Here is a 57,671-nt window from a genome sequence, read left to right on the forward strand (position 1 = left end):
GCCGCCGGCGACTGGATCGCGACGTCGATGCGTGAGCGGGCCGACACGGTCATCGAGCAACGGTGGGAGCATCGCACCGCCGACGGGCGCACGCTCCCCCTCCGCAACATCTTCGCGCGCTTCAACCCGGGCGCCACGGAGCGCGTCCTCTACGTGACGCACTGGGACTCGCGCCCCCGCTCGGAGAGCGCCGGCGACAGCGCCCGGCGCCTCCTCCCCGTCCCGGGGGCCAACGACGGCGCCAGCGGGACGGCGATGCTCATCGCGTTAGGCGACGTCCTCAAGGGGGCGCCGCCGCGCATCGGCGTCGACTTCCTCTTCGTCGATGGCGAGGACTACGGCGAGTTCGGCCCCCCGGACGTCGACGTCCTCCTCGGGGCGGCGCACTTCGCGAAGCACCCGGTCGTCCCGAACTACCAGCCGCTCTTCGGCGTGCTGTGGGACATGGTCGGCGACCGCGACCTCAGGTTCGAGCAGGAGGCCAACTCGCTCCGCGACGCCCCCGAGGTCGTCTCCCTCGTCTGGGAAACGGCCCAGCGACTCGGTTACGGGAGCACCTTCGTCCCGGCACAGGGGCTCGCCATCACCGATGACCACATCCCCCTGCTCCAGGCCGGGCTTCGGGTCATCGACGTGATCGACCTCGACTACCCCTGGCACCACACCCCCGACGACACCATCGACAAGGTGTCGGCCGCCTCGCTCAAGATCGTGGGCGACGTGGCGTACGAGCTGTTGCGACGGTAAGGCGAGGCGGTACGCGGGGGCGGAGGGAACGCCAAGCGCTGAACACGGTGCGGCTCCGTTGCGCGGTCGCCTCCGCGTCGTTCCGCTACGCCCTGCAACGAATCGGTGACGCTGGCCGGCGAGGGGGTGCCCATCATGTGGCATGCCCTCTCCCGCCAACCGCGCCCCCCTCCTCCTAGCGCTCGTCGTCGTCCTCGGTGTGGGCGGGCGGTTCCTGCGCGACCGGTGGGAGAGGTCTACGGTCGCCCCCGTGCACCAGGACGCGCTGGACCGACAGCTGGCACGCGTCGAGCGCGCGGCGCTGGCGACGCGCGGCCGTGCGGCGCGAGGTGCTGCCCAGGGAGACAGGCAAAGCACGGGCGCCGCCGACGCCACCGGTGCCGCCCGGACCAGGCGAGCTTCGGCGCGCACCACGCCATCGCCGCGCCAGCGCCCCGCCGCCAAGCCTCCGATGGGCCGTTCAGCAGACGCGGTCCGGTCAGAACGAACCCCGGTCGGAGCGATTCCGCCCAACGTGCTGGCGAAATATCTCGCATCAACCGGACGGTCAGGGGAGCTCGTCGGCGACGGGATGGGAACTGTCCGATCGGTCGAGTCTGATGCACGGGGCGTGCGTGACCGAGCGCGCTCCCAGACAATAGTCGATGTGGACGTTGCCTCCGAACCAGAGCTCGAACGACTCCCTCGAATCGGTCCCGCGCTTGCCAGGCGTATCGTGGAAGATCGGAAGGCGCGCGGTCCCTTCCGGAGCTTGGAGGGGTTGCAGCGGGTTCGGGGGGTGGGTCCGGCGACGGCCAGGCTACTCGAGGGACGCGTGACCTTCGGGGGGACGGGGCGTCCCTGAGATGCTCTGCCCCGGCACCCTCGAGGCGGAGCGTTCCTCGCCGAAAATCAGGAGAATGGCCGCGCCCACCGCCCCAGTCGTCGAACGCATCCAGGACCTCCTCGTCCGTGACGGGCACGTCACCCGCGAGCAGGTCGAGCGTGCCGTTCGCGAGGGGAAGTCCAACGGGATGGGCGTCGCCTACAATCTCATCAAGCTTGGGGCGATCGACGAGCTGGACATCACCAAGCTCATCGCGCGCCACTCGCGGATGCCGGCCGTCGACCTGTCGAAGTTCGAGGTCGACCAGAAGATCCTGAGGCTCGTCCCCGCCGAGATCGCCACCAAGCACGTCGTCCTCCCGCTTCGTCGCGAGGGGCGCACGCTCACGGTGGCCATCGCCGATCCCACCAACCTCGGAATCCTCGAAGACCTCAAGTTCATCACCCGCTACGACATCTTCCCCGTCCTGGCGGGTGAGGTGACACTGCGCAGCGTCATCGAGAAGCAGTACGACTCGGGTGACGCGGCGATGTCGTCGCTCCTGCAGGACATTGCGGGGCTGGAGGGCGACGTCGAGGTCGTCGAGGACGAGGAAGAGGATGTCTCGGCCGCGGCGCTCGCCGCCGCCGTCGACGACGCGCCGGTCGTCAAGCTGATCAACGCGATCCTGACCGACGCGGTCAAGCGCGGCGCCTCCGACATCCATTTCGAGTGTTTCGAGCACGAGCTGCGGGTGCGCTACCGCATCGACGGCGCCCTGCTCGAGGTGATGAAGCCGCCCATGAAGCTCAAGGCGGCGCTCATTTCGCGCTTCAAGATCATGGCGCAGCTCAACATCGCCGAGCGGCGCGTCCCGCAGGACGGGCGCATCAAGCTGAAGATGGGGAACAAGGTCATCGACTACCGCGTGTCGACCCTCCCCACGCTCTTCGGCGAGAAGGTGGTGCTGCGCATCCTCGACAAGGGGAACCTGACGCTCGACCTGGAGAAGTTCGGCATCGAGCCGAGGGCCGAGCGGGAGCTGATGGAGGCGGTCTCGAACCCGTACGGGATGGTGCTGGTCACCGGGCCGACGGGGTCGGGGAAGACGACGACGTTGTACTCCGCCTTGTCGAAGGTGAACAACATCGACGTCAACATCATGACCGCCGAGGATCCCGTCGAGTACAACCTGTTCGGGATCAACCAGGTGCAGGTGCGCAACGAGATCGGGATGAGCTTTGCCGCGGCGCTGAAGGCGTTCCTGCGGCAGGACCCGAACATCATCATGGTCGGCGAGATCCGCGACCTGGAGACCGGCGGCATCGCCATCAAGGCGGCGCTGACGGGGCACCTGGTGCTGTCGACCTTGCACACCAACTCGGCGCCGGAGACGGTGACGCGACTCCTCGACATGGGGCTCGAGCCGTTCAACGTGGCGAGCGCGCTCAACCTGGTGCTGGCGCAGCGGCTCGTCAGGCGCATCTGTCCGCGCTGCCGCACGCGCTACACGCCCGACGAGGTGGAGCTGGCGGGAGCGAAGGTGAAGGCCTCGACCACGTTCCGCGAGCTGCGCTTCACCGAGGAGGCGCTGGAGAATGCCAAGGCGCGCGCCCTCCCGGAGGCGGCGTCGCACATCGCGGATCTCGGGCTCGACTCGACCATCGGCGACCTCGCCTTCTTCAAGGGGCGGGGGTGCGACGACTGTAACGGCACGGGGCTCAAGGGGCGACAGGGGCTCTACGAGGTCATGTTCATGACCCCCCACCTGCGCAAGCTCATCCTGATGAATGTCGGCGCCCAGGAGATCCGCGACGCCGCCATCGAGGAGGGGATGCTGACCCTGCGCATGGATGGCTGGCTCAAGGTGCTGAAGGGGATCACGACGCTGGAGCAGGTGATTCGCGAGACCGCGGTGTAGCCGCGGTCTGGCGAGACGGCAGACGGGAGACGGGAGACGGGGGTTCTATGCTGCATGATGAGACTCACAGGCGCATCGGGATGGCTTCGAGGGGATGCATCTCGCACTTCTCGTGTGGTCGTGCTCACACAGTGACGCGGGGGCGCGGCCGCCCGTCTACCCTGAAGTGCGACGCGCGCAGCGCCGTCGCCCGCGCGTCGCGAAGCGGCGCGCACTCCCGCCGGCCGTCTCCCGTCTCCCGTCTCTCCGCATGACTCGCCCCGCCGCAGCACCCAGCGTCAACCTTCGCGCGCTGCTCGAGGAGATGATCGAGCGGGAGGCGTCGGACCTGCACGTGACGGCCGGCGAGCGCGCCAAGCTGCGCGTCGACGGCGACATCGTGAACTCGAACGCCGAATACGTCCTCACCCCCAAGGACACGCTGCAGCTGGCCTACTCGGTGCTGACCGAGAACCAGAAGAAGCGCTTCGAGATGGAGGACGAGCTCGACTTCTCGTTCGGGATCCAGAACCTGGCGCGCTTCCGTGGCAACTGCTTCAAGCAGCGGGGGTGCGTCTCCATGGTGATCCGGCAGATCCCGTTCACCATCAAGTCGTTCTCCGACCTCGGCCTCCCCCCCGTCATCGCCCGGATGTCCGACAAGCCGCGCGGGCTCGTCCTCGTCACCGGCCCCACGGGGTCGGGGAAGTCGACGACGCTGGCGGCCATGATCGACAAGATCAACCGTGAGCGGAAGGGGCACATCATCACGGTGGAAGACCCCATCGAGTTCATCCACCGGCACCAGGGGTGCATCGTCAACCAGCGCGAGGTCGGGACCGACACCAAGACCTTCGCCAACGCGCTCAAGTATGCGCTGCGCGAGGATCCCGACGTGATCCTGGTGGGCGAAATGCGCGACCTGGAGACCATCCAGTCGGCGCTCACCATCGCCGAGACCGGGCACCTGGTCTTCGCCACGCTGCACACCAACTCGGCCGCCGAGGCCATCAACCGCATCATCGACGTCTTCCCCAGCCACCAGCAGTCGCAGGTGCGCGCGCAGCTCGCCTTCGTGCTGGAGGGGATCGTGACGCAGACGCTGCTCCCGCGCGCGCGGGGGAAGGGGCGCGTGATGGCGGCCGAGATCCTCGTCATCACGCCGGCCATGCGGGCGCTCATCCGTGACGACAAGGTGCACCAGATCTACTCGCTGATGCAGTCGGGGAAGAAGTACGGGATGCAGACGCTGAACGACGCCCTGTACCAGTTGTACGTGGCGCGCGAGGTGACCGAGGAGGAATGTCTCCGCACCTCGAGCGATCCCAACGAGTTCCTCCGGATGATCGGCCGTTCGCCGCTGGACGACCAGCCGGGCGACGGCAAGCCCCGCGGCTTCGCCGCCGCCGGCAAGCGGTAACGCCCCGACTCCCGTCTCCCGTCTCCCGTCCGTTCGAATCATGCCTGCATTTACCTACACCGCGCGTGCCGCCAACGGCGAGCTGAAGACCGCGACCATCGAGGCGCCGTCGCGCGAGGACGTCGTCGCGCAACTCCGCCGGCAGCGCCTGTCGGTCGTCAAGGTCGACGAGGATGCGAAGCCCAAGAAGGCGAGGGGCTCCATCAAGATGCGTGACATCGTCATCTTCACGCGGCAGTTCTCGACGATGATCAACGCCGGCCTGCCGCTGGTGCAGGCACTGGACATCCTGGCGCGGCAGACCGAGAACAAGGTGCTGGCCGACGTCACGCGCGCCGTGGTCTTCGACGTCGAGTCGGGGCACACGGTGGCCGACGCGCTGGCCAAGCACCCGAATGCGTTCAGCGAACTCTACGTGAACATGGTCGCCGCCGGCGAGGCGGGTGGTATCCTCGATACCATCCTGATGCGCCTGGCGACGTTCATGGAGAAGAACGACGCCCTGATCCGCAAGGTGAAGGGGGCGATGATCTACCCCGGCGTCATCATGAGCGTGGCCGCCATCGCCATCACCGTCCTCCTCATCTTCGTCATCCCCGTCTTCGAGTCGATGTTCGCCTCGGTGGGGCTCCCGCTCCCGCTCCCCACGCGGGTCGTGATCGGGATGTCGCAGTTCCTCAAGGGGTATTGGTGGGCCATCATCATGGCCATCGGCGGCATCGCCTTCCTCGGCAAGCGCTATTACGCCACCTCGAGCGGCAAGCTGACCATCGACCGGGCGATGCTGCGCTTCCCCGTGCTCGGCGACGTGCTGCGCAAATCGGCCGTGTCGCGCTTCACCCGGACGTTGGGGACGCTGATCTCGTCGGGCGTCAGCATTCTCGACGGTCTGGAGATCACCGCCAAGACGGCGGGGAACCGGGTGATCCAGGACGCCATCATGCAGTCGCGCGCCTCGATCGCCGGCGGCGACACCATCGCCGCCCCGCTGCAGAAGTCGGCCGTCTTCCCGCCGATGGTGATCTCGATGATCGCGGTCGGCGAGCAGACGGGCGGTCTGGACGAGATGCTGAGCAAGATCGCGGACTTCTATGACGAGGAAGTGGACGCGGCGGTGAGCGGGTTGTTGGCGCTCCTGGAGCCGGTGATGATCGTGTTCCTGGGGGTGGTGGTCGGCGGGATGGTGGTGGCGATGTACCTGCCGATCTTCGACATGATCAACGCGGTGCAGTAGGAGAAGACGCAGGGGCGCACGCTCTTTTATCCGCGCGCGCACCTCAATGTCGTCCGGCGCGCACGTGAAACTTGTCCGCGTGCCGAATCAACGCCCGCGATGACGGGCTAGCCTGAAGTGGATGAACAACTTGCGCGGGGGATGGCGACGGTCGCCATCCCCCCGCTCGTGCCTTGGGTATCGCGAAAAGGGACGGACGTTGCAGATGGAATTCGCTGCACGCGCTGGGCATCCTGCCAGGCCCGCGATGGCGCGCGGCCCGGGGCGGCGACTGCAAGTGGCGACAGAGCATTGAGATCGGCAGTCGCCCAATGGCGCCAGAGATTCCGCGCAGCGAATTCAATCCGTCGACGGTGGTGAAGACTCCCCGGCGAATTTCGTCCGCTGGCGTCAGGACAGTTTCGCCAAGCACTGTCCCATCACGGGCCCGCGACCCATACGGGACGGTGTGTGAGCGGGCAAGGACGTCCCGCGTCTCGCGGACATCAACTCATGCCGAGCCTTCTTCATCATCTTCATGAAGGGGAAGCGCATCGCCCCGACGGCGAAGGAAGTGGTCGAACATTGGCACGGTGAACTCAACGAACCCCCGCCGGGGTGCCCAGATCATCCCCTTCTTCACGAGCGTGTCCCTGATCGGCGTAACCGGCGTCGTGTTCTCGGCCCCGAGCACCGTGGCGACGGCGCTGGTCGCGTACGGTCCCTCGCCCAGACCGGCCATGGCGACCAAGTAGTCGCGCTCGCGTGCGGTTACCCGCTGCATCCGAGCCTCGAAGAAGCTCTGGTCGAGCGCCGCCGTTGCCGCCGCGTGCGCGCGCTCGACGTCGATCACCGTGATCGGCGACTGCGGGGCGGCGAGCCAGGTCTGCAATCCATACTCCTGGAGGAAGTAGGGGTAGCCCTTCGTCAGGGCGAAGATCCTCTCGAGCGCGTCGTCTTCGATCGCCTCCCCCTGTGCGGTGATCGGCTTTCGAATCGCCTCGGCTGCCGCCTTGGCGTCGAGCGCCCCAACCTTTGTGAAGCGGAAGATGCGTTCAGCGTACGACTTCTGCTTCGTTGCTTGGCCGAGCACCTGCGGTAGGGCGGCGCCGAACATGATGATCGGGAGGCGGCGCTGTCCGACACGATGAACAGCGGCGAGTAGCGCGCCAAACTCGCGGCCGGCCTCGCGCAACTGGAGGTATTGCAGTTCGTCGATCAGGAGTGCGACGGGCTGCTCGGCCGCCTTCGCCGCCTCGCCGACGTCCTCCAGCAGGGATCGGAGTTGAATCTCGACGTTCGAGGAAACGATGTCATCCTCGGCTCGACCCTTTACCTCGAACTTGGCGCCGTGAACCTCGACGCTGAAGGCCGAGGCGAAGCCACGGAGGGCGTTGAGTGCCGAGAGCGCAAGCTGCTTCGCCTTCTCGACAGTGCTGAGCTTGGCGAGGAGGTGCTGGAGTTCCGGAACGAGCGCCTCTCCGAGGCTCATCCGATCCGTGGCCTCAAAGGCGATCACATGGAACCCTTCCTGTCTCGCCTTCTCCTCCACCACGTTGAGCAGAACAGTCTTTCCTACTCCTCGGAGCCCGTATACCACGGTACCTTGCGCTGGGCGCCCGGCTTTGACCTGAGCGAGTGCCATGGCGGCATCGCTGATCGCACCGGACCGACCAGCCAGCTCGGGTGGATGGAAGCCGGCGCCGGGGGTGAAGGGGTTCTTCCGCGGGTCCATAGTTCGGGCTCCTAGCCGTTCATAGGTGAATATAGCCAATTCCTCCTATGGAACGCTATGATTCACTGGGGCCCGGGCTTGCTATTCCATAACCCGTTGTCGCGCTTGAATATAGGCATCCATCCGAATCCATAGCTGCTAGGTCGTATGGAAGCCTATGCCGCCAATAGAGCGGCACCGGGCAGCGACTCGCTCCATGGGCCAATGGGTAAGCCATCTTTGGGCAGTAGACGGAGAAAGGGATCCAAGCCAGGCCAACCTCTGCCTCATGACCACACCGCTTCGCCGAACGGCTGGCTTGGGGTAAGCGACGAGTCGAAAGGGTCAGTCGCTCGAACTACGACAGCGCGCAGTAGGAGATGCGAGAGGCCGCGCACACCGACACGGGTCCGCCGTCATCTCCGATCTGCTGAAGGCGATGGCAACAAGCTGGAGCGCAAGTGCTCGGGTCGCGACGCCCAATCGCTTCGGGAGGGCGACCGCTCTGCCAACGTCGGAACAATGCCGAGCGGCGACCGCACGAAGGGAGTGGCGCGTTCGCCCCTTCGCTGCTGCCTAGCGACCCCGGCTGTCCGGGGCGACGATGTGTCGGCGCAGTACCTCAGCGAGCGCCGCCCATAGCTCGAGCACTCTGGCCGCCGGGATCCCTCGGCGGGGGCGCCGCGCACCCCTGTGGGAGCTCGGGGGCCGAGGGGCGCCGTCGGCAGGACCGGCCCCCGACAACGTCACGATGGCGTGGTGGGTGAGCAGTTGCTCCGCCGCCCAGAGCTCTGCGGGAGCCGCCCCGTCTCGGCGGAGGGCGTTCAGGTGAATGTCCAGCTGACGGCGCAGGCGCGGCGTCAGCCATGTGCCGTTGGACGCGGCGCCTTCCGGCGGACCCTCCGCACCCGGCTCTCCGCCAGGATTCCACCCATCGAACTCGTCGAGGGTCATCCCGACCAACCCGGCCATGGCGGCGCGAGTGCCCCTCCGCGGGACGCGCTTACCCGCAAGCCAGCGCGAGACGACGTGGCGCGCCCAGGGGGCCCGGCCTTCCGCCGCACCGACGATCGCGCCGAACTCCTCGTCGGTGATGTCCTCCTCGCGCGTCGCCATCGCCCGACGTACGGCGTAGACGCGTCGCGCGCTGGGAGGGAGATTGGCAGGGGGCGGGGAGGAGCGTCGACGCATCGAACGATTCGGGATGGGGTGCCAGGGCGGAAGGTAGTTGCAAGGAAATCCTTGCGCTAACGCACTATGTTGCCAATTATGGCAACATGGCGAACACAACCAGTCCCGGCGGCGGGTCAGGTCCAGGAATCCCGATGCCCCGGGTCACCCTGGAGCCACCGGTCCCCATCGATCCGCAGCACCCGTGGCGGCTCACGCGCCGCTGGACTGCCGCCGGACTGGAGTGCGGCGTCCTCTCCGGCGTCTTTCGTAACGGCGGCGGAGGTGCGCCGATCCGGCTCGGCTTCGTGCGCGTGCCGCACGGCCATCCGTGGTTCGACCTACCGAACCACCATCCCGCGCTGGCCGAACTCCGGGCGCTTGCCTGGATTCCGGTCTCGTGCCTCCTGAGCGAGGCGGTCGGCGACAGCGCCCCGGTGCGGTGCCTCGGCGTGCTCACGTTCCCAGGCAACCCGCTCGAGCAGGCCCTTCACGGCCCCGCACACCTCACCGTCGCGCGTCGAGTGCTTCTCTCGGCGGGCGTGGAGCCGGAGGACGACATCGCCCACACGCTGGCCTCAGCGATGGCCGTCGTGCTCGCCGTGGCGATCCGACGGGATCCGTCCTTGGACTTCGTGGAGCAGTGCCTGGCCGACACCGACGCCCGCGTACGCGAGTACGCGGTGGTGCGCCTGGTACCACGACTTCACGACCGCTCATCCCACCGCCGCCCTCCGGAGGGCTCATGAGGACGCTGCACGCGCGGCAGAACTACTCCGTCGCCCTCTTCCGCTGGGACGGAGTCCTCTACGACCTGCGGCTCGCGTGGCCCGACGGGCACGGGGGCGAGCCCGAGCTCCGATTCCTGGCGCCAGGTCGCCAGTATCTCCTGATTCGCGAGAGCGAAGGTCTCCTGCGTCCAGCCGATCCCCAGCAGCCACTCGAGCCCACCCCGTTCGGTGGCTGGTGCTTCCGCGTGGTCTTCGTGACGCAGGAGGAGCTCCGCGAGCGGACCATCCCGGAACACCAAGGGGGGCCCTGCTACTGCGGGCAGATCCGGATGCCCCACCCTGCGGTGTACTGCCGCCGCATCGACCCGATGGGCGTGGCCCGGGTGCAGCGTGCGTGGGCGGCGGGGATCGAAACCCTGCACCAGAAGAAGGGCAGCGCCGAGGACCCGGGATGAGCGCGTCCGGCTTCGTCCACGTGCGGGACGTGCTCCCGTCCGCCCTCTACAGTCTCTTGACCCACGCGTCGAAGGAGCTACTCGGGCAGCTCGCGATGCAGGCCGCGATCCTCGGCGGCACTCAGCCTGTGCCTATGGCGCCACCAGACCGCGAGGCCGGAAGCACCGTGCGCAGACCGCGGGCGCGGAGCCGCTCGGCCAGCTCCGACCAGCGCATGGCCCGTCGCGTCACACGCTCGGCGTCGGACAGCTGCTCCGACGACGACGGAATGGGGACCGGGCCCAACGAGGCAACGCCCGCCCGTTCCCAGTTGGCCCAGGCGCGGCGCTCCGCCTCGGTGACGGCGCTCACGTGCACCTTGAACGGTTCCGACTTCCGCGAGGAGGTGTGCCGGTACTTGCCGGCGACCGATGCGGCGGCGAGGTGCGCAAGCCCCTGCGCGCGCAGGCGGGCGAGCGCGTGCGAGACCTGCGACGCCTCAGGCGCCACCTCCGAGCGCGCCTCGAACACGGCTCGTACCTCTGCCGCCGTGAAGAGCCGGTGCCGAGAGAGCACGCCGGTGATCGGCCGGAGCCCCTCCGGCAACGTCGCTCCCAGCGCGACAGCTCCATCCGGCCGTACGAGTACGAACGCCGGGCGCGAGGCCGCCGGCACGTCCAGCCATTCGGCCTCCCAAGCGCGCTCAAGCCGGAGCGCGAGGTCATCGAGGAGCGCGCGCGGGTCGGGAGGCGATGGCGCCGCCGACGCTCCCGGGCGGAGCGGCGCACCGCGGCTGACGTGCGGCGACGTGGGCCCAGCGCACTCCACCACCAGCGTGACCCGTTCCGACAGCACCCCGGCCCGGCGCAAGAGCTCGAAAAAGCCGGCGTCGAAGAGGGCCGGCCCATAGGCGAGCTGCCACCGCAGGAGCACCCCCGTCTCTGGAGCGGGGTTCTCGGGAACCCTCGTCAAGTGCGCCAGCGCCTCCGGGGAGAGCGCGCCGACCCATCGCCGCCGCCCTGGCGTGGTCGGGCCAGATCCGGACCGGTCGAGGCTGACCTCGATGGAGTGATAGCGCGCGATACGGAACATGGCAGGGAAGGTATTGGGATGCCGAGGCAATAGGGTGGGGCAGGCAGATCGCAGCTCGTCGACTGCAAGTGGCGCGGGCACAAGGTATTAGCTGTCACTGGATGCCCTATGTAGGACGGCGGTATTGCTGTTCAGCAACAATGCGACCGACTGGCAGGGTGCCGTCGCTAGTCCAGCACTCTGTGTTCGTGGCGGGTGCGCATGCGATTTCATCCGCAAACGCAAGTGAAAAGCATCCACAGCCCGCCCTTTACCCAGACTCCGAGATTCGGCGAGCCCGCAGTACCATGACGTCCTCCATCACCTTCCCCCTCGTGCCTGTCGCTCCCCACACCGTGTCTCCGGTGACCGGGGAGTACATGCGCGTCCTCGCCATCCTGGATGCAGCCGGGGCCGAACTGTCGCGTGTCGCCGGGATCGCCAACGCGCGCGGACTGCTCGATGCCACGTACATGTCGACGATCCTCCAGCACGTGCTCAAGGCGTCGTCGTCGACACACCACCGGACGGCCCGGCGCGGGAGCGCGACGGCGGAGTCGCCGCTCGGCTGGGACGATGCGCGTGCCGTCCAGGACGCGCGCCAGCGCACCGCGCGATGTCTCGCGGAGTTGATGAGGATTCAGGGCCTGCTCGACGCCGCGGGCGTCTCGTACGACGTCGCGCCGGCGCCCGCGTCAACCCTGCCGGCTCCTGCTCCGGCATCGGCGGCAGCGGTGGCGGTAAAGCGCGGCCCTGGTCGGCCCCGGAAGGCTCGCCTTGAAGACAAGTCGAGCGACGTGCCTGTCGCGCCGGCGCATCCGTTCGCCGCGGACCTGGGCATGGCCGTTGCCGCGGCGTCGGTCCGTCCCGAGGCCGCCCTGACGCCGGTGCCTGGTGGACACGAGCGCTGGGCGTTGGTCGAGGGCGAATCGTCCCACAAGTACCCGGTACTCGGGGCGCTCACCGGCTACCGCGAGGGCAAGTCGCCGAAGCGCCTGCAGGACGCCTTCGTGCGTGAGCGGCTCCTCATGCCGCTGCTGCAGAAGCTGCAGCATCCCACGCACCCGCGTCCGGTGACTGCCGACGAGCTCGCGCAGGGGTGGCGCGACCTCATTGCGGGGAGGGGGACCCAGCTCGGAATTACCGCAGAGGGGCTCGACTCCGACGCGTGCGATCGCTACTCCGCCATCGCGGGTCGCACGCTTCGCTACTGGCGCAAGATGGTCCTCGCTGCCCACGCGGAGGACCGGGCGCAGAATCGTCCACCGCGTCCCGCGCGTGAGGTCCTTGAGCACGAGTACCCCGCGCGCCGCGGCGCCCCCGAGCGCGAGGAGCGCGAGAAGGCGCTCCGCGAGAAGATCATCGAGTTGCTGGACGACCGGCAGCGGACGCCGAAGTGGCGGCTCTCCGGGGCACAGGTGGCGCAGAAGCTCAGCGACCAAGGCGTCCAGGTCTCCGCACGCAAGGTGCAACAAATCATCCAGAGCCTCGGCGATCGGTTCCGGGCCGAGCTGCGGGGCGACGAGGAGAGCTGCAGAGCGCTCTTCTCAGTCCATCCGCTCCGCGAGGTACAGCATGCGAACGAAGAGTGGGTCATGGACAACTCCTGGCTGCGCTTCTCAACGCTCTCGGCGGAGGAGCGTCTGGTGCAGCTGGAAGACCCGGATCTGCCGAAGTCCGACTACGCGGAGGACTTCCAGCTCGACTTTCTCGAGGTGCATACGAACGAGTTCGGAGACGTCCGATGGGAGCGCTCCGACGGCTGCTACCTCACGGTGATCCTCGACGCGTGCACGCGGCGCGTGCTGGCGCTCCGGCTCTGGTCGAAACCAGTCGGTGCCCGGGAGATGCTGCTCGTCCTGCGCGAGGCCATGATGCGGTTCGGCCGCCCGGACCGGCTCTATACCGATAACGGCAGCGAGTTCCGGAACAAGGCGCTCAGGGAGGCGCTGCACTTCGCTGGCATCGCGCACGTCTTCTCCAAGCCGTACAACCCCCGGGGGCGCGGCAAGGTGGAGCGCGTATTCCGCACCATCAAGGCGCTCATCCAGGGTGCGGGCCTTCCGGGCTTCTATGGTGGCGAGTTGGGAGGCATGCGCGCCCCGCTCGAGACGCTGCTGCCGCTGAGCGAGGTGCAGAAGATGGTCTGGGACCTCGTGGACCGGTTGATCAACAGGCAGGTGCACGGCACCACCAAGCGGCGCCCGCAGGAGCACTACGACGAGGCGATCCGGCAGCGGTATGCCATCACGCACCTCGACATCGGTGTCGGCGCCGATGTGGTGATGCCGCTGATGCTGCACTGCCAGGTCAAGCGCCAGGACCACGGCATCAGCGTCAACGGTCACCATTACTACGGGCCCGGACTCGAGGAGATCATGCTGAAGCGCACGGTCTGGATCGCGTACGATCCCTGGCTGTGGCAGGTGGTCTACTTCCAGCGCCCTGACGACGCCGACAAGGGCAAGCTGGTCTTCCACGGCGTGGCCGACTGGTACGATGCCAAGAATCCGCCGCCGGTACTGCGCGAGCGGATGGAGGCCCGGGCGCAGTACCGCCTGGAGCAGGAAGCCAGACGTACGGAGCGCGCTCACGCTGCCGACAGGGCAGCCCGCCGGGGAAAGGCCCGCGCCACCGCGCGGATGATCGCTACGGAGATGGCGGTCGCTGGAGCGGCGTCGGGCCTCGAGAGTCCGCCGCCCGTACTCGGCGCGGGCGACGCGCCCTCCGTCGGCATGCTCCCCAGCGGAGACACCGGGGCCGACGCCACCTCTCCCGCGGCACCGACGCCCCCGCAGCCGAATAACGCGTTGAACTCTGCTCCCGAGGTGTCGACGCGCCCGGTGTATCGCTCGCCCTTCGACGAGGACTAGGGTCGCATCCCGCCGTCCGAGAGAAGCCACGCATCATATCCGTCCACCACACCGAGTCACACCGATGTCCCAGAACCTCGACAACGCCCCGCACTCGCAGGCGATGCTCGCCCTCATCACCGGCGCCCCCATGCCGCCCCTCTCCGCGCCGGTGGAGGGCGAGCGGCCGCGCGCGAAGGGGATCGCGCCCGCGAGCCGCGGACGGCGCAGCATGCCCACGGCCAACGAAGCCCTGCGGCCGCAGCACACCGCGACGGGCATCGAGGGCATCTCCTCGCAGCTCCATCGGGGTAAGAGCGCCCTCGCGCCGGGGCGGGTGACCCAGCGAGATGTCCTGCATTTCTACCCTGAGTCGCGGTTCAAGGGACTGGTGGGGATGATGCGCCAGACGGTGGCGGACCGGCGTCGGCTGTTCGTGCACGGCCGCCAACTCGCCGTCGGCGTGTCGACGTTCCTGCACGACTACGCCAACACCTTCAACTTCGAGGCGGTGATGACCGGGCGCCCCGAGCGGTTGCTCTACGTCGCCGTGCCCTACGGGACCTCGTCTCCGCGAGGGTTCCTGGACACCCTGGCCAACGCGGCGCGTGCCTCGCTCTCGACGTCCGAGGTGAGCAAGCGGGCGACGGACCGCCTGCTCTCGCAGTGCCTCGTCGCGATGCGCTCGATGGGCGTCGTGGGCCTCATCATCGACCACGTGCACCACCTCGAGAAGAAGGCGATGCCCTTCGTGGCCGAGTTCCTGCGCGCCACCGATGCGACCGCGAGCCACGTGCCGCTGGAGTACGACGAGTTCAACGCTGCGCCGCCGCGCATGGCGGTCATTCTCGCGAGCCACATCGCCCCCACGCATCTGTTCCGGTCCCTGCCGCACGTGCGGAGCGCCATGAGCGGCAGCTATCTCAGCTTGGACAAGTACAAGAAGGTTGAGGCATGTGCTGAGGCGGTCCGTCGAGCGGGCGTGGGCCTCGAGGATCTGGAGCTCTCTATCTCAGACGACCGAGAGCTGGTGGTCCGCCTACTGGAGGTGACCGACGGCCTCCCGGGTCCGATGAGCGAGGTGCTCTCGCGACTCGACGCCTTCGCGCAGTTCAACGGCGTCCGGCCCGATCTCACCATGCTGGAGCTGGTCCTCGAGACCTACACCTCCTTCCTCACGGGTAGGGGAGACGACGACGAACACGGAGAAGACGGGGCGCCCGCTGGAGCGACTCCGGTCACCACGAAGAATGGCCCCGCCGCCGGCAGCCAGGTGCTCGACGATGCGGGGACGCCGAGGAGCAGCGACGCCGCGCAGCAGCTCAAGCGGATGAAGTACGACAACCTGCAGACCAGCCAGCTGCACAAGGCGCTGCTGAGAAGCGGCGCGTAGCCGACCGGGTGCGTTCTCGCCGGCGTGCTGACTCGCCAAGGCCGCTGGGACGCCTCGACGCAACGGTTGAGGCGGTCCGGCGGGCAGCGTCGCGCGCCCGGGGCGCGGTGACCTTCGAGCGCGTGCGGGCCACGCTGCGAGCGGCACCCGACCTCGCGCCGCTCGAGCCGTCAAATCTGTCCAACAGCTTGGCGCACCTGATCCGCCATGGTCGCGTCGTGGTGATCACGCGTCGTAACAAGAGTCGGGAGCGCCGGGGGCGGAACTACTACACCCTTCCAGGGCTCCGACGCGAGGTAGCACGCGACGAGCAGCGCGTGCTCGATGTCGTCCTTGACGTCGCGAGGACGCTGTCGAGGCGGTCGGGGGCGCGTCCCTTCACGACCACCGCCCTGCGCCGGTTCGGCTGTTCGCGCCTGAAGGCCGAGGGCAAGCTGCCCCGAACCTTCTGGGCCAATGCCGTACTCGCACTCGAGTCGAGAGGCGACCTACATCGGGCGCGGGTGCTGCGACACGGAGCCAGTGTGCGCGTCTGGTGGTGCGTCGTGCCGCCCCCGGGCGCGGCGCACGAATTCACCCGGGACGGGCCGGGCAGCGATGGACGCTCCGCACCCACGACGCTCGCGACCTGCGCGCCCAAGCGCCTTCTCTCGCATCGCGGTCCGGACGTCGACTTCGTGAGCCGCAGCTCCGACGTGCGAACGCTGGTCCTCGCGGCGAAGGCACGTGCCGCTACGCGGGGAGCGTCCGAGAGGGAGCGCGCCGCGCTCGAGGCGCGTCCAGTGGACTTCGCGCAGATCTGGGCAGCGCGTTCCGACTGTCCGGGCCTTGGGCCCCGAAGTCGGCGTGCCCTCGCAGATGCGCTGCATGCCCTATCGCGGCCCTCCGACGCGGCGCGTCCGGGCGACCTGGTGCGCCTGACGTCGCTCGGCGGCCCGGTTTGGTACGATCTCGCCTCCCACTCCTCAGGAGACGACGGGATCCCTCGTCGGGGGCGGGAGGGCGCCGACTGGTTCGTTCGGTTCATCGAGGCTTGCGAGGCGGCCGCGGAGCCTTGGCTGTCGCGCGTGCGGCGGGAGCTCCTCGCGGCGAGACTGCTGCCTGACACGGTTCCATCAGTCGTCGTCAATGCCAGAGCCGCGCAACTTGCACTTGACCTGAAGATCCGGGCGCGTGATCTGGATGATGCAATCGCCCGGACGTGGCTCCTCCCGGCTGAGCGCGACCGGGCCCGCGATCTTCTGGCGGGCCTCGAGCGTGCCCAGAGGCTGGTGCTCCCGGAAGGACACCTCGCTCCATCGGTTGGCAGTCTACCGGCCAGGGCGACCGATGGGCTGCTGCTCGACCTGAGCGACGCCTACCGTCAGCTCGAGGCGCTCGGCGTCATGTCCTTGTCATCGCCCCGTGCCCTCAGGTCACGGCTGCCGACGGTCCGCGTCGTTCGCGTGCCCGCGTCAAGTTCGGCGGGTCGGGCTCGCATCTTCCTCGACCGGGTGGATTTCGCTTGCTACTGCCTCGGCGCGTACGCGCCAGGGACGTCCCGTCTGGCGCCATGGGCGCGTAGGGGCCGGCTGGTGCTGGGGGCGCTGCGGGATGCCGAGCTCCTCATCCATGCCCTCAGCCGCGTCGATGACGGCGTGCCCGCCACCGGTGGGACCCTGCCCGGCGTGTTGGCCGCGCTGGGCCTGCTCGATGACACGCTGTCGCGTGATGCGCTGGTGTCGTTCCTCGAAGGGGCGATGACGACACTCGCGCGGGCCAGGGGCAGTCGCGCGGCTACGACGCGGCGTCCGGCACCTGCTGCGTTCGAGGCGGCCGTCATCGGGCTGGCTCGACGCCCCGTAGGTACACTAGCCACAGAGCTTCGGCCCGCCGAGTACATGGCCCTCCGGTCGCTCGAGGTTCTCGCGAGGGCCGACGGCCACTCCGACCTCGCTGCACTGGTGAACCGTGTGCGCGCCGGCTGGGCTGCGGAGACTGCTCCCCGGGAACTCATGATGCTCTAACGGGCGGCTGAACACGCCGGGTTGGTCGCACTCCGGGCCACGCGCCGTGTGTCCCCGGCGTCGGAAGGGCGTGTGCCCTCGACCAGGCAGTGCGCGGCGCCGCTTGCGGGGCCACCTCCTGGCTCCGAGTGTATCGCTTCAGGAGGCTCCGGCCCAATCTGGCGTCAGAGCAATCGTCGGATTCGGCACGCAAGGTGTCGCCCATGCTGGGTCTCGTGGCTGAACAAAGAGCCGTAGCTCGCCGCCGCGCGGTTCGGCGGCGACTACTTCGAGCGCTCTGAACGCCGCGTTCTGAGCAGTCGCAGCTCGACAGCGGCATAGGACAAGAGCACCAGCGCGCCTGCGACGGCCTGCGCCGTCACCGTCTCAACGTTCGGTGAGACGCCGAACCAGAGCCCCATCCAGCCCGGCAGCACCCGCTCGAGCGCCGGGATCGGGGTGGTCGACAGCCAGTGCGCGAGCTGCATCTCCTGCGCTTGCTCGCCCACCATCACGAGGAGCACGACGCCGAGCAGCAGCCCCGTGGCGATCAACATCTTCTTGTAGGGCAGCTTTCGATGGGCGAGGAAGGTGAGTACCGCGACGACCGCAGTCAGCCCCGTACCGAGCAGCACCCCGTACAGAACCGGCACGCCGCCGAGGCGAAGTCGGTAATGCTGCAGGAAGAGAACGACCTCGAAACCCTCGCGGTAGAAGGAGCTGAACCCGAGGAGCCCCATGCCCCAGAGGAGGCGTGCTCGAGACGTTTCGGGGTCACCTGCCGCTGTGAGCAGCCGTCGCTTGCGAGTCGTGTGCATCGAGATCCAGCCCGACCAGTAGACGCTGTGGAAGAACCAGTTCATCACCACGAGCAGTACCACGATGGCGACGAGCCCGGTGATCGCCTGGAGGTGCAGCGCCGAGACGTTGGTCAGGAGGCTGTCGAGGACTCGCACCGCCACCACCCAGGTGAGCAACGTGGCCATGATTCCCGCGCCCACGCCCACCGTGACGGGCCGGCGATAGCGCGTCTTCGACCCGACCATTCCGGCCGTCACGGCAGCCAGCACCAGAATGGATTCGAGCCCCTCACGGAAGACGAGAACGGCGATGTCGACGACCTTGGCAGAGGCGCTCGTCTCAAGGGCCGTCGGGTCGGGTAGGCCGCCCGACACGATCGCCTGCCAGACGATCACGCCCGCAACTGCGAGCGCAGCGCCGGTCACAAGTACGGCCCCGAGCAGCCGGCGACGTGCGAAGCCACGGCTCTCCGGCTCCGCGTGGCGCTGTTGGATGGGTGTGGGCACTGCGATGGGCGGTGGAGTGGTTATGTCACGTCGGTCAGCGACAGGTGGCCTCGAGGAGGCCGGAACGGGATGGTAGTCGGGAATTGCGGCGCAGCACGGCCGTGTTCATAGAGGGACCAAGCCGTCACACCGCCGAGTCGGCCGACCGCGTGGGCGAGGAAACTGGGACCAGGGACGGGGTACTGGCCGCCGTCCGTGCCGCACGGCGCAAGCGCCACCGCTCGACGGCACCGTAGAGCGTGGGCAGCACGAGCAGCGTGAGGAGCGTCGAGGTGACCAGCCCACCGATCACCACCGTCGCCAGCGGCCGCTGCACCTCAGCGCCGGTCCCGTGCGACAGCGCCACCGGGATGAAGCCGATCGACGCCACGAGAGCCGTCATCAGCACCGGGCGAAGGCGGGCGCGCGCCCCGTCCACGGCCGCGTCATCAACGCTCGAGCCCTCGGCGCGGAGCCGCTGCACCGTCGAGAGAAGAACGAGTCCGTTCAAGACCGCCACGCCAAAGAGCGCGATGAAGCCCACAGCGGCCGAGATGCTCAGGTGCAGCCCGCGCAGCAACAGGGCGAAGACGCCGCCCACCGCGGCGAACGGCAGGTTCACGAGGACGAGTCCCGCGAGCGGCCAGCTCCGGAGCGAGACGTAGAGCAGCAGCGCGATCAGCGCGATCGAGAGCGGCACCACGAACCTGAGCCGTCCCATCGCGCGCTGCTGGTTCTCGAACTGGCCACCGTACGTGAGGAACACCCCCGGGGGGAGGCGCACCTCCTTCGCGATCTGTGCCTGCACGTCCGCCACGTAGCCCCCAAGGTCACGGCCGCGGACGTTCGCCTGCACGATGACCAAGCGCTGCGCCCGCTCGCGGCTGATCTGCACCGGGCCGGGCTCCATGCGGATGTCGGCGAGCTCCGCCAACGCCACGCGAGCGCCCGACGGCGAAGGCACGGTGATGCTGCCGATACCCTCCGGCGTGTTGCGGTACTCGGGCGGCACGAGCACCGCGGCGTCGAGCGTGTACGTCCCCGCGCTCCCGTCGGTGATCGTCGCTACGGGTTCCCCGCCCACGGCGATGGCGAGCGCCTGTCGCACCTCTTCGACCGGGATGCCCTGGCGCGCCATCGCGTCGCGGTTCATGCGGACAGTGAGGTAGCCTTGGCCCGTCGTCGCCTCCACGAACACCTCGGCCGTGCCCGCGACCTTCCGGATCGCTGCCGCGACGCGCTCGGCCGTCTCGCGGTTCACGTCGGGGTCGTCGCCGAAGACCTTCACGGCGAGGTCGCTGCGCACGCCGGAGATGAGCTCGTCGAGCCGCATCTTCACGGGCTGCGTGAAGCCGAAGCCGACTCCCGGCACCTGCTCGTTGAGGTGGTGCTCGAGCTCCTCGATGATGTCCTGCTTGTCGAAGCCCCGGCGCCACTCGTCGCGCGGCTTGAGCATCACGAACACGTCGCTCTGGTTCGTGCCCATCGGGTCGCTCCCGACTTCGGCGCGCCCCATGCGACTGACGACGGTCGTGACCTCAGGCGTCTGCTTGACGACCCGCTCGATCTCGCGGTGCACGTCGCCCGCGTACGACAGCGAGATGCTGGGGTCCTTCGTCGCCTGGAGGAGGATCGAGCCCTCGTCGAGCTCCGGGAGGAACTCGGTGCCGAGCCGCGGCACGAGCAGCATGCTGGCGGCGAAGAGCGCGACCGCCGCGCCGACCACCACCGCCGGCCGCCGCATGGTCCCGCGCAGCAGCCGCGCGTACCGGTGGTCGAGCCAGTGCTCGAGGGCCACCGCGTACCGCGCCTCGCGGGCGCCGCCGCGGAAGAGCCACGTGGCCGCCGCCGGCACCGCCACGAGCGCGAGGAGCAGGCTGCCGAAGAGCGCGACGGCGACGGTGATCGCCATCGGCCGGAACATGCGCCCTTCGAGCCCCTCGAGCGTCATGATCGGCACGTAGACGAGCATGATGATGAGCACGCCGAAGACGATCGGGCGGCCCACCTCGCGCGCCGCCGCGACGATGCGCGCCGTGGATTCCTCACGCGAGAGTACGCGGGGCATCGCCGGTGCGGCCTCGGCGTCCGCGCTCTCGTGTGGGTGCGCCTCGTGCACCGGGTCGGGGTGCAGCTTGCGGATGAAGTTCTCCGCCATCACGACAGCCCCGTCGACGATCATCCCGAAGTCGATGGCGCCGAGGCTCATGAGGTTGGCGGACAGGCCGAGCCAGCGCATGCCCACGAAGGCGAACAGCAGCGACAGCGGAATCGTGGCGGCGACGAGGAGCGCTGCGCGGACGTTGCCGAGGAAGAGCAGCAGCACCGCGATGACGAGGAAGCCGCCCTCGAGCAGGTTGCGCTCGACCGTGGTGAGCGTGCCCTCGACGAGGTCCGTCTGGTCGTAGTACGGCGCCAGGACCAGTCCCGGCGGGAGCGAGTGATTGATCGCCGCGACGCGCTCGCGCACGCGCCGCACGACGTCGCGGCTGTTCGCGCCGCGCAGCATCATCACGATGCCGCTCATCACCTCGCCCCGCGCGTCCCGCGACACTGCGCCCTGCCGCAGCTCGGGGCCGTAGCGCACGTCGGCCACGTCGCCGACGAGCACGGGCACGCCGCCGCGCGAGCGAATCACGGAGCGGCGAATGTCGTCGAGGCTCGCCGCCTGCCCGAGCCCGCGGAGGATGTACTGCTCCGTCTCGTGCTCGACGTACGCCCCGGCCGGTACCTGGCTGTTCGCCTCGACGGCTTCGACGACGTCGCCGATCGAGAGGCCGTAGCTCGCAAGCTTGTCGGGCGACACGACGACCTGCGCCTGGCGCACGAAGCCGCCGAACGTGTTGATTTCGACGACGCCGGGGACGCCTCGCAGCTGCGGCCGCACGACTCGGTCGTGCAGCGTCCGGAGCGCCATGAGGGCGCTGTCGCTGTGCGCGGCGGCGCCGTGGAGGGTGTCCTCGAGGGTGTAGAGGTATATCTCGCTCGTCGCACCCGCCATCGGGCCGAGCGTAGCCTCCGCGCCTTTCGGCAGCTGATCGCGGATCGACTGCAGCCGCTCGTTCACCAGGGTGCGCGCGAAGTAGATGTCGGTGCCGTCCTCGAAGACGACCGTGACCTGCGAGAAGCCGTACTTCGAGATGGAGCGGACCTCCTCGACGTGGGCCACGCCGTTCACGGCCACCTCGATCGGGAAGGTCACGAGGCGTTCCACCTCGATCGGCGAGAGGCCGGGCGCCTCCGCGAGCACGGCCACCTGCACGTTCGTCAGATCGGGGAACGCATCGACGCGGAGCGTGCGAAATGCCCACACGCCGCCGGCGACCAGCGCGAGCACCCCCAGGACGACGAGAACGCGGGCACGCACGGCCCACGCGACGAGCATGTCGATCATGGCAGTCTCAGTCCACGTCCTTGAGCGACGCCTTGGCGAGCTCGGACTTGAGGGTGAAGGCCCCGCGTACCACCAAACGGTCGTCTGCACCGAGCCCGCTCACCACGGCGACGCGCCCACCCGCGGGCCCCGCGCCGGCCAGCCCTGGGGCGAGCTCCACGGCCCGCCGCTCATAGGTGCGGGGGCCCACTTCGACGAACACGTACCGATCGGGCCCGTCGGTCACGATCGCGCTCGAAGGGACGGTGAGCGACTGCACGGTCGTGGCCCCACCACCCCGAAGCTGCACCGTGGCGAACATCCCGGGCTTGAGCGACCTTCCCGTATTCGCCACCGAGATGAGCGCCTTCGCGGTGCGGCGCTCGGGATCGAGCACGTCGCTCACGCGCGTGACGCGGCCCACGAAGGGCGCCTGCGGAGCGCCGGCCGCGAGGATCGAGGCGCCCTGGCCAACGTGCACCGCGGGGAGCGCGCGCTCCGGCACGTCGGCGGCGACGTTGACGACGGAGAGGTCGGCGATCTTGTAGAGTGGTGTCCCCGCCTCGACCGCCTGGCCCGCGAGCGCGCTCGCCTCCACGATGCTCCCGGCGAACGGCGCCGGGATCCGAAGCAGCGCCTCGGGGACCCCGCCCGACTCGAGCCGTCTGATGGCGGTCTCGCTCGCGCCCAGCAGCACGAGGCGGCGCCGGGCCGCGTCGAGCAGGGCCTGCGCGCCCTCGGCGTCCGCGGTGCCACGGAGCAGCACGAGGCGCCGCTGCGCCTGCAAGACATCGTTCTGCGCCGTCGCGTACGCGGGGCTCTGCACGAGTGCTACGACCTGCCCCGCACCCACCCGGTCGCCCGGCACCGCGAGCAGGCGCTCGAGTCGTCCGCCGGTCCGCGGCGACACGTAGGCGACGCGGGCGGGGTCGAACTCCACCTGCCCCGGCACCTGGAGCCCGCCGCCGGCGGCGCTCAGGGCCTCCGACCGCGGAGCCTCGACGAGGATGCCCGCCGTGCGGAACGCGACCTCGCCGAGCGTCACTCGCGCGGCGCTCTCCTTCGCCCCTTCACCCGCCTTGGCATCGCCGGCCTCCCGCTTCTCGCCGGTCTCGGCTCCGACGGTCGCTGCGACCGCCGCACCTGCGCTCTTGGTCTCCTCGTGCCGTGTGGTGGGCTTCTCCTCGTTCCTCCCCGAGCACGCGGTGGCGAGGATGAGGGCAACGGCGAGGACGACGGCGGGTCGGCAGCGCGGCCGGCTGATGGGCTCGGGCATCGGGGCGTGGGTGTCAGCGATCATCGGCGACCCGGCCAGCGCCGGACTCCGTCGTGAAGGTGGCGGTAGCGGCGGACGAGGGCGCGCCGGACAGGAGATCAGCCAGGGCCGAGAGCGCGTCGAGAGACGCGCGCGTGCGCTCGATCTCGGCGCGTGAGAGCGCCCGCTCGAAGTCGAGAAGGTCGAGCAGGGAGATGTCCGACGTGCGATACGCGGCGAGCGCGCTCTCGCGCTCCTCGCGCGCCGCACGCAGAAGCGTGGCGTCGAATGAGGCCGCGCGACGACGCGCCGCTTCGTAGCGCGCACGGGCCGCTGCGAGCGCAGAGCGAACGCTGAGCGCCGCGGCCTGGCGCGCGGTGCTCGCGACGACGGTCTGTTGGTCCGCGGCGGCAAGGGCCGCGCGATTGGCGCCGCTGGCGGTGAAGGGCAGGGTGACGCCCAGCGACAGAACGGGCCCGATCCCGGGCCCGGTGTCGCCCTCTGGGCCGATGCGCTGCACGCCCGCTGACGCGGAGAACGCAGGACGCTGCTGCGTCAGCAGGAGTCGGCGCTGGGCCGCAGCCTGCGCGACCCGTGCGTCCGCGAGCCGTACGTCGGCCGCGGTGGCGATGAGCGCCTCGATCGACGGCGCCTCGGGCAGTCGCGATGCGACGGTCAGCAGGGCGCCGAGGCCCGCTGCGCTGCTGCCAAGGGAATCGACCGCGGACGTCGCGACGCGAACCGCTGCGGAGTCGCCACCGGCGAGACCCACGAGCGTGATCGCGGCCGTCTCGATCTCGGTCTCGGCCGTCGCGCGGTCGCTCTGCACGCGGAGTCGCTCCGTCCGCAGCCGGAGGACGTCGATGTACCGCGCCTCGCCGACGGTGAAGCGCGCACGCACCGACGCCTCGGCAGACGCGAGTAGCGAGTCCTGTGCTGCCAGGCGCCGGACGATCGCACGCCAGCCGGCGGCGGCGTAGAGCGCGCGCGCCACCTCGGCGAGCGTCCGCCGCTCGCTGGCCGCGAGCGCGACTCGCGCCGTCTGTACCTCCGCCTCCCCGACCGCTCGCTCGCCGCGCCGACGGGCCGCGGAGAGGAAGTCCCGCGAGACCTCCAGGCGCGTGTTGCCGCGGTCGAGACGGCCGCTTCGCGCTCCCTCCGCCTCCAGCATGAGTGCGGCTTGTGGCGAGAAGCCAAGCGCATCTCGCCGCGCCTCCGCCGCGACGACCTCGGCCCGGCGGAGGGCGAGCTCCGGAGATGCCGCGAGGACCGCCGTGCGTAAGGATGCTGGGAGCAGAAAGGCGAGCAACGAGTCTGCGGCGCCAGTGGGCGCCGCAGGCACCGGGGTAGACGGTGTCGCCGGTGCTTGAGCCGAGGCAGACTGGCTGACCAACGTCAGGAGCGCCGCGAGAGCGGCGGAGGAGGGGAGTCGCATGTACGTGTGCGGGAGGCCAAGAGCGGAGCAGCGTTGGACCGGACGACCCGCCGACGCGTCGGGCGGACGGCGGTCTTGTTCCCCGGACGTGCGGGTCCGCTCGCGACATGCGCGTGCGGACCGGCTGGCTCAGGACGCCGACGCTCGAGGCGCCGATCATCGGCCGAGTCCCGGGGGGCGATCAGCCCGCGACCGCGACCGGCGGGCGGAGCTCGCGCTCGAGAGTGGGACTCGGCGGGATGATGCCGTCCACTCCGACGGGGCGCGTCGTGGTCGTGCCGACGACGCAAAGGGCCAACGTTGGCGGGCACGTCAGCGCGACGGCATGGGTGCACGAGCACGGCGCGTGGCTCGACGCCGGAGCCGGTCCGGGCGGATTCGGCACGCGCGCCGGAACGGCCTCACGGGAGACGCGGTTCACGGCGACGGTTCCGGCCGGGTGCCTCTGCGTCGCGGGAGCCACTGCCTCTGTCCTCGCGTGCGCGGCCGCGCCGATCGCGACACTAGCCCCCTCTACCGCCGGCTCGGCGCACGCGACGCCCATCACCATCAGGAGCATCATGGCCACCATTCGCCGGCTCGCGCGGAGCCGGTGCAAGGGGGACTGGACGCCTGTGAGGGTCGAGGGACGGGTCACGGGATCGCGAGGAAGCGCGGGCACGGTTGCGTCGGCGCCGCGGCATTGGTACGATACCTGAACACCTGCTCAGGTAATCAGGAACGTACGATGCCGCCCTCGACTCCGCAATCCCGCCGCTCCGCCAAGCCCCACGCCCGTCCCGGCCGCGCCGACGCCGCGGTGCCCTCGCGGCCGGGACGACGGTCGACTTCGCTGTCGAAGCCGATCGCCGACCGCTCGGACCTCTGCGAGGTGCAGGTCGTCGACGCCGACAAGATCGCTCGTGCGCGCACGTCGCTACCGATTCCAGGGACGCTCACGGCGCTCTCGGAGATACTGCGGGCCCTCGGCGACCCGACGCGGCTGCAGATCGTGTGCGCGCTCGCGACCGAAGGCGTCGACGAGCTCTGCGTCTGCGACCTCGCGACGCTCGTCGGCGTGTCCGACTCAGCGGTCTCGCACTCGCTACGCACGCTCCGCCAGCTCGGCGTCGTGCGGTACCGCAAGGCAGGAAAGATCGCCTATTACACGCTCGACGACGCGCACGTCGGTGAGATGGTGCGCGAGGGGATCCGCCACCTCGAGAACGACCGCTAGCAATCGCCAGGTGCTGCGAGCGGTGGATCGAACCAGATCAGGAGGACGGTCGTGAACGATGCGCGGGGTACTGGTATCGAGGAACGGATCGGGACGCCGGCCGCCGGGGACGAGGAGACGCTCGACGTCCGCGTCGCGAACCTCGACTGCGAAAACGACGCGGCGAAGATCCAGCGCGCGCTGCGTGAGGTGCCGGGCGTCACCGACCTCACGGTGTACCCGAAGGCGGCGCGCGTAGCGGTCCGCTTCCAGGCAGATGCTGCCTCCGCCGACGCGCTGAAAGACCGGCTTCGCGAGCTCGGGTTCCCACCGCAGGCGGCGGCCACGCTCCCCCAGGCCCCGCGCCCCTGGAAGAATCCGAAGGTCCTCACCTCCGCCGTGTCGGGGATTCTGCTCCTCGTCGGCTGGCTGCTCTCGCGCGGCGGCGCGGCCGAGGGCGTGACCACGACGGTCTTCGTCGCCTCGCTCCTGATCGGCGGCTACTACTTCGCACGCGAGGCCCTCGAGGAACTCTTCGGCGAGGGCGAGATCGGCATCGAGCTGCTCATGACGGTGGCCGCCGTGGTCGCGACGATCATGGGCGAGCCGATGGAGGGCGCGATGCTCGCCTTCCTCTACTCGATGTCGGAGGCGGCCGAGGGGTACACCGGCGAGAAGACGCGGGCGGCGGTGAAGGCGCTGATGGACCTCGCGCCCAAGACGGCGCTCGTGCGGCGCGACGGGCGGGAGGTCGAGCTCCCCGTGGAGGAGGTGCGCGTCGACGACGTCTTCATCGTGCGGCCCGGACAGTCGATGCCCACCGACGGCGAGGTGATCGTCGGCGCGTCCAGCGTGAACCAGGCCCCGGTGACGGGGGAGAGCGTCCCGGTGGAAAAGTCGGTCGGCGACGCGGTGTTCGCCGGCACCATCAACGGCGAGGGCTCGCTCGAGGTGCGTGCGACGAAGGCGTTCGCAGAGAACACCATCGCGCGCATCATCCACATGGTCGAAGACGCGCAGGAGCGGAAGGGGAACAGCGAGCGGTTCATCGAACGCGTCGGCAAGCGGTACAGCCCGGCGGTGCTCGCCCTCGGCGTGCTCATGGCGGTCCTCCCGCCGCTCCTCACCGACGCGGCGTGGCGCGAGTGGATCACTCGCGCGACGGTCTTCATCGTCGCGGCCGCGCCGTGCGCCCTCGTCATCTCCATTCCCATCACGCTCGTCGCCGCCCTCGGCACAGGCGCGCGGAAGGGGGTGCTCATCAAGGGCGGCGTCTTCGTCGAGGAGCTCGCGAAGATCCGGGTGGTCGCGCTCGACAAGACCGGCACGATCACCCACGGCGAGCCCGAGGTCACGGACCTCGTCGCGCTCCCCGGCGCGCCCGTCCCGGCCGAGCACGCGCTCGCGGCCGCAGCGGGGGTCGAGTCGCGGAGCCAGCACCCGCTTGCCCGCGCGGTGCTTCGGCACGCCGAGTCGCGCGGCGTCGCGCCCGCCGCGATCACGGACTTCCGCTCGATCACCGGCGCCGGGGCGGCGGCGCGCGTCGAGGGCGGGACCTCCGGCGAGGTGTTCGTCGGGAGCCCCACGCTCTTCGAGCGCGAGCTGGGTATCGCGCTGGACGGTGCGTCGGCGGACGTGTCCCGTTTTCAGGGCGAAGGGAAGACGGTCATCGTCGTCGGCGACGCGCGGGCCGCCTGGGCGCTGCTCGCGATTCGGGACAACGTGCGCCCCAATGCAGCCGCGGCAATCCGCGCGCTGCACGAGAGCGGCGTGCGTACCGTGGCAATGCTCACGGGCGACAACGCGCGCACCGCGGAGGCAATCGCTCGCGAGGTGGGAATCGACACCGTGCACGCCGACCTCAAGCCTGAGGACAAGGCGCGTATCGTCCGCGAGCTCGCGGCACGGGACGGCCACGTCGCGATGGTCGGCGACGGCGTGAACGACGCGCCGGCACTGGCCGAGGCGAGCGTCGGTGTGGCCATGGGGGCGGCGGGCACCGATGTCGCCCTTGAGACCGCCGACGTGGCTCTCATGGCGGATGACCTGGAGAAGCTCGTCTACGCGCTCCGGCTCGCGCAGCGCAACCAGCGGGTGGTGCACCAGAACCTCGCGCTCTCGGTCGTCGTCATCGGCGTGCTCGTGGTCGGCGCGGTCCTCGGCAAGTTCACGCTACCGGTCGCCGTGATCGCGCACGAGGTGTCCGAGTTCATCGTGATCGCGAGCGGACTCCGCATGCTGCGTGGCTAGGAGGCGTCGGCGTCGTGCTCCCCTACTTCGAGCAGCCGCAGGTTCACCTGGGACCCGTGACGATCGCCGCCTTCGGCGTCATCGTCGCGGCGTCCGTGATGTTCGGCCTGTCGGCAGGGAGCCGCCGCTTCCGGGCCCTCGGGCTCGATGCTGGGCTCGCGGAGGGGTTCGCCTGGTGGGTGGTGGTGGGCGGCTTCCTCGGAGCGCACTTGCTCTCGGTGCTGTTCTACTTCCCGGAGAAGGTGGCGGCGAACCCGCTGCTCCTCTTCAAGCTCTGGGAGGACATCAGCTCGTTCGGCGGCATCGTCGGGGGGTCGCTCGCTATCTGGCTCTTCCTGGGGCGTCGCGGGGCGCACCTCGACGCCTCGACCCGATGGGCGTTCGTCGACGTGGCCGCTTACGTCTTCCCGATCTCCCTCATGATCGGGCGCATCGCGTGCGCGGTTGCCCACGACCATCCTGGCACAGTGACGCGCTTCCCTCTCGCTGTGAGCCTCGAACGGCCCGAGGCGCGCGCCCATATCACGAGCGCCTATACGAACGCGGGCCGCGCCGCCGACCTGCCGCCCGCCAACGTGCTCGCCGGGCTCGGCTTCCACGACCTTGGCTGGTATGAGTTCCTCTACCTCGCCGGGGTGGTGGTGCCGGTGGTGCTCTTCCTCGCGCGGCGGGAGCGGCGCCGCGGCGTGCACCACCCGGGCACCTTTCTGGTCGCGTTCATCGCGCTCTACATGCCGGCCCGCTTCGCGCTCGACGTCCTGCGCGTGAGCGACGTGCGCTACGCGGGGCTCACCCCGGCGCAGTGGGCTGCGCTCGCGGCGCTGGCGGCGCTTCCGGTGGTCCTGCGGCGGGTGCGCGCGCTGCCGCCTCGCCCATACGCTCCACGCGAGTCGGGTCGCGACGCGACCAGCTCCGGGGGCGCGGCTGCGTGAGCACGCGGCTCGAGAGCGAGGCGTGGGGCAACGACGTTCGCACTGCTCCTGGCGCGACTCCCCCTCGGGTGACAAGGGAACAACTCCGCGGTGGCGCTCGGCGCTCGCCAGCGCGAGAGCGCTAGCCGGTGTGGGGGAACACCGGCTTCGGGGCGCGCTTGAACTCCGTCGCGCGGGCGCGCGCGGGCACACGCTCGGAGACGCGGGCCTCGACCTCCAGCGCGCCTCGGTCTCCGGCGAGAGCTCGGGCGAACAGTTGGAGACGTGGAGCACGGGGTCGGCGTCGCGCTAGGTGAAGCCCAGCTCTCCCTCGTCCGTCTGCTCGGCCCAAGGTCCACTGACGGGGGCTTCTCGATCACTTCGCGCGGCACGCCGAGCGCGCCGGCGAGCTGCACGACCTCGGCCCTCAGGTGTTGCCGAGGAGCTCCAGGTCGGATCCCTCGTCCCCGCCGATGGTGAAGTAGCCGAGGGAGTGCTCCGTCGTGTTCTCGGTGCCGAGGACGAGGCCACTGAGGCGGGTCGCGAAGTAGCGGAGCTGGACGGCGCGCATGCGCGGCTTGATATTCGCCAGCGCGAGCCGCAGCCGCTCATCGTCCGGTGCGCGGCGCAGGTCGTCCGCGAGGCCACTCGTCTCCGCCTCCGCGTCCACGTGGGCGCGAAGTCGAGCGCGCGGCAGTCGACAACGGGAGCAGCGCGACGACGAGCCGGGCGTGGTCTCCATCGAAATCGGCGAAGACCGAGGTCTTCTTCCCCTCGCACTCTTGGCCGTCGATCACGTTCATCTCCAGCGTCTTCTGTCCGCCATCGTAGGCGTCGACGCGGAACACAGGGACGTCCACGAAGATGTAGCGCTGGCCGAGGTTGTGCGCCACCCATCGGGAGCGCTCGAGGTTCGCCGCGATCTGGACGAGGCGGTAGTCGGCCGGCACCTTTGAGGGCCTGGACCGTCTGGTCGCCGAGCACGCTGTCCACGACAATGCCGTGGTGTGCCTGGAACCGGGCCACCGCGCCGGTCGGGTGGTGGGGCTCGTCAACGCGCTGCTCGATGCGCCAGACGAGAGCCCCGTGGCCGTCGTGCACCAGTGGGCCACCTCTGCAGCGAGCGTGGGGGGCGGGACGTCGTCGGACGCGACGGCAGCCGCCCAGCTCGAGCGAGTGAGCCCCGGACCTGGAGCGCTCCATGCCGAATGCGTTCGGGAGCCTGGTACGGAAACGTCGGATGGAACTCCGCCTCAGCCTGCGCGAGTGCGCAGCGCGCGCCACGATGGATCCGGGGAACCTGAGCAAGATCGAGCGCGGGCGTGCCGCGCCGCCGCAGGATGCCGACGTGCTGGCCCGGCTGGTCGACGCTTTGGGACTGACGGGTTCCCCGGGCGCACAGCGGCTGCTCGACGTGGCGGCGACCTCGAACGGACGGATCCCGCAGGACATCGTGAGGAATGACGACGTGCTGTCCGCGCTGCCGCTGCTGCTCCGGGCGGTCAACGACAAGCTGCGCGACGGTGCACGCGCAGAGGCCCTCATCGAGCTAATCAGGAATGCCTGACGATCCACTGATGGCGGGGCGGCCCGTGGTGTGAAAGGCAGCGGCTCTGAACTCGTGACGTGACCGCCCGATCCCGCTTGCCCATGCGACCCAAGCCCCGCCTCTGGCTTCGCCTGCCGCACACCGTCTACGATGCGCGGAGCCTCGCCGCCTACCTGCGAGAGTACGCCGACACCTGCAGCGGCAGGCCGGAGGACTGGCCACAGTTGATGCTTCGCGAGGCGGCCGGGCTTCTCGATGGGTGCCAACCTGCCGACGCGGACTGCATGCGGAGGGTCGTGGCGGCGCTCGATGCACTGGCCACGACGGCACCGGATGATCCCGCGTGGGGTGAACGCCGGTACTGGGACTCCGTCGCGCACGCCGTGGACCGAGTGGCAGACGCGGTCGGTCTTCTGCGGAACCGACGGGACCCGTAGCAACCGGGGGCGGAGGATGGCCACCATCCGCTACGGCTCAGGCTTCGTGTCGCCGTAATGCTCGGCAGAGTCAGGCGTCAGTACCCGAGCCCGTGAGCAGATCCGGCTGAACCACATCGGACCGCTGTGGAAATGGCCATGCGCTCCGACTACGCAGAGTCGACGAGCTCCGCGATCCGCTCCGACCAGCGGCCGGAAGCGACGAGCTCGCGCCGGTGAAACCCCAAGAGCGACGCCCGGGTGGCGATGGTCAGCCCATGGTCTACCCGGTGGATGGCGGCGAGCCCCGACGCCTCGGCGCTTGGCGGGGGATGCGCGAGCGGCGATGCGCCGGCCGTGGCGTCGCGGGAGCGCTCATCAGCGTAGCGACGCAGGTGACGCCAGATGGCCTCGCGGAGCAGATGATACTCACCGAACAAGAGCTCCTCGGAATGCCCTTGCTCGCGACGTGATGCGCCGTGCTGTACCGCACGGTCGACGAGCTCGCGCCAGGCCGCGGCGTCGCCGCTCGCGGGCGACACCGCCGCGAAGAGTCCCGTCAGGAGTTCGGGAAGGCTGTCGAGTAGGACGGCGTCAGGGAGCGCGAGCCGCGGCTCCTCGAGCCGAAGCTGTCGCCACTCCGCGAGGATCGACGGGATGTCGTTCGTGAGGCGGGAATAGGGATCGGTCATGCGGTGCGGAAACGCACGCCGCGCGCCAGCCTCGGCCGTGTCGGACATCCCCTGACGCCGTGAGCGGTTTCGCATCGTGAAGTCCCGGGCGCGCCTCCGGCGAATGGCCCATGCCGAATCCCGGGTCGCCGCGGGGCCGGCGGGCGATCGGCGGTGGGGCGAGGTGGGGCGTGTGGTTGCCCTCGGAGCGCACGACCCGGCCTTGGCGGCTCTCGGGGCGGCGTTTGGGGCAGGGCTGCAGCGCAGACTATGGTGGAGGATCGCCCCGCTTCCAGCGGAAATCCTCCCCAGAGTCGGTGCAGTCGCATGTTGGCCGTCGCGCAGTCGCAGGTCGCCCCCCTTGGCGAACCGGAGATTCAGGGTCGCCCCGAGTTCCTCCACAGCCCGCCTTCCGAACCGGGCGGGACCGCAAATGGGGTGGGTCGCAGGCCGCCATCCGAGCATTGGTGCGAGGCCGCGGAGGTGGCCCTCCGCTTCGCATGCACCCGCCGCCAGGCGATGGTGCGCGGCGAGGCCATCGGGGAGTGCTGGGAGGAGGCCCTGGGGGAGTCTGTCCCCGACGCTCTCGGGCGGAGTCCGAAATGGAGCCACGTGCTGCGGCCCGCTGTCGACGCGGGTCGGGTTCGCTCGTTCAAGCACCCTGAGCGCTCGATCTACTTCTTCGCGCCGGCGGACCTCCCGCAGCTGCAGCCGCCGCTGGGGCGCGGGCGACCCCGCAAGCGCGCGACCCTTGACCGCTGTTCGCTCGCTGAGCGAGCGCTGGCCGTCGCGCTGCGGCGCGCGGGCGGACAGCTCGTGCGGAGTCTCGACATCACCAGTGCGTGGGAGGAGGCGACGGGCGCCCCGCTCGGAGCGGGCGAGCACTTGCACTGGCCGCTCGTGTTCGGCCCTGCCGTCGAGGCGGGTCGCGTGCGCATCGAGCGGCGGGGCAGGCAGAACTTCTATGGCCTCGGAGAGGCGGGGGACTACGGCGCCGAGGGCGCTGACCGGCCCCATGGCTCGCCGGTGCTGGTGCTTCGGGGCCTGGCCGCCGTAGCGGAGGCGCTGAGCCGGGCGGTCGCACGGCACCGCAGCCCGGTGACCCCGGCGACGGTGAAGGAGGAGGTGGCGCTGCACGCGGACCTGGACGCGACGCCGACGGAGGTGAGCGTGTATCTCACCACATTGGCCCGGTCGGAGCGCGCTGTACGCGTTCACCTGAACGGCAACCGCCGGCTGGTCTACTACACCACGCAAGACGGGCCCAGGCGCGTGATGCGGAACCAGCTCCGCGGCCACGACCGGATGTTCGTGATCGTGGAGCAGCTCTGGCGTGAGGCTGAGGGCCGCCCCTTCTCGGCGACGGCACTCAAGCGCTTTGCCAAGGGGAGGCTGAACCCGGCACCGTCGTCGGACAAGTGGTCGACGGCGCTCCAGTATTGGATGAACCAGGGGCTGCTGGTGGCCGCCGAGGGCGAGGAGCGCTTCCGCCGGGCGCGGTACGCCGTCGCCGCGGACTGGAACGCCCTGACGCCGGCGGTACGGGCGGAGCGGCTCTCCGACGTCCATGGCCGGGACACCCGGGTGTCAGACGAAGCGGAGCGATTCCCCGGCGGTGCGCTCGCCAGCGCGCCGCTGGTGGACGTGGCCTTTCTGAGCATGACCAAGGACGTCCAGGCGCTCATCGGGCTGGCCCGGGTCCGACGTAGTGAGGCCGAGGGCGACGTGGCGCGCCGCGCGGTGCTCGACCAGCGGCCCGTCCGGGTCAAGGACATCTGGGACGCCGGGGAACTGCGGGCGGGGCTTCGTCCGCGCAGCCAGGCCACGCTCCGCGACGTGCTGCATGGCGGCTCCTGCCGGACGCCCAAGCGCTTCGCGCCGTACGGCGTCGCCGACGGCACCGCCTGGTACACCGTGGAGCCGAGCGCGCCCGCCTGGCGCTTCATCCAGCACCGGCAAGCTCTGGAGGAGGCCCGGCGAGCCATGCTCCCGTACCTCTTCCATCAGCTGCGGCGCGCCCTGCTTGCGGCCCCGGGACAGGAGCTGACGCTGTCCCCGGCAATGCTCGAGTCGCGCGCTCGGGCGTTCACGACGCACGCCCAGGCACACCTCCATGCGGTGCGTGCGACGCGTCTCGCCGCTCCGCTGCTCGAGGAGGAGCAGGCGGCGAGCCTGGCCCGGGAGCTCGAGGTAGAACGGATGATCGCCTGGGTCAGTAACTTCCTGCCGGCGGCCTCCTGCGGCCCGTGCCCGGTCCCGGGCCCTGCGGCACTGCATCGGCCGCACGACTTGGTCACCAGAACCCAGGCGGTCGCGGAGTTGAGTGGCCTCCACGGCGTGGAGCCCAAGCGGTCCGCGAGCATGGTGTCACGCTTCAAGAACATCAGGATGATGTTCCTGCCCCCCGCCGCGCTGGAGACGCGTGTCGACGGGCTCGCGCCGGACTATGACCCGGCGGCGACCGACCACCGTAGCGCGTGGCAGCTGATGCTGGAGCGCGTCGACGTGGCCCGCGCCGCCATCTGCTGGTGGGGGACCGGGCACCTGGCGGTCCTGGCGTCGCGCGGAGGGTACGCCTTGGGAGAGCTGCGGGAGGAGGAACCCTTCACCGCCAGCCTGGGCAACCCGGATCTCGTGTCCTCGCATCTGGCGGCCGCGTGCGCGCTGGCCATGTTGGACACCCCGGTGGCCCGAGAGGCGCTGGTCGGCTACCTGACCCGCGGGATCGAGGGGGGACCGGCACGCGGGGTGAGTCACGCAGCACTTGCCGCGGCGGCGATAGGGCTGGCGCCGCGGCCGTTCGGGGGGCTGGCCAAGAGCCTGGCCCAGGAGGAGCGGGAAGCACTTCGGGGGGCGGAGGCGCACGCTCGGGCGGAGGCGGCAAGGCATGCGGCGGGGCTCGTGCTGCGAGCGTGGGGTGGCGGGTGGGCAGGGAGGAGGCGGTTGGCGCTGTAGAGCGGGCCCCCGCCGAGGGATCCCGGTAGTCGAGCCGCGTGTGGTCACGCCGGGCGCAGTGATCCTGCGCGTGTGAAGTCTTTCTGGCTATTGTCCTTGTCGGCAGCATGACAAGATGGCGGGGCGGCAAAGTGGCCGCTCCCGCCATTGCTTCGCGACAGCGCGCGCTTGTGCTGAGCGGCGCCGGATGCGCAGTTCTTGAGGCACTTGGTTAGCCCACGGTCCGCGGGAATGAACGCGTCGTGTGCCACAGCGACGCGACCCGCCTTCCAGAGCCCCCGTGTCTCCGAGAAGGCGTCAGCGGTGCTGACCCAGATGTTGGAACTGGATGAACTTCGCCTTGGTGCCACGGACGGCGTTGAGGCGCTTCAGGAGGTCGGCCGGGCCAAAGAGCACGAAGTCAGTGCTCTGCGCGTTGAACCCCTGCAGCACGAGCACGCAGTAGTCGGCGGGCCACGCCAGCAGCTCCTCTCGGTTGAAGGTCCACCATCCGCATGCGCGGAGCTTGGATCGGAAGCCCGGGGGCATGTGCGTGACGAGGAAGTCCTTCGAGAACTTCACCTGCAACGACAGGGTGCGCCGGGCGGCGCGGTCCGTCACGAGCAGGCCCACCTCCGTGTCCTTCCCGGGGAGCCAGATCGCCAGGTCCGGGTAGTGCTGTTCGAGGTACGAGCCGACGAGGTACTCGCCAGCGTGGAGCGTGAAGATGGGGCGCACGCGCCAACCTACGCGCTCTGCCGCGCGCGATTCATTCGACCCCGGCGTGGCAGCGGACCTCCCTGCTGCCACGCGAGGAGCTTCCATTCTGCACGGCACACGAGTCGACCGAGTCGGCGTCGCGCCTCGTGCACGGCAGCCGCGTGGCATCGCCCCACGCGGACCCCGCTGCGGCAGGGGCACCGGCGCTTGTTGGCGTGTCGCCGCTTCAACGATGCCAGCCGCAGGAACTCCTCGGCGTTCGTGCCAGGCGGCAGACGAAAGAGTCGACGGACATCGTCCTCGAGTCCCGCTGCACCGTGGGCGAGTTCGCCGAACGGCATCCGGTCGAAGCGTACGAAGTAAGCGTGGCTGTAGAGGTACGGCACGACGACGCGGTCGATGAACCCACCGATCGTCGGTTCCTCCTCGATCGCGAACCGGAGGGCGATTGGGGACCCAAGACAGAGGGTGGTGTCCGGGTTCCGGTGGAACGTCGGGGGCACGCGGCCCTTCGTCTCGAAGACCCGCGGGAGCGCGCGGGGGAAGCCGCGGGGCACCTCGATCTTCACCGCGTAGTGCTCGTCGATGACCACATCGTCCGGCCCGACGCGGTGACACCGTAGATCGCCCTCGATCACGACGTCCGACGACGCAGATGGAGTCAGGGACAGTCCGGGCTGGCGGGACAGCGCCTCCGCTAGCTGCCATGCGACGGGGATAGCGGAGCCGCCGCTGCGCATGCGGCTAGTACGTCGAACGGTCCCGAGGAGTGCTCTGCCACGGCCGCGGCGCGCCGTCGATACGCGCAGGTGCGGCCGCGGCGACGATCGCGGGCGCTGCCGCGGCGGATGCCGCACGGTTCGTGAGTCGACGCTGCTGATCCTCCGACAGCCTGATGGCAAAGCGCCGCTGCACCAGGTCCGGGCTCAACGCCTGCTGCGAGAAGTAGCGCACGTCCGTCCGCACCTGCTCGACCCACCGCCAGAAGTTGTCCTCGAGTGCCGGCTGCAGCCGCCACTTGTCCGCGTAGTCCTCCGCGGGGTGCGTCGGGTTCGGGACGCGGGGGACCGAAGCCCGCACGTACTGCCCCATGCGCTCGACGATCCCGGCAAGCGCCTGGCCGAGGTCCTGCTCCCCCTCGTACGCCTGGGCGGCCAGGTTCGTGATGATCATGGAGATCGGCGCTAACGATGGCGCGTTCTGGAACATCACGTCGCGGTGGCGCTTCAGGATCTGGACGGCCCGCTGGAGGGGCGTGCGCCACTCGTACGGGGGCACCTCCTCGACCGACGCCTGCGCGCTCCGGCCCGTCGCCCCAGCGCGTCCCAGCGCGGCCCGGGCTTCGAACCACCGGGCGAAGCCGCTCGGGTTGCTCGTCAGCCACTCGGCCCCAACAACGTTGTACTGCGGGTGACGGTCGTCGGTGATGGCGACCGCGCGCAGCGCCCAGCGCTCATCGACGCCGAGGCGTCGGAGCTGGAGCACGGCAGCCTCCGCCGCGGGCACGCTGGGCAGCGAGTCGAGGTGGAACGCGACCTCGTCACGGTACTTGAGCCGCCAGCACCGATGCTTCTCGTCGAGCGCCTGCATCCCGTGGGCGCGAGCGTAGGCGGCGAGCTCCACGCCGAGGCGGCGCTTCAACTCGAACTGGGAGAGGTCCTGCGTACCGAGGCGCCTCAGCGTCACCACTTGGTCCAGATCGTAGGTCGCCCCTTCCACCAACGGCTTGATCACCGTCCCGAACCGGAAGGACCCCTGCGGGCGGACGCTGGGCTCGTAGCGCGCGAGAGACGACTCGGGGCGGCAGAGCCACTCGCCCAGCGACGTGTGACGGTCCGTCGCCCGCTCGTACAGCGAGGGCGCGACGTCGAGTTCGTCGGCGAGGGTGGTCCACAGCGGCGTACTGCTGGGCGACGGCGTCAGGGCGGCGGCGGTCATGGACTGGGCTCCGCGTTGAGGGTGAACGCGGGGACGAAACCTCCGCGCGACTGCTGCTCGTCGTACACGACCCAAGGCGCGTCGGCTTTGGGCATACGTGCGCGCCCGAGCTCAATGGCCAGCGACACCGGCAACGCGGGGAACACGTGGATGGGCGTCGTGTGACCGTGCTGCGCCTTCATCCGGTCGAGGACCGTCCTCATCTCCCTCCGAAAGGCGCTCAGCATCCCGCGGGCCTTCACGAGGTCGTTGTGGGGCTCGGCGACTGTGATGGTCCACACAGCCGCATCGTCACCAAGGACTCTCGCGATGCGGTCGCGCGTGACCGTGGCGCTGACCGCCAGGACTAGAGCGGGAGTGCTGCCTGAACGTGCGGGCCTGGAAACCTCGAAGGCCACCGCAGCCCCCTCTGCTGGCCATGCCCATCCTGGCGGTTCACGGTGACGCTGGAACGTGTCGGCCGGCGTGATGTCCCCGAGCAGGACCCCCAGGTGGATGAGCAGGGGCTGCGGCGCGAGGGCGAACACCGACAGGTGCGAGATGTCGCCTCGCTCGATCGGCGTCCGCACCTGACGCTCGAACTGATATTCGAGTTCACGGCGCTGCTCCGACCAGAACGCGTCATCATGGTCCCGTTGCGAGCCGCCGCGCGTGCCGAGCTCGATGAGCGTCGCAGAGGCGGGCAGCCGGGTCGGGAACAGCGCCGCCGCGGCGTCATCGAAGCTGGGCAGCGCCTGGTGCGCGCCGATGAACGTGCCGTAGGTCAGCACGTGGCTCGACAGGTTCGGGGCGATGCCGGTCGCGATTTCGATGCGCTGCTCGTGCCGGCGCTTCATCTCCATGAGCACGGCGGCCGTGTACCGCTCCGGCCCGTCGCCCTTGTCGATGTTGACGTGGCAGTCGTGGCAGACGAGAAGCAGGTTCTCGACGTCGTTGAGCAGCTTCGCCGGCCAGGCGCTATCGGCTCGCGGTCCACCACGGCTGAACGCGTAGATGTGCGCCTTCTCCGCGATGTTGCGCGTCGCCTGCGTCGCCGGGACCCGCGACAGGATGCGGTTGCAGTTGTCGAACTGGCAGCGGCCTGCGGCCCGGCCCCACAGCAGATTCTGCACTGCCGGGCGGAGGTCGCGAGTCAGAACCTGGATGACGTCCTTCGCCCGCGCCCGCCCAGAGCGGGCAGCCGTTCCCCTCTTTCGCGTATCGCCTGGCTCGGGCCGTCGCGGTGTGGTTGGCATAGGGTGCCGGGTGTCATCGGGCCTAGCCGACTTGGCGTTGCGGGCGGCCAGGAGGGCGAAGAAACCCCGTAGGAAGTCTACCACGTGCACGTGCTTCGGAGCAAGTCGCTGGAGCCGAGACGGGGCCGGCGTGTGACCGCGGGCCAGTGGTTATTCCGTACGCCCGCGGGCCGCCGGCGCGGGGCCTGTGCCTTGTTCGGCTACGGTCGGGGCCATGTGGCATTCTCGGCGGAGATGCTACACGGCCCCGGCACTGCGTACGTGGCTAGGCAAGTTTCGTCGTTGAGGTTCCCGCGGTTGCGTGTCCGCGCCAGCGCTCGGGGATCCGTCGGCATCGACTGCCGTAGCGTGGAGCGGGCAAGGCGCTCCGGGACTGTCCGGCAGGCGATACGCGGGCGCGACATCGGCCGGAACACGGCCGCGAAGAACGCAGGCACCCCCCCGCCAGGGCCGCCGCCCGCAAGAGTTACCCGGATGGTCGGTCCCGGCCCCTCAGCAATGTCCGGAACCGGATGCCCCAGCGCGAGCGCTCGGCGAGCCGGAGTTTGGACAGCGCGTGCGCCAAGCTCGCGTACCGTGGTGCGGACGGATGGGTGATGATGTTCCCGGTCTGGGTGCCGCCCACGAAGCCCTCGGGCGACGTGACCGTGACGCGGTCGCCGATGTGCTCGACCGTCGCGGGTTCGGCGACTTGACAGTCACCGTGTACAATGCCGTTCCCAATCGCGTCGCGGAGGGCGCGTTGCGGGTTGGCCCGCACCTGCGCGGGGGCGAAGCTCTAGCCGTCTGGCGCTCGCGCCCGTTCCCACGAGACGGTTCCCAGCTTGCGCAGCGATCTTGACGGCCGCAAGCTGCACTAGCAACGCGCACGCGATTGCTAGCTGGGTCGCCACCATCGGCGCTAGAGTGGCCTCTCACAGCGCCCTTCAGAGGCTGCGGTCCGCGTGACTGGTGTGCTGCGCCAGCGAAGCGACCTGTCCTCCCGAGGACACGTACCCCTCAGCAAGCGGCGTTGCTTACGCAGATGTAGCGCCGATACCTCCTTCTCGCCGTGGACCGCGTAAAGGCGCTTCTGGAGGTCCGCCGAGGGGAGCGCCGCTCAACCACGCTTCGGCCAGCAGAGCTGCTGTCGGTCGTGGTAGATGGTGCACGCAGGTATTATACTCCTGCTGCCTGACGTGTATGCGGTTCGCCGCTGCGACGCGAAGTCGCGGTTAAGATGCGCGGGCTGTCCTGGGTCGAGGTGTACGGTCCTTTCGGCTGTGCCGGGAGTCACCGCCGGCGACTGCGAGGGGTCGGCTCTCGGGGGCTTCGAGCTACCGCGACGGGGTCGCCACGGACCCAGCGGTCCGTTAGTCCGCTACCGCGAGAGCTCCTGCGATAACCCGCGGAGCAGGCCGAGCTCCATCAAGCGGATCGTCAGTGCCTGTACGCTCACCTGATAACGCTGCGCGAGCCGCTTGACTGCCGCCTCGTCGAACATGTCGACCGTCCGGTTGTGCAGGTCGTCGCGCAGGAAGTCCTCCGGCATGAGGAGCGCGGCAGCGAACGCGTTCGCCTCGACCTCAATCGGGGCGGACCCCCGCTCCTCCTCGCCCCGGAAGTGCACCATCATCCCGTCGACGTAGACAGTCGGGTGTGTCGGGTGCAGACGCGCATGGGCAAGTTCGTGCGCCACGGTGAACCGCTGACGGTTCGCATGGTGCCGGGCGTTCACCCCGATGATGGTTTCCTGCCCTGTTTGAACCAGCATGCCGGAGATCTTGTCCTCCAGCTCCTGGAAGACGACGCGGATCCCCTGGTCCTGCGCCAACGCGAGCACGTCGACGGGCGGCTGCTGCACGCCATGCTCCTCGAGCACGAGGCTCGCGAGCTTCTGGGCCTTCTGAATGTCCGCCATCACTCTTCTCCGGTTCCTCGAGGGGATCGAGGGGATGCACGGCCACGGCGCCGGGCTGGTGGGCGAGCCGCTGGGGCGCGCGCTGGCTCGTGGTGCTGCGTCAGGAGCGTACCGAGAAACTGAACGACGTCCGGTGGGAGCTGACTGCTCTCGCCTGCGATGTTGACCAGCTTCGGCACGTCGCGCGACGCATCGACCAAGGCGACGAGCTCCGCGTGCGTCGGGAGGAGCGCTGCCATGTCGACGTCGAGCGCCTCGGCAAGTCCCAGGAGAACGTGCACGGGGGCATGTTGCTGCCCACGCTCGATGTTGGCAATAGACGACCGGGAGATGCCGACGTCGCCCGCGAGCTCGTCCTGGGTCTTCTTGAGCGTCTCCCGCCGCTGCCGGACGCGGGCCCCCATCTCCAGGTAGAGCCGCCGGATCAGCGAATCGTCGATCATGTGAAAAATTTCACGTAGTGCGGCATGGGCGTCAATGGCACCGGGCTCGAGAGCCCAGTAGAGTGATGTTTGTATTATAAACGATAGTCGTCATTCGCGCTATGGCCTTTCTGTTGACATACTCCGAAACATCCGATAGGTTGCAGGCAGCGGCAGGAGCGGACGCGGCCGAGCTGCTGTCATTGCGACCAATCACCGGGTGACCGCGACAGGCGACAGCCATATCAGCGAGGGTCAGCACCATGAGCAACGAGCACAGCAAGGGAGGCGCCGAGAAGACGCGCTTCACCATCGTCGTCAACGGGACACCGACCGAGCTCGAGCAGAACGTCAACAGTCCGCTCCGCGCGGTGATCGAGCGCGCGCTGGGGGAGACGGGCAACGTCGGCCAGCCCCCCGAGAACTGGGAGCTCCGTGACGAGCAGGGGGTGCTGCTCGAGCCCGACCGCAAGATCGGCTCGTACGGCTTCGCGGGTGCTGTCACGCTCTTCCTGAGCCTCAAGGCCGGCGTGGGGGGCTGCTGACCGTGGACGAGCGGGAGCCGGCGGTGCGGCAAGAAACGCAGCACAACGGGACGGGCGAGGCGACGGAGCCGAGGCGGGACGCCCCGGGGAGCACGGCGAGCGCCGTGCCCCGGGGTGAGGTGCTCGTGGACCCGACCGTCTCGCGCGCGAAATTCTCCCGGGACCTGGACCAGTGCCGGCGGCTCGGTGGCGACTTGCGCCGGCGTGGCTGGTGGATCCTGGATGCTGAGTTCCCCGACGTGCTCGTCGCATTCGTCGCCCCTCAGCTCCGCCCGCGCCCGGTGATGTTCGGCGCCGTCATCAACTTCGACAACTACGACCTCTGGGCGCCAAGCGTCCGGATCGTGGACCCCTTCACGAGCAAGCCGCTCCTCTCGCGCGAGATCCCACCGCACCTGGCGTTCATGCGCCGCGTGCCGGGTCCGGGCCAGGTCGAGATCCCCGGCCTCGGGTTCGTGCAGGCGCAGGGACTCGAGCAGCCGCTCCTGATCACGCATGGCCCGGATGAGCTGCCGTTTCTGTGCCTGCCGGGAGTCCGCGAGTATCACGAACACCCGGCGCACACCGGCGATGACTGGCTCCTCCATCGGGACCGAGGCGAGGGGACCCTCTACTTCCTGCTGGAGAAGCTCGCCCGGTACGGGCTCGAGCCCATTCAGCAGTACCAGTTCGGCCTGCAGATCGTGGGCTACGCGCGCGGGGAGGCGCCGGTGTGATGAGCATTGCGCCGAACCATCCGCAGGCAGGCACCGCCAGCGGCTTCCTCGACGTCGAGGGGCTCCTGGTGCCGCGCCGCCTCGCTGACGCTGCGCAGCACCACCTGCGCATGGTCGGCCGGCAGGGCAACGAGGGCTTCGCGCTCTGGATCGGCCGCCGCGCGGGCCGCGTCTTTCACGTCGACGAGACGCTGATCCCCGAGCAGCGCGGACTCCAGTTCAACACCGGTGTGTGCGTGACGGTCGGGAGTGAGGAGCTCTTCCGTATCAACAAGTACCTCTACACCACCGGGCGCCAGCTCGTCGCGCAGCTCCACAGCCACCCTTCCGACGCGTATCACAGCGAGACCGACGACAGCTTCCCCATCGCCACGACCGCGGGCGCGTTCAGCCTGGTGATCCCGGACTTCGCCGTCCGGCCGTTCTCGCTCGACGAGTGTGCCGTGTACCGTCTGGTGCCCGGCGATGGCTGGCTCGAGTTCCCCGCGCCGGCGGTGCGCCGCGTCATCCGCCTCACCAACGACTGACCGCCACCGCTGACAGAGTCACCCATGGCGCTCGCTCCCTTCTTCGACAAGGCCGCCCTCGCCGCCGCCGCGGTGCTCCAGGGGTTCGACCGCGAGCGCTTCGCGGCCGCGCTCGACACGCAGCCCATCGTGGTGGCCTTCGACGACATGGCCGCCCGCTCGACCGAGGGCCGCACCACGCTCACGCTCGCCGTGAACCTGGCGGCGCGGCTCTACCCGACCCTCGCGCTCGTCGCGCACGGTACGGACGCGGAGGCGCTCCTGCCCGAGCTCGTGGCCATCGCGTGCGCCGTGAACCCACACATTGCGCTCACCGCCGGAGGGGCAGCCACGTGCGACTCCGCCGAACCGGACGCGGTGGTGCTGGTCGTCGGTGAGACCGCTGCGCGGGCCTTCGGCTTCGCCGACACCGCGACCACCGTCTACATCGGCTCGCGCGGCTGGGAGGCCCGCGTCTCGACCTCGCGCCCGGTCGGGAGCGGCACCACGACGCTCCCATTCGGTGCGGCGGCGGCGGCCTGCCTCGGCGCCGCGAACCTGTTCCGCCATGTCTTCCGTGCGCAGCTGTCGAACGCAGGACTCGACGACGCGCTCGCGTTCTCGACGCTCTCCCTCAAGACGCGGCTGGGTAGCGAGGTGGCCGGGCACGAGATCCTCGATGCCGACGCGCGGGTCACGCTCGCCGACGTGGACCTCGGCGAAGTCGTGCTCGTCGGCGCTGGCGCCGTCGGACAGGGTGCCCTCTGGACGCTCGCGCGGCTGCCGGGGATCCGGGGTACGCTGCACGTCGTCGACGGGGAGGCCATCGACGCCTCCAACCCACAGCGCTACGTCCTCGCGACCTCGGCTGACGAGGACACCAAGAAGGTGGCGCTCGCCGTGGAGCTGATGCGCACCGCGCCCGATCCGGTCGCCCCGGGTGCCAGTGACGGATCCGTGGTCCGCCGCGTGCCGCCGACGGAGCGCGCCACCTTCACCGTCGTGCCGCACGACGTCCGCTGGGGACAGTTCCTCGCCGCGCGCCCCACGCCCTGGCGGCTCGCGCGCGTGCTCGTCGCGCTCGACTCCGCGCGCGACCGCGTCGCGGTGCAGGCCGCGCTCCCGCAGTGGATCGCCAATGCGTGGACGCAGCCCGGTGATCTCGGCCTCTCGCGCCACACAGGGTTCAGCCAGACGGCCTGCCTCGCCTGCCTCTACATGCCGACGAGTGCGAGCGCAGCCAATGAGGACGTTCTGGTCGCGGAGGCAGTTGGGCTCGCGGGGCAGCACATGCTCGTGCGACACCTGCTGGCGACCGGCGCGCCGGTCGAGGATGACGTGATCGCCCAGATGGCGGCGGGGCTCGGTGTGTCAGTCGAGCCGCTCCGCGCCTTCCGTGGGCGCCCGCTGCGCGCCTTCTACTCCGAGGCGGTCTGCGGGGGCGTCGTGCTCCGCTTGCAGAGCGAACAGCGTCGGCTCGACGCCCAGCAGGAGCTGGAGGGCGTCGGGCCGACCACTGGCCAACCTCGGGACCGCGCAGCGATGGTGCCGATGGCGTTCCAGTCGGTTCTCGCCGGCGTGCTCCTCGGGGCGGCGACCGTGGCGGAGGCGGCAGGCATCCCCGCCCCGGAGGCGGGCCAGAAGGCGGTGCTCAACCTGCTCCGGCCCGTCACGGCCCGGCTCCTGGTGCCGGTGGCGCGCCACGGGTCCGGCAAGTGCCTCTGTCAGGACGTGGACTATCAGGCGGCCTTCGACGCGCAGTGGAACCTACAGCCGGCGGCAGCGCCGGCCCCGCGCACGGGCGCCAGTGCTGACGCCAGCGTCCTGGTGGCGGACGCGGTGCCCGTGAGCGCGTCCAGCGACGCCCCCGGCGACGCAGCGGCCGAGACGATCCGGAACGATCTCGATGCGGTGGCCCGATGAGCGACGCAGCCAAGGCGGCGACGGCGGCGTCGCCCGCGCCCATCGCTCCTCCGACGACCTCTGTCGAGGCTCAAGGCCACGCGACCTCGACTAGCAGCGCGCCACCAAGGCCGCGGCTCATGACGTTCTTCGACGGCCAGAACCTCTTCGGTTGTGCGAAGGCGCTCTACGGGTACACGGAGGCGAACTACGACCCTCAGCTCCTCTCCGAATTCGTGGCAAAGAAGCTGGGCTTCGACCTGGTGGGCGTGCGGTTCTATACCGGTGTGCACGATCAGGGGGAGCGGCCGAAGCTGTTCGCCTTCTGGCGGGCCAAGCTGAATCGGATGGTGAACCGCGGCATCGTCACGACCCAGCGGCCGCTCGCCTACACGCGCGAGACTTTGACGAACCCCGACGGAACGACCCGGGTTATCTCGACGGGGCGCGAGAAGGGGATCGACCTGCGCCTCGGTCTCGACATGGTGCGCCTCGCCCGCGAGCAGGCGTACGACGCGGTCGTCCTGTTCAGCGAGGATAACGACCTGGGCGAGGCAACGAACGAGGTCAAGCGGATCGCTCAGGAGCAGGGACGCTTCGTCCACGTGTACTCGGCGTTCCCCTGCGGGAAGGATGCTGGCCACCGGGGACATCGTGGGAAGCGCGGCGTGGAGCGCACCAACTGGCTCCGACTCACCCGCGCTGAGTACGACGCCTGCTTGGAAGTGCTGTCCCACAGCGCTGCGTCGGTGCCGGCAACCCCGCGGAGCGCGCAGCGCGGGACCGGCGCCGCTCCCGCTAGCCAGAGTCTCGGGCCCACGGCGGCAGCGGCAGCCAATTCGGCGCCCCGTGTTACGTCTTTCGGCGCTGCACTCCAGGCTGCCGTGGATGACGCCGCAAGGCGAGCCGGAGGGGCCGGAAGTGGTGGGAAGTAGGGGCAAAAAAACCCGCCGAGCGGCACAAGGCACGGTCGGCGGGCGAGAAACTCCCCTAGTATACTACCAGTTGGCACAAGTGTCAACCCTAGGGCGGCGGCATCGACAAGATTGGCGGTCCGCATCTCGCCGATGCGCAAGAGCCGGGCCGCCGGAGCCTCGTCTTCCACGAAATGCTGATGCCGCAAGCCAAGCCCCGATAATCTCTTACGGCCGACGGTGCGGGGGCGATGGTCACCTCGCTAGGCCGTGTGTGCAAGCGGGACGCGGGGTAGTAGAAGGAGGCGTATTCCAGAGGAGTTGACCGATCCGCAGTCGGAGCGCCTCCGCTCCTTTGGCTGCGCTGAGGCGTCGCCCTGGCCGCCGGCGATGGGCGGTAGCTACACCGAGCTACAGCGAGCTACACCGAGGCGAGAGACGGTCGGCAATTGCGTCGTGTCCACACGTTCCAAGCGGCGGCTGCGAAGAGGCCGACGGCGCCGGCATTGATGAGCAGCCGCGCCGGCGAACCATGCACGAACACCACGCCCGCGACGAGGGCGACACCCGCGACGCCGGCCAGGAGCAGCGGACCGAGCCGGCGGTGGGCACGCCAGTCGCTGGCGAGCCCCCAGAGGGCGACGAGGAGCGAGAGCCCCATGAGGGGCCAGAGAATCCGGTCGTTGCGGAGGGCGCTCAGACCGACGGCAGCCAGGGCGCTGACGATCACCGTCGCCCCGGCACAGCAGAGGGCCGCGAAGATGGCCCCGAGCACGCCCGCGGTGTCGGCCCACCGCACGCCCCGCTGCTCGTCCTGCCTCACGAGCAGTCCCCGCAGCAGGACGCCCCCGCCGGTCCGCCCTGCATGGGCGGACAGGGCACCGAGCCATAGGAGCAGAAGACGCAGCAGTCGCCCGCCTTGGGACGGATCACGGTGCCGCACGCACTGCACGCGTGGAAGAAGATGCACGCGTCAGTCGGCATGGGCAGCGTCTCCGCATGCCCGCAGGCGGGGCACCGCAGCGTGGAGGTCAGGACGGCAGTGGCCATGCCCTCAATCTACAAGCGCTTCACACACGCCCCAGCCAATGGCTGAGGAGCCGGCCGGGACGAATCATAAGTCAATCTATTATCGGAACGGCCGATAGAACCGGATCTGCCCGGGAGTGCTGTACTCTCCGCTCGCCTCTGCTGGCGGCCATGTCGGGTCGCAGGCACTCTCCCTCGTGTAGGTGGACCGAGCGCTCGTGGTGGCCGTAAGTGGTTGTCCTACAACGGGTGGACAATATTCGCTGCGCCTCCCTGAACTTCTGCGGATAGAATCCCCTGCGCGCGCGGATAAAATCGGACGTGGGTAACAGAAGACGAGAGGACGAGAAGACGGGAAGACGAGAGGGGCCCGATCCGGGAGGATCGGGCCCTTCGTCGTGTCAGAGCTCTCCCAACTCCTTCTCGCTGGGACGCTCGGTCGACTACTGCCGCTGAAATCCCTGAGGAAGCACCGTGAGCACTATGCGCATCACGCGAGGGAACGCGGCCCGTCGTCGCCGCGTGAGGACCCACTTCACCGAGTTTCCTGAAACATCGGGGCAGTCTGGGAAGGCCGAGTTCTCCCCCAACTCATGGGATCACTCCTGGCGGACACGGAACTGTGCGGTTTGTCAAGCGCGCGACCTCGCGATCCCCCAGCTTCGCCACGACCACGCCGTGCGGGACCAGCAGCAGCGCCCGTGCCGCCGTACCGTTCATGGCGGCGCCGATACCTACCAGCTGGTCGTAGGTTGTCCCCAACACCGTCAACCGCACCGGTAGGCTGATGTCGGCGGTAGACACGAGTTCGGTCTGTCGACCACATTTCGCGACGAGCTGGACCGCATCCGGCGCCAAGGGCGTCAAGCCTGGCTCGAGTAACGCCAGCTGCTGGCGCACGGCGAGCGCCGAGACGCGGACGGTGGCGTCCGGATGACCCGTGGCGAGCTGCGCCACGAGCATGGCAAGTCGCGCCTTCTGCGTGCGATCGGCAGGCGCGCTCGCCGGCGCATGCATCTGCTTTGGAAGCCCGGCGCCGAGTTGCAGCGCTGCCATCTGGTCCGCCCGCGGCGCGAAGGCGACGTCGAAGGCCGACACGGCCGCCGCCAGGGCAGCGTGGGTCACCCGCGCGCCATGGCGACCGGCCAACGTGGCTTCTAGCTGCTGGGTCACCGCGCGGGCGCGCGGCCAGCGGGATGCGTCCACGAGCACCTCGAGCGTCGCGTCGGACAGGGCGGCGTGCCGACCCCAAAGGACCACGAGCCCCTGGGTGCCCGCGGTGCTACACCGGACGAAGTCCCGCACCACGCGGGCGGCGGGATGCGCATCGGTGCGTGCCGACCGTTCGGCCGCCGGACAATCCGTGGTCGGCGCCTGCGCCTCGAGCGCCGATGCGCCGAACGATCCGCACAGCGCGCTCCCGGCGAATGCCAGCGACAGGAGCAGTCGCGACAGTCTCATCATGCTGCTCCGTTCAGAAGTAGTTGAAGAGCAAGCACCCGCCCAGCGTCACGTTGGTGACGTAGTTGCGCGTGCTGTCGGTTTGCAGATGCGAGAGCGCGACGGCCTGGTTGTACACTGTTTGATTGACGGTCAGCACCAAGGCGGGCATGCGCCCGCTGCTGGCCGCTAACGGCCCGTACTGGCGCCGACCCACGGAGTCGGCGGTCGAGAAGAACACGGCGGGATGGGAGGCATCCCAGGTCATGGGATCCGGAGTGAACCCCTCGTGCTGATGGTCAGGTTCTTCAGGGTGTCGGGAATAACGGACCTCGCGCAAAAGACGCCGCTCTTCGTCTTCTTCTTCTTCTTGGTCCCTTGGAGGTTGTACCACGGGCTCCCGGCGTACAACGCGCTGTCATTGAGTTGCGACTCGTTGCCGAACTTGGTCGGGAACTTCGCCATGACGTCCCCCCGGAAAGTCTACTCCATGTTGTCTACCCGACAGGGGAGCCTGCCATGGCGGGCGCGGGAAAGTTGTCGGAAAGGGTTTGCGAGCGCCCACGTACGTCGCGCACGCCACGAACCGTTCAGTCCACGTAACGCTGAGCGGCCTCGCGCTCCTCATGCTCGAACGCGTCAGCGAAGCTCTCGATCTCGTCGTCCGTGAAGCCGAGCGTCGTCGCCTCGTCGCGCCACGTTGAGACAGCACGTTCGACCTCGCCGAGCACGCGTGCCGCTCGCGCGGACGTGAGCCCGAAGTATCTCGCGATGCCCATGAGCGCCTCGACGGACGCGGCGGGCCCGGCGTCCTCGCTCATCCACGTCTTGAGTTCGCGGACGCGGTCGGGGAAGGGGTTCACATCGAATGCCGGCGAGAGGCGCCACAGCGCCCTCTCGACGTGCAGGAAGCCGTGGTTGTGCAGGTGATCGTCTACGTTGGTGATCAGGACCGAGAATGCGATGCGTCGCCAAAGCTCCTCGAGATCCGCGCTCGCGTCGGCGCTTCGCTGACGGATGACGTCCGCGATCTCCGTGTACGCGTGCTCCCCGGAGTCGCCCCGGGCGAGCCCCATGAGGGTGGCGGCGGAGACGAGCAGGAGTCGGCGGTCCTCGCCCGTGGCTGGGTCTCGCACCCGGTCGAACCGGCGTACGAGGGCGACCGCCACTCCGTCGCTGTCGACCAGCCGAGCCTCTGCCGCAGTGATCCCGGCGCGAGAGGCGAGGCGCAGGGCGAGCACCTCCCCCTTGGTGTGGGAGCGCTCGTCAGTCACGCTCGGGAACTTGCCGAGGCAGAGCCCCCACGCATCGTCGCGCACGCTGCACTTTGGCCGCATGCCGCCGAGCGAGGTGCCGCGCCCACGCAGGTACTCGAGGTCCGCCAAGGTCTCTGCCTGGTGCTCCACCGCACGTGTGGCGCGGAGGAGGTCGGGAAGCTCGAGGAGGGGCGGGGCCGTGCGACGGCTGGGTTCAAGGGCGCGCTGACAGATGCCCTCCTCATCCCGAAATCGGAGCGCGCCGACGCGGGCGTGATCGTCTACGGCGAGCAGGAAATCCAGCGCTGTCTCAACGGGGGGCAGCGTCTCGCCGGCCGCCTTGGCCGCTTGTCGACGCTTCGCGTGGTCGCGCAGGATGACCCGCCGCGCCCAGCCATCGGGTTCCGTGTCGGCAATCGCACCATGGAACCGCGAAGCGTCCTTGGCCCTGGCGTGCGGCGGGAACTGAAAGCCGGCGACCAATGGGAGCGTCGGGTCGATCTCGTAGCGTGCGGGGTCAGCGAGCCACGAGGGCGCGTACTCGAAGGCGGCGTGCTCGCGACGGCCCTCGTGCGTGAAGCGCAGATGGCCGACGAGGACGTCGCCAACGAGGACATCCATATGTCGGGGCGTCGTCGCGGCGGGCACGGGCTACTTGGGCTGAGGCGTGCGCTTCGGCCGCACCGTCTTGGGGAGCTCCGCGATCTCCAAGGCGGTACCCGTCTCGTCGGCCTTAGGATCGACATTTCGCTCAAGACCGGTCCACTCGAGACCGAGGACGAACATGGCCATGATGTACGTCCCCATGGCGACCGTCGGGTCGCCAGATTCGACCCGTCGGTAGGTCTGGCGGCTGACTCCGACCCGTTGCGCCATCATCTCGGCCGTAAGCCTACGCCGTCGGCGAGCGATGTTGATGCCTCGGCCAAGCTCGCTCATCGAGCGGCGCACGCGACTCGGAAGGAAGTCTTTGCTAGGCATATGGGTGATAGAAAGTCCGTGGAGCAGCTTTAAGGATGATACATCATCCTTTCTTCTGAGTCAATCACTTCCGATGCGAGCCGTCGGTCGACGGGTTGAGGCGACCGACGCCCGCGGGGCGGAGGATGGACGGGCGCTAAACGGAACTCGGAGACGAGACAGGCCTGCGGCATCGTCGCGCACGTATCTCGGGCCGGCCCCCGCATCGCGGCAGGCGAGCTTGGCTGTTCGCCCAGGTTAGTGGGAGGCGTCGAGCTCCCGCACTGTGACATCGATCCACTTGACCAGGCGATCACGCTCCTTCGGCTCCACGGGGAGCAGGCGGATGCGCGCGATGAGCTTCCGTGGACTGACCAGCCGTTCGGCGAGTAGGATGCGGACGAAGTCGCGGTCCTTCTCGCGATAGGCGGCGAGCTTGGAAGCGGCCAGATCGTGGGCCTCGAGGCAGTAGGCGGTCTTGCCACTGGTGCTTCGGGTCCGGACCGGAACGGTGCGCATCGCCCAGTTCTTGGGGAGCTTCGCTGCTTCGGTTATAGGGACGCCGTGCACGTAGTAACCGAACTGTCGATGGAACGGCGAGTCCTCGCCGATGGCGTTGAGATATTCGCCCCGTTCGACCCGGTTCCTGGGCCAGACGTCGGCCTCGGCGGAGAAGCGAAGTGACGCGGGTGCGTCCGGATACTGCCCGAGGATGGCTTGGGAGCCGAAGACGTAAATCTCATCGTCGCCGGCAATGTCACAGGCGGCCCGGATGATGTGCTCGAGATCCTCGCGCTTCATGGGCGACTCGTGGTCGGCTCAGCGAACAATCACGGGCGTCTGGAGTGCTCGCCGCCTTGGTGGGCCGCGATAATCTCGTCTCGTTCCTCTGGCGACAGGATGCCCGTGAACGGAAGCGTCTGGCGGAGCCGCGTGGCGCGTTGGCCGGTGTCCACGAGGAAGCGTCTGAGGCGTGGGAGGCTCATGGTGCGAAGGATCCGGTCCCACTCGCGAAGCTCGCGCCGCTCGCCTGCTGCGGCGCTGGTTAGGCGCTCGGCGATATGCGTGCGCGCGCGTGCGACGAGGCTCGGGTCGGACCGCAGGCGGAGTGCGATGGCGCCGGCGAGGTCGCGCGCGCGCGCGTCGAGCTCCGCGTGCGTGTACGACTGCCGCTTCGGTGCGGGAACGGCGCCGGCATCGGCGCTGATGATGGCGAGTGGCGGAGGGCCGAGGAGTGGCAGCACCCGTCGGAGTGCCGCGAGCTCTTCGTCCGTCCCCGCCGAGAGATCCGCCTCGGTGCGTGCCTTGATCTCGATGGTGACGTCCTGCTCGAGCTCGAGGTCCCCGAGTGCTTCCTCGAAGCCGGACACGGTCGCCTCGAGGTCGCGGACGCCGCCGAGGAGGCCCACGATCAGTGGGTCTCCCGGCCCGTCTCGGTCCTCGAGCACGGGGCCCTGAATCCACGCCGCGCGAGGAAGGGGGGCGGTGCGGCGTGCCGCGTCGGTCAGGCGATCGACGATGGTGTTGAATCGAGCGCGCTCCGCCTGAAAGAGCGCCTCGATTGCCGGCGCGAGCGGGTGCGTCCGGCGATACTGCACGGGGCGACGGGTGCCGACTCCCACGGTCTCGACGATCCCGTGATCCTCCAGGAGAGCCACGGTGCGCGCGATTCCGGAAATGTGGAGCTCGGTGAGCTCGGCGAGCCGGGAAGGCGAAACCGGTGTGTCCGTACCGGAGAGGGCCCGGAGGACGCGGACGTTCGCCTCGCGGCCCAGGATCTCGTTGAGCGGCGCCTTGAGGGCGCTCTGACGGTTCAGGACGGGGCGCATGAGGAGACCTCGGTGGAGTCGGCGACCGACATCGCTCAAGTAGTATGTACTATACTCTAAGCAACTTACTAGATTATAAGCTAGTAGCTAGATAATAATCAAGTCGATAGTTTCGCCCCACTCCCGTCGTCACCCCCGACCGGTAAGTTCAGCCCGCGCCGTCCGTTCATGGCGCTCCGAACAGGACCCTCGAGCCCCTCGCATGGCGCTTCACCCCGCCTTTCCCTCGTCGCCGTACACCCCGCTCGACCCGGACCAGCGCTGGTTCCCGGCCGACGAGGCCCTGCGGACCACGGCGTACGAGAAGCTCCTCCCCCCGCTGGTCGCCAGGATCCGCCGGGAGGTCGCCGACTGGCGGGCGACGGGGTATGCGGGGGCGTCACCGACCTCGGTCGCCCTCCTGCGCCACTGGTTCGAGACCGACCACCTCCTGGAGGAAGCGGACGGCTCGCTGGCCCCCTTCCGCTACTACTTCGCCCAGCGCGAGGCGGTGGAGACCGTGATCTGGCTCTACGATGTCCGGCAGGCGCGCGACAAGTACGACCTGCTGCGCTTCGACGCGTCGGGAGCGGTGTCACACGGGATGTTCGCCGAGGACTGGCCGCGCTACGTGCTCAAGATGGCCACCGGCGCCGGCAAGACGAAGGTGATGTCGCTCCTGATCGCCTGGAGCTACTTCCATCGCCTCTATGAGAAGGGCTCGGAGCTCTCGCGCAACTTCCTCGTCATCGCCCCCAACATCATCGTCCTCGACCGCCTGCGCGCCGACTTCGACGGACTCCGGATCTTCTTCAACGATCCCATTCTGCCGCCGAACGGCGTGGACGGGCGCAACTGGCGCGATGACTTCCAGGTCGCCCTGCACATCCAGGACGATGTGCGCGTGTCGCACGAGACGGGGAACATCTTCCTCACCAACATCCACCGCGTCTTCCTGCACGAGGTGCCGGAGCCGACGCTCGGTGACGATGACCTGAGCAACTACTTCCTTGGGCCATTTGGCGATCGCCCGGTGGGAAAGACGACCGACAGCGGGACCGACCTGGGGGAGATCATCCGCGAGGTGGACGAACTGGCCGTCTTCAACGACGAGGCGCACCACATCCACGACCCGCGCATGGCCTGGTTCAAGTCGATCCAGGACATCCACCACCGCATGCTGCAGAACGACAAGCGCCTTGCGCTGCAGGTGGACGTGACGGCCACGCCGCGGCACGACACCGGAGCGATCTTTGTCCAGACCGTCTCTGACTATCCGCTGGTGGAGGCGATCCACCAGAACGTGGTGAAGCACCCGGTCCTCCCCGACGCCGCCAGCCGGGCCAAGCTGCGCGAGCACAAGACGGCGATCTTCACCGACAAGTATGCGGACTACCTGGCGCTCGGCGTGGAAGAGTGGCGCAAGAGCTTCGCCGAGCACCAGGCGATGGGGAAGAAAGCGGTCCTGTTCGTGATGGTGGACGACACGCGCAACTGCGACGAGGTGGGAGCCTACCTCCCCAAGATCTGCCCCGAACTGGAAGGGGCGGTGCTGGTGATCCACACGAAGAAGAACGGGGAGATATCGGAGGCCGCCAGCGGCAAGGACGCCGACGAGCTGCGCCTGCTGCGCCAGCAGTCCAACGCGATCGACTCGACGGCGTCGCCGTACAAGGCCATCGTTTCCGTGCTGATGCTCAAGGAAGGGTGGGACGTGCGCAACGTGACCACCATCGTCGGGCTGCGGGCCTATTCGTCCAAGGCCAACATCCTCCCCGAGCAGACGCTGGGGCGCGGGTTGCGGCGCATGTACTTCGGGACCGACTTCCCCGAGCGGGTAAGCGTGATGGGGACTCCGGCGTTCATGGAGTTTGTCGAGTCCATCCAGCAGGAGGGAGTCTCCTTCGAGCACGTCCCCATGGGGGCGGGGGTCGATCGCAAGGACGCCCTGGTCGTCGAAGTCGATCGGGAGAACGCGCACAAGGACATCGACGCGCTCGACATCGCCCTCCCAAAGCTCTCGCGGCGCTATGCGCGCGACTTCAAGGAGCTGGGGGCACTCGATCCGTCCGCGTTCGGTCACACGCCGATCGCGCTCAAGCCCTTCAACGCCGACGAGATCCGCGAGATCGTCTTCAAGCGCATGCTCGACGACGAAATCGATCATGTGGTGCAGCTCGATGGTGCCGGCGCCGCCGACTATCGCGCGGTCATCGCCTTCTTCGCTCGGCAGCTCATGCAGGAGCTGCGGCTGGTGGGGGGATACGACATCCTCTATGGCAAGGTGAAGCAGTTCGTGCGCGATCACCTGTTCGCGGAGTCGCCAGTCGACCTCGAGAGTCCGGTGGTGCTGCGCAACCTGTCGGAGCCGGCGCCCGGCAAGCTCCTGATGGACGGATTCAAGCAGGCCATTCATGCGCTCACCGTGCAGGAGGCGGGGAGCACGCATGTGGAGGACTGGATCCGTCTCAAGGAGACACGCCCCTTTCGCACCGAGAACCGCCCGTTCCAGTACTCCAACAAGTCGGTCTTTTCGCGCACCGTGGGGGAGCCGCGCGCCGGAGGCTTCGAGCTGGCGTTCGCCGCCTTCCTCGATCGTGAGGGGAACGACGTGCAGTCACACGCCAAGAACTATCTGGCCGTGGGCTTCTCGCTCGACTACGTGAAGACCAATGGCGAGATCTCGGCCTACATCCCCGACTTCATCGTGCGCGATGTGCACGGGACGGTGTGGATCGTCGAGACCAAGGGACGAGCGGAGCTGGAGCTGCCACGCAAGATGGCGCGCCTCAGGCAGTGGTGCCTGGACGCCACCGCGGCCGCTGCCGAGGAGGGGGCGGTGACGTATCGCTTCCTCTTTGTCGATGAGGACGGGTTCAACAAGCACAAGCCGGCGACCATGGCCGACCTGGCCGCCTCTTTCACCGAGTATCAGGACTGATAGCATGGCGCGCCCCAACGCCGACGCCTACGAACTGACCGACACCGAGAAGCGCGACCTCATCAAGCTCATCGAGCAGGGGAGGCCGCTCCCTGACAAGTACCGCTTCATCCTCTTTGCCGACAAGCGCGAGGTGGAGCTGGTGTGGAACGGGAAGACGCGCGAGGTGACGACCGCCGTACTGCCGTTCCAGACGTTGGAACACATCGACGAGCCGCGGAAGGAGTCGGGAGCCGACCCGCAGATGGGGCTCGATGTGGGCGGGCGACAGGTGAAGGGGTGGACCAACAAGCTCATTTGGGGAGACAACAAGCTCATTCTGTCGTCGCTCAAGAGCGGGGCGCTGCGCCGGCAGATCGAGGACGCCGGTGGGCTCAAGCTGATCTACATCGACCCGCCGTTCGACGTGGGGGCGGACTTCAGCGTCGACATCGAGATCGGCGGGGAGACGTTTCACAAGGAGCCGAACGTCCTGGAGCAGATTGCGTATCGCGATACGTGGGGGAGGGGGGCGGATTCGTTTATCGCGATGATCTATGAGCGGTTGATTCTAATGCGGGATCTAATGCATCAAGAAGGCACCATCTATGTGCACTGCGACTGGCACGTCAGTCATCTGCTGCGCACTGCGCTCGACGAGGTGTTCGGAAGTCGACTCTTTCAGAACGAAATTGTGTGGCACTATTACAATAAGATGCAGGGAAACGTCGGACGCTTCGCGTCAAATCATGACGTGATCTTCTGTTACAGTAAGTCTGCGAACAAGATATTCCACCGACTCTTCGAAGAGCGCCCGGAAGCGGTCAAACAGCTAAAGCGTGTATGGGACAAGCAGGGTAAGAAGCTCGTCAATGCGAAGGATGACGAGGGAAGAGTCATCTACATCGAAACCGATCAGAAGGCGATAGACGACGTGTGGCGACTTTCGATGTTGCAGCCCGCAGATAGATCCGAGAACGTCGGCTTTACCACCCAGAAGCCCGAGTCTCTAGTCGAACGACTAGTGCGCGCAAGCAGCAACGAAGGCGACCTCGTCGCCGACTTCTTCATCGGCTCCGGCACCACCGCCGCCGTCGCCGAGAAGCTCGGCCGCAAGTGGATCGGCACCGACCTCGGCAAGTTCGGCATCCATACGACCCGCAAGCGCCTCATCCAGGTGCAACGCGAACTCAAGGCGACCGGCAAACCCTTCCGCGCCTTCGAGGTCCTCAACCTCGGGCGCTACGAGCGCCAGGCGTACCTCAACGTCGGTGGGCGGCTGACGGGGAACAAGAAGGAGGAAACGCTGGCCCGGAAGGAAGGGGAGTTCCGCGACCTGATCCTGCGCGCCTACAAGGCCGAACCGTTAGGCGCCAGCGGCTTCTTCCATGGCAAGTCCGGCGGACGATTGGTGGTGGTGGGGCCCATCAACCTCCCAGTGGGACGACTGTTCGTGGAAGAGGTCATCACCGAGTGCCGCAAGCGCGGCGCCTCGCGTGTCGATGTCCTGGCCTTCGAGTTCGAGATGGGGCTCTTTCCCGCCGTGCTCGACGAGGCGAAGCGAAAAGGGATCGACCTCGCCCCCAAGACCATTCCCCCCGAGGTCTTCGACAAGCGCGCCGTCGACAAGGGACAGGTGCGCTTTCACGAGGTGGCCTACATCGAGATCAAGCCGCGACTCGATCCCAACTGCCCGTTGCGTCTGACGGTCGAACTGACCGATTTCTCCGTCTTCTACTCGCAGGGGCTCGCCGAGTCGATCACGGCCGAGCTCAAGGCGGGGAAGAGCGAGGTGCTGTGCGACGCCGGAAAGCTCATCAAGGTGAGCAAGGACAAGAACGGGACGGTCACCCGCGAGGTGCTCACCAAGCAGTGGACCGACTGGGTGGACTACTGGGCGGTGGACTTCGACTACGAGAGCCGCAAGGAGGTCATCCAGGTGCCGAAGAACTTCGGCGTGGAAGGGGAGCTCCCCGGACTCGCAGTGACAACGGAGTTCATCGAGTTCCAGGAGCAGTGGACCGGGAGCTACATCTTCGAGAACGAGTGGCAGAGCTTTCGGACGCGGAAGTCGCGGGAGCTGGAGCTTACGAGCGCGCCGCATGAGTACCGGGCGCCGGGGCGGTACACGGTGGCGGTGAAGGTGGTGGACATCTTCGGGAACGACACGATGTCGTTGACGCCGGTGGTGGTGGGGTAGGGCGCTGAAACTGGAGTGAAATTCGGGCAAGAAGGGGACGCATGGAACTCGACCGCACTGACGCCGAGCGCGAAGCCAGGCGGTCGTCCCCCATGCGGTTCGGGGATGCCTTCTATCTATCGGAGGATGCGGTGCTACCCGCCGACGTACGTATGCCGAAGGCACGGCCGCGCTCGGCGACATTCATCGGCACCCTCTGGTGGCCATGGAGTCCAGCGGGATCCAGAGTGGAGGACGTGTACGACTCCCTCGACAGTAGCCGGAAGTACATGGTGCTCTGGTCGGACAGCGACGACGGAGAGTTCTCGCTGAAGCGCGCCCCGGCGATTATCCTGCGACACTTAATCGATCCCGAGCTCGCGGTACTGGCCTTGCTCCTTGCGGGTTACCGCGGGGAGGAGATGGAGTTCGGCTCCGAGACTGGTCCGTGGATTGTGTGGCGGCCGGACTTCTTCTCCGCGGCGGAGTTGATGATGGCCGCTGCGATCATCTGGCCGGACGAAAAATGCGCGGGCGGCGCGTAGGCATCTCCGCCGCTCCCGACGCGGT

The 57,671-nt window shown here is 68.9% G+C and carries 49 protein-coding genes; 23 read left to right on the plus strand and 26 right to left on the minus strand.

The features are described 5' to 3' along the window. The 4 genes from ABS52_11050 to ABS52_11065 form a co-directional block, all read left to right on the plus strand. A partial coding sequence (locus tag ABS52_11050) for a hypothetical protein (protein ODT02972.1) occupies positions 1–747 on the plus strand: 747 nt, incomplete at its 5' end. A gap of 845 nt (positions 748–1,592) precedes the next feature. Beyond that, complete coding sequence (locus ABS52_11055; protein ODT02973.1) at positions 1,593–3,473, plus strand: type II secretion system protein GspE; 1,881 nt, start codon at positions 1,593–1,595, stop codon at positions 3,471–3,473. 250 nt (positions 3,474–3,723) lie between these two features. Beyond that, on the plus strand, positions 3,724–4,872 hold the full coding sequence (locus ABS52_11060; GenBank protein ODT02974.1) for a type IV pili twitching motility protein PilT: 1,149 nt from the start codon (positions 3,724–3,726) through the stop codon (positions 4,870–4,872). Between the two features lie 40 nt (positions 4,873–4,912). Next, positions 4,913–6,106: a pilus assembly protein PilC gene (locus ABS52_11065; protein ID ODT02975.1), complete on the plus strand. Its 1,194-nt coding sequence runs from the start codon at positions 4,913–4,915 to the stop codon at positions 6,104–6,106. Between the two features lie 490 nt (positions 6,107–6,596). Here the strand turns inward: ABS52_11065 and ABS52_11070 are convergent, their stop codons facing one another. Together ABS52_11070 and ABS52_11075 are read right to left on the minus strand one after the other, a co-directional pair. Further along, a complete protein-coding gene (locus ABS52_11070; protein ODT02976.1) occupies positions 6,597–7,820 on the minus strand; it encodes a hypothetical protein in 1,224 nt (407 codons plus the stop codon). 555 nt (positions 7,821–8,375) lie between these two features. Next, positions 8,376–8,915: a hypothetical protein gene (locus ABS52_11075; GenBank protein ID ODT02977.1), complete on the minus strand. Its 540-nt coding sequence runs from the start codon at positions 8,913–8,915 to the stop codon at positions 8,376–8,378. Positions 8,916–9,124: 209 nt separating this feature from the next. On the opposite strand from ABS52_11075, the gene ABS52_11080 reads away from it, so the two are divergent. Beyond that, on the plus strand, positions 9,125–9,718 hold the full coding sequence (locus ABS52_11080) for a hypothetical protein (protein ODT02978.1): 594 nt from the start codon (positions 9,125–9,127) through the stop codon (positions 9,716–9,718). Then, positions 9,715–10,155: a hypothetical protein gene (locus tag ABS52_11085; GenBank protein ID ODT02979.1), complete on the plus strand. Its 441-nt coding sequence runs from the start codon at positions 9,715–9,717 to the stop codon at positions 10,153–10,155. The genes ABS52_11080 and ABS52_11085 overlap by 4 nt, the downstream gene beginning before the upstream one ends. 121 nt (positions 10,156–10,276) lie before the next feature. Here the strand turns inward: ABS52_11085 and ABS52_11090 are convergent, their stop codons facing one another. Further along, positions 10,277–11,227, minus strand: coding sequence for a hypothetical protein (locus tag ABS52_11090; GenBank protein ODT02980.1), 951 nt, complete (start codon positions 11,225–11,227; stop codon positions 10,277–10,279). Positions 11,228–11,571: 344 nt separating this feature from the next. On the opposite strand from ABS52_11090, the gene ABS52_11095 reads away from it, so the two are divergent. From ABS52_11095 to ABS52_11105, 3 genes are all read left to right on the plus strand, one after another. Further along, positions 11,572–14,079, plus strand: a complete 2,508-nt coding sequence (locus ABS52_11095; GenBank protein ID ODT02981.1) for a hypothetical protein — start codon at positions 11,572–11,574, stop codon at positions 14,077–14,079. Positions 14,080–14,143: 64 nt separating this feature from the next. After that, positions 14,144–15,451: a hypothetical protein gene (locus ABS52_11100; protein ID ODT02982.1), complete on the plus strand. Its 1,308-nt coding sequence runs from the start codon at positions 14,144–14,146 to the stop codon at positions 15,449–15,451. A gap of 911 nt (positions 15,452–16,362) precedes the next feature. Beyond that, positions 16,363–17,457, plus strand: coding sequence for a hypothetical protein (locus ABS52_11105; protein ODT02983.1), 1,095 nt, complete (start codon positions 16,363–16,365; stop codon positions 17,455–17,457). 263 nt (positions 17,458–17,720) lie between these two features. Here ABS52_11105 and ABS52_11110 read toward each other — a convergent pair whose 3' ends face one another. From ABS52_11110 to ABS52_11130, 5 genes are all read right to left on the minus strand, one after another. Next, positions 17,721–18,680 (minus strand): iron permease, encoded by a 960-nt coding sequence (locus tag ABS52_11110; protein ID ODT03036.1) that lies wholly within the window; start codon positions 18,678–18,680, stop codon positions 17,721–17,723. A gap of 187 nt (positions 18,681–18,867) precedes the next feature. Continuing rightward, positions 18,868–22,116, minus strand: coding sequence for a hypothetical protein (locus ABS52_11115; GenBank protein ID ODT02984.1), 3,249 nt, complete (start codon positions 22,114–22,116; stop codon positions 18,868–18,870). Between the two features lie 7 nt (positions 22,117–22,123). Beyond that, a complete protein-coding gene (locus tag ABS52_11120; GenBank protein ODT02985.1) occupies positions 22,124–23,395 on the minus strand; it encodes a hypothetical protein in 1,272 nt (423 codons plus the stop codon). Next, positions 23,385–24,521, minus strand: coding sequence for a hypothetical protein (locus tag ABS52_11125; GenBank protein ODT02986.1), 1,137 nt, complete (start codon positions 24,519–24,521; stop codon positions 23,385–23,387). The genes ABS52_11120 and ABS52_11125 overlap by 11 nt, the downstream gene beginning before the upstream one ends. Positions 24,522–24,966: 445 nt before the next feature. After that, complete coding sequence (locus ABS52_11130; GenBank protein ID ODT02987.1) at positions 24,967–25,356, minus strand: hypothetical protein; 390 nt, start codon at positions 25,354–25,356, stop codon at positions 24,967–24,969. Positions 25,357–25,629: 273 nt separating this feature from the next. Here ABS52_11130 and ABS52_11135 point away from each other — a divergent pair, with 273 nt between their 5' ends. From ABS52_11135 to ABS52_11145, 3 genes are all read left to right on the plus strand, one after another. Further along, positions 25,630–26,001: a transcriptional regulator gene (locus ABS52_11135; protein ODT03037.1), complete on the plus strand. Its 372-nt coding sequence runs from the start codon at positions 25,630–25,632 to the stop codon at positions 25,999–26,001. 276 nt (positions 26,002–26,277) lie between these two features. Next, on the plus strand, positions 26,278–28,230 hold the full coding sequence (locus ABS52_11140) for an ATPase (protein ID ODT03038.1): 1,953 nt from the start codon (positions 26,278–26,280) through the stop codon (positions 28,228–28,230). A gap of 14 nt (positions 28,231–28,244) precedes the next feature. Beyond that, positions 28,245–29,162 carry a hypothetical protein gene (locus ABS52_11145; protein ODT02988.1) on the plus strand — a complete coding sequence of 306 codons (918 nt, stop codon included), beginning with the start codon at positions 28,245–28,247 and terminating at the stop codon, positions 29,160–29,162. A gap of 406 nt (positions 29,163–29,568) precedes the next feature. Here the strand turns inward: ABS52_11145 and ABS52_11150 are convergent, their stop codons facing one another. Both ABS52_11150 and ABS52_11155 read right to left on the minus strand, forming a co-directional pair. After that, entirely contained in the window at positions 29,569–29,811 is a 243-nt protein-coding gene (locus ABS52_11150; GenBank protein ID ODT02989.1) for a hypothetical protein, read from the minus strand. Beyond that, positions 29,750–30,091 (minus strand): hypothetical protein, encoded by a 342-nt coding sequence (locus ABS52_11155; GenBank protein ODT02990.1) that lies wholly within the window; start codon positions 30,089–30,091, stop codon positions 29,750–29,752. Before ABS52_11155 ends, ABS52_11150 begins: the two co-directional genes overlap by 62 nt. A 290-nt stretch (positions 30,092–30,381) precedes the next feature. On the opposite strand from ABS52_11155, the gene ABS52_11160 reads away from it, so the two are divergent. Both ABS52_11160 and ABS52_11165 read left to right on the plus strand, forming a co-directional pair. Beyond that, on the plus strand, positions 30,382–30,708 hold the full coding sequence (locus ABS52_11160; GenBank protein ODT02991.1) for a hypothetical protein: 327 nt from the start codon (positions 30,382–30,384) through the stop codon (positions 30,706–30,708). Positions 30,709–30,791: 83 nt separating this feature from the next. Then, a complete protein-coding gene (locus ABS52_11165) occupies positions 30,792–31,127 on the plus strand; it encodes a hypothetical protein (protein ODT02992.1) in 336 nt (111 codons plus the stop codon). Positions 31,128–31,276: 149 nt separating this feature from the next. On the opposite strand, the gene ABS52_11170 is transcribed toward ABS52_11165, so the two are convergent. Next, complete coding sequence (locus tag ABS52_11170; protein ODT02993.1) at positions 31,277–31,846, minus strand: hypothetical protein; 570 nt, start codon at positions 31,844–31,846, stop codon at positions 31,277–31,279. 258 nt (positions 31,847–32,104) lie between these two features. Here ABS52_11170 and ABS52_11175 point away from each other — a divergent pair, with 258 nt between their 5' ends. Then, positions 32,105–34,732 (plus strand): hypothetical protein, encoded by a 2,628-nt coding sequence (locus ABS52_11175; protein ODT02994.1) that lies wholly within the window; start codon positions 32,105–32,107, stop codon positions 34,730–34,732. 297 nt (positions 34,733–35,029) lie between these two features. Here ABS52_11175 and ABS52_11180 read toward each other — a convergent pair whose 3' ends face one another. From ABS52_11180 to ABS52_11210, 7 genes are all read right to left on the minus strand, one after another. Continuing rightward, positions 35,030–35,449 (minus strand): hypothetical protein, encoded by a 420-nt coding sequence (locus ABS52_11180; GenBank protein ID ODT02995.1) that lies wholly within the window; start codon positions 35,447–35,449, stop codon positions 35,030–35,032. Between the two features lie 8 nt (positions 35,450–35,457). Further along, positions 35,458–36,024: a hypothetical protein gene (locus ABS52_11185; GenBank protein ODT02996.1), complete on the minus strand. Its 567-nt coding sequence runs from the start codon at positions 36,022–36,024 to the stop codon at positions 35,458–35,460. 151 nt (positions 36,025–36,175) lie between these two features. Continuing rightward, a complete protein-coding gene (locus tag ABS52_11190) occupies positions 36,176–37,369 on the minus strand; it encodes a hypothetical protein (GenBank protein ID ODT02997.1) in 1,194 nt (397 codons plus the stop codon). After that, on the minus strand, positions 37,366–38,514 hold the full coding sequence (locus ABS52_11195) for a hypothetical protein (protein ODT03039.1): 1,149 nt from the start codon (positions 38,512–38,514) through the stop codon (positions 37,366–37,368). The genes ABS52_11190 and ABS52_11195 overlap by 4 nt, the downstream gene beginning before the upstream one ends. A gap of 556 nt (positions 38,515–39,070) precedes the next feature. Then, positions 39,071–39,364, minus strand: a complete 294-nt coding sequence (locus tag ABS52_11200; protein ODT02998.1) for a hypothetical protein — start codon at positions 39,362–39,364, stop codon at positions 39,071–39,073. A gap of 600 nt (positions 39,365–39,964) precedes the next feature. After that, entirely contained in the window at positions 39,965–40,507 is a 543-nt protein-coding gene (locus ABS52_11205; GenBank protein ID ODT02999.1) for a hypothetical protein, read from the minus strand. Beyond that, positions 40,504–40,947: a hypothetical protein gene (locus tag ABS52_11210; GenBank protein ODT03000.1), complete on the minus strand. Its 444-nt coding sequence runs from the start codon at positions 40,945–40,947 to the stop codon at positions 40,504–40,506. The genes ABS52_11205 and ABS52_11210 overlap by 4 nt, the downstream gene beginning before the upstream one ends. A gap of 242 nt (positions 40,948–41,189) precedes the next feature. On the opposite strand from ABS52_11210, the gene ABS52_11215 reads away from it, so the two are divergent. The 5 genes from ABS52_11215 to ABS52_11235 all read left to right on the plus strand — a co-directional run bounded on the left by ABS52_11215 (position 41,190) and on the right by ABS52_11235 (position 45,530). Continuing rightward, positions 41,190–41,471: a hypothetical protein gene (locus ABS52_11215; GenBank protein ID ODT03001.1), complete on the plus strand. Its 282-nt coding sequence runs from the start codon at positions 41,190–41,192 to the stop codon at positions 41,469–41,471. Between the two features lie 104 nt (positions 41,472–41,575). Beyond that, entirely contained in the window at positions 41,576–42,187 is a 612-nt protein-coding gene (locus ABS52_11220) for a hypothetical protein (GenBank protein ODT03040.1), read from the plus strand. Continuing rightward, entirely contained in the window at positions 42,187–42,714 is a 528-nt protein-coding gene (locus ABS52_11225; GenBank protein ID ODT03002.1) for a hypothetical protein, read from the plus strand. Before ABS52_11220 ends, ABS52_11225 begins: the two co-directional genes overlap by 1 nt. Before the next feature lie 24 nt (positions 42,715–42,738). After that, a complete protein-coding gene (locus ABS52_11230) occupies positions 42,739–44,616 on the plus strand; it encodes a hypothetical protein (protein ID ODT03003.1) in 1,878 nt (625 codons plus the stop codon). Positions 44,617–44,735: 119 nt separating this feature from the next. Beyond that, positions 44,736–45,530, plus strand: a complete 795-nt coding sequence (locus ABS52_11235) for a hypothetical protein (protein ID ODT03004.1) — start codon at positions 44,736–44,738, stop codon at positions 45,528–45,530. Between the two features lie 400 nt (positions 45,531–45,930). Here the strand turns inward: ABS52_11235 and ABS52_11240 are convergent, their stop codons facing one another. The 8 genes from ABS52_11240 to ABS52_11275 form a co-directional block, all read right to left on the minus strand. Further along, the gene (locus tag ABS52_11240; protein ODT03041.1) at positions 45,931–46,308 is read right to left on the minus strand and encodes a hypothetical protein; all 378 of its coding nucleotides are present in this window, start codon (positions 46,306–46,308) and stop codon (positions 45,931–45,933) included. An 821-nt stretch (positions 46,309–47,129) separates the two neighbouring features. Beyond that, positions 47,130–48,002, minus strand: a complete 873-nt coding sequence (locus tag ABS52_11245; protein ODT03005.1) for a hypothetical protein — start codon at positions 48,000–48,002, stop codon at positions 47,130–47,132. 10 nt (positions 48,003–48,012) lie between these two features. Further along, positions 48,013–48,246, minus strand: coding sequence for a hypothetical protein (locus ABS52_11250; GenBank protein ID ODT03006.1), 234 nt, complete (start codon positions 48,244–48,246; stop codon positions 48,013–48,015). Further along, on the minus strand, positions 48,243–48,443 hold the full coding sequence (locus ABS52_11255; protein ID ODT03007.1) for a hypothetical protein: 201 nt from the start codon (positions 48,441–48,443) through the stop codon (positions 48,243–48,245). Before ABS52_11255 ends, ABS52_11250 begins: the two co-directional genes overlap by 4 nt. A 125-nt stretch (positions 48,444–48,568) precedes the next feature. Beyond that, entirely contained in the window at positions 48,569–49,855 is a 1,287-nt protein-coding gene (locus tag ABS52_11260) for a phosphatidylinositol kinase (protein ID ODT03008.1), read from the minus strand. A gap of 30 nt (positions 49,856–49,885) precedes the next feature. After that, positions 49,886–50,215, minus strand: coding sequence for a hypothetical protein (locus tag ABS52_11265; protein ODT03009.1), 330 nt, complete (start codon positions 50,213–50,215; stop codon positions 49,886–49,888). 237 nt (positions 50,216–50,452) lie between these two features. Then, positions 50,453–50,995 (minus strand): hypothetical protein, encoded by a 543-nt coding sequence (locus tag ABS52_11270; protein ID ODT03010.1) that lies wholly within the window; start codon positions 50,993–50,995, stop codon positions 50,453–50,455. A 29-nt stretch (positions 50,996–51,024) separates the two neighbouring features. Further along, positions 51,025–52,023 (minus strand): hypothetical protein, encoded by a 999-nt coding sequence (locus ABS52_11275; GenBank protein ODT03011.1) that lies wholly within the window; start codon positions 52,021–52,023, stop codon positions 51,025–51,027. Positions 52,024–52,225: 202 nt separating this feature from the next. Here ABS52_11275 and ABS52_11280 point away from each other — a divergent pair, with 202 nt between their 5' ends. Genes ABS52_11280 through ABS52_11290 form a run of 3 tightly spaced genes read left to right on the plus strand, consistent with a single transcriptional unit; the run spans position 52,226 to position 57,646 of the window. Then, positions 52,226–54,943, plus strand: coding sequence for a type III restriction endonuclease subunit R (locus ABS52_11280; protein ODT03012.1), 2,718 nt, complete (start codon positions 52,226–52,228; stop codon positions 54,941–54,943). A gap of 4 nt (positions 54,944–54,947) precedes the next feature. After that, complete coding sequence (locus ABS52_11285) at positions 54,948–57,122, plus strand: DNA methylase (GenBank protein ID ODT03013.1); 2,175 nt, start codon at positions 54,948–54,950, stop codon at positions 57,120–57,122. A gap of 41 nt (positions 57,123–57,163) precedes the next feature. Beyond that, positions 57,164–57,646, plus strand: a complete 483-nt coding sequence (locus ABS52_11290; GenBank protein ODT03014.1) for a hypothetical protein — start codon at positions 57,164–57,166, stop codon at positions 57,644–57,646. The last annotated feature ends 25 nt before the right edge of the window (positions 57,647–57,671 follow it).

It is taken from the genome of Gemmatimonadetes bacterium SCN 70-22, from assembly GCA_001724275.1.
Lineage (GTDB): Bacteria > Gemmatimonadota > Gemmatimonadetes > Gemmatimonadales > Gemmatimonadaceae > SCN-70-22.

What these genes read in the sequence shown, in the direction of transcription:
- ABS52_11165 (ODT02992.1), top strand. Translation starts at nt 30,792, where the DNA reads ATGCGACCCAAGCCCCGCCTCTGGCTTCGCCTGCCGCACACCGTCTAC.
- ABS52_11080 (ODT02978.1), top strand. Translation starts at nt 9,125, where the DNA reads ATGCCCCGGGTCACCCTGGAGCCACCGGTCCCCATCGATCCGCAGCAC.
- ABS52_11125 (ODT02986.1), bottom strand. Translation starts at nt 24,521, where the DNA reads ATGCTGGAGGCGGAGGGAGCGCGAAGCGGCCGTCTCGACCGCGGCAAC.
- ABS52_11130 (ODT02987.1), bottom strand. Translation starts at nt 25,356, where the DNA reads ATGGTGGCCATGATGCTCCTGATGGTGATGGGCGTCGCGTGCGCCGAG.
- ABS52_11120 (ODT02985.1), bottom strand. Translation starts at nt 23,395, where the DNA reads ATGATCGCTGACACCCACGCCCCGATGCCCGAGCCCATCAGCCGGCCG.
- ABS52_11210 (ODT03000.1), bottom strand. Translation starts at nt 40,947, where the DNA reads ATGATCGACGATTCGCTGATCCGGCGGCTCTACCTGGAGATGGGGGCC.
- ABS52_11255 (ODT03007.1), bottom strand. Translation starts at nt 48,443, where the DNA reads ATGGCGAAGTTCCCGACCAAGTTCGGCAACGAGTCGCAACTCAATGAC.
- ABS52_11275 (ODT03011.1), bottom strand. Translation starts at nt 52,023, where the DNA reads ATGCGCCCCGTCCTGAACCGTCAGAGCGCCCTCAAGGCGCCGCTCAAC.
- ABS52_11290 (ODT03014.1), top strand. Translation starts at nt 57,164, where the DNA reads ATGGAACTCGACCGCACTGACGCCGAGCGCGAAGCCAGGCGGTCGTCC.
- ABS52_11170 (ODT02993.1), bottom strand. Translation starts at nt 31,846, where the DNA reads ATGTCCGACACGGCCGAGGCTGGCGCGCGGCGTGCGTTTCCGCACCGC.
- ABS52_11085 (ODT02979.1), top strand. Translation starts at nt 9,715, where the DNA reads ATGAGGACGCTGCACGCGCGGCAGAACTACTCCGTCGCCCTCTTCCGC.
- ABS52_11285 (ODT03013.1), top strand. Translation starts at nt 54,948, where the DNA reads ATGGCGCGCCCCAACGCCGACGCCTACGAACTGACCGACACCGAGAAG.
- ABS52_11090 (ODT02980.1), bottom strand. Translation starts at nt 11,227, where the DNA reads ATGTTCCGTATCGCGCGCTATCACTCCATCGAGGTCAGCCTCGACCGG.
- ABS52_11215 (ODT03001.1), top strand. Translation starts at nt 41,190, where the DNA reads ATGAGCAACGAGCACAGCAAGGGAGGCGCCGAGAAGACGCGCTTCACC.
- ABS52_11075 (ODT02977.1), bottom strand. Translation starts at nt 8,915, where the DNA reads ATGGCGACGCGCGAGGAGGACATCACCGACGAGGAGTTCGGCGCGATC.
- ABS52_11160 (ODT02991.1), top strand. Translation starts at nt 30,382, where the DNA reads ATGGAACTCCGCCTCAGCCTGCGCGAGTGCGCAGCGCGCGCCACGATG.
- ABS52_11060 (ODT02974.1), top strand. Translation starts at nt 3,724, where the DNA reads ATGACTCGCCCCGCCGCAGCACCCAGCGTCAACCTTCGCGCGCTGCTC.
- ABS52_11100 (ODT02982.1), top strand. Translation starts at nt 14,144, where the DNA reads ATGTCCCAGAACCTCGACAACGCCCCGCACTCGCAGGCGATGCTCGCC.
- ABS52_11225 (ODT03002.1), top strand. Translation starts at nt 42,187, where the DNA reads ATGAGCATTGCGCCGAACCATCCGCAGGCAGGCACCGCCAGCGGCTTC.
- ABS52_11250 (ODT03006.1), bottom strand. Translation starts at nt 48,246, where the DNA reads ATGACCTGGGATGCCTCCCATCCCGCCGTGTTCTTCTCGACCGCCGAC.
- ABS52_11265 (ODT03009.1), bottom strand. Translation starts at nt 50,215, where the DNA reads ATGCCTAGCAAAGACTTCCTTCCGAGTCGCGTGCGCCGCTCGATGAGC.
- ABS52_11235 (ODT03004.1), top strand. Translation starts at nt 44,736, where the DNA reads ATGACGTTCTTCGACGGCCAGAACCTCTTCGGTTGTGCGAAGGCGCTC.
- ABS52_11230 (ODT03003.1), top strand. Translation starts at nt 42,739, where the DNA reads ATGGCGCTCGCTCCCTTCTTCGACAAGGCCGCCCTCGCCGCCGCCGCG.
- ABS52_11065 (ODT02975.1), top strand. Translation starts at nt 4,913, where the DNA reads ATGCCTGCATTTACCTACACCGCGCGTGCCGCCAACGGCGAGCTGAAG.
- ABS52_11070 (ODT02976.1), bottom strand. Translation starts at nt 7,820, where the DNA reads ATGGACCCGCGGAAGAACCCCTTCACCCCCGGCGCCGGCTTCCATCCA.
- ABS52_11260 (ODT03008.1), bottom strand. Translation starts at nt 49,855, where the DNA reads ATGGATGTCCTCGTTGGCGACGTCCTCGTCGGCCATCTGCGCTTCACG.
- ABS52_11270 (ODT03010.1), bottom strand. Translation starts at nt 50,995, where the DNA reads ATGAAGCGCGAGGATCTCGAGCACATCATCCGGGCCGCCTGTGACATT.
- ABS52_11055 (ODT02973.1), top strand. Translation starts at nt 1,593, where the DNA reads ATGCTCTGCCCCGGCACCCTCGAGGCGGAGCGTTCCTCGCCGAAAATC.
- ABS52_11115 (ODT02984.1), bottom strand. Translation starts at nt 22,116, where the DNA reads ATGATCGACATGCTCGTCGCGTGGGCCGTGCGTGCCCGCGTTCTCGTC.
- ABS52_11245 (ODT03005.1), bottom strand. Translation starts at nt 48,002, where the DNA reads ATGATGAGACTGTCGCGACTGCTCCTGTCGCTGGCATTCGCCGGGAGC.
- ABS52_11190 (ODT02997.1), bottom strand. Translation starts at nt 37,369, where the DNA reads ATGACCGCCGCCGCCCTGACGCCGTCGCCCAGCAGTACGCCGCTGTGG.
- ABS52_11280 (ODT03012.1), top strand. Translation starts at nt 52,226, where the DNA reads ATGGCGCTTCACCCCGCCTTTCCCTCGTCGCCGTACACCCCGCTCGAC.
- ABS52_11175 (ODT02994.1), top strand. Translation starts at nt 32,105, where the DNA reads ATGTTGGCCGTCGCGCAGTCGCAGGTCGCCCCCCTTGGCGAACCGGAG.